The sequence below is a fragment of the Paenibacillus sedimenti genome (assembly GCF_014534655.1).
Classification (GTDB): Bacteria; Bacillota; Bacilli; order Paenibacillales; family NBRC-103111; genus Paenibacillus_E; species Paenibacillus_E sedimenti.
Genome location: NZ_JACVVD010000005.1, coordinates 114,627 through 172,297, shown reverse-complemented (window position 1 = coordinate 172,297; position 57,671 = coordinate 114,627). Strand labels below are relative to the sequence as shown.

Sequence of the window (57,671 nt, the reverse complement as noted above, 5' to 3'; positions counted from 1 at the left end):
GGAAATCCTCATAAGGATCGCGGCCATCCGTAGCGGCCATGTCCACTACATGCACGATCACCCGCGTCCGCTCCACGTGACGCAGAAACTCATGACCTAGCCCTACGCCTTCATGGGCACCTTCGATCAAACCCGGAAGGTCCGCCATCACGAAGCTGCGGCCCTCGCCTACATCCACGACCCCGAGGTTCGGGGTTAGGGTCGTAAAGTGATACGCCGCGATTTTCGGCTTCGCGGCGGAAACCACGGATAGCAGCGTGGATTTCCCCACGCTGGGGAAGCCCACCAGGCCGACGTCGGCCATCACCTTCATCTCCAGCGTCACCCAACGCTCCTGGCCCTCTTCGCCGTTCTCGGCGATCTCAGGCGCGGTATTCTGGGTGGTCGCGAATCGAATGTTGCCTCTGCCTCCCCGGCCGCCTTTAGCGACAACCACTTCCTGCCCGTGGCGCGTCAAGTCGGCGATGATCTCTTCCGTATCATCGTCGACGACCGTCGTCCCGGGCGGAACGCGCACGATCATGTCATCGGCATTCGCGCCATGCTGGGCTTTATTCCGGCCCTTCTCGCCCCGGTCCGCTTTGAAATGCTTCTGATAACGGAAATCCATCAGCGTCCGCAAACCCTCGTCGACACGGAAAATGACGTCGCCGCCATTACCCCCGTCACCGCCGGCAGGTCCGCCCTCCGGTACATACTTCTCGCGTCGGAACGCGACCAAACCGTCGCCTCCGTCGCCGCCTTTTACAAATATCTTCGCTTTATCTACAAACATGCTTACACCTCATTATTTCGAAACGGCAATCGTAAAGCGAGAACCACTTCTTCGTCTTGCAAGTCAAATTGCTCCAAAACATGATACACCGTTTTAACCTGCAATGCATCTTGAACCGCTTGATTCAACCCATCGCGGTCATACGGACCTTGATATACAAAGTCAAGCAGCAAACCATCTTCCTGTGCATCAAATGCCAAACTAAGCATACCGCAATCATCGCCGCCAGCAGCAGCATGCTGTTTGAACAATTCCACAGTTTTACGCACTAAGGTTTCGATCAACCCTTGCCGTAATGGGAGTTGTCCAAGGTTAACTTCTTGATCCAGCTCAATTTCAAGCTGTAACGATTTCGTTTGAACACGAAACAGAAGTAAAAAAGCGATCAGCGATGGGATACCCAGCTTGGAGAGATTGCTTTCCTGCTGCATATTCATTTTTATTTTTTCCATATACGGCTGTAAATTATCAAATTTCTTCAGTTGTATATAACCGAACAAAATTTGCATATCGTTCATCCAATCATGACGCAGCCGATTCACGATCTGAAGCACGTTCGAATCATGCTGTTGGTCTTGCTGCTTTAGCTCGCGGCTCCATTTTTCGTGCATTCTGCTAGCTTCTAATTTAAAAGCCGTATACCCGCAAAGTACTGTAATCAGTAATAAAGCCGCCCTGATCACCCAAGGTTCCAGAAACATCAATCCGGTTAATCCAATCAGCACGATGGCTATCAGATAAACTTGTGCACTGCCCGCTTGCTTCATTGCCGCTTCGCTCCGTTCTCGCTTGCTATGTAACCGTTTCTCCAGTATAGCATGCCATATGGAAAAGTTCACCATCCTTGTTACTGCTGTAAAAAGGATGTATAAACAAAGAAAAACCCCAGCGAACATATCGCTCGCCGGGGATTGATCTTACACTTCTACAGTAGCAGCTACAGGAGCTACATCAGCTGGGTATACGCTCACTTTTTTGCGATCGCGACCCCAACGTTCGAACTTCACTACGCCTTCTACCAAAGCGAACAATGTATCGTCCGAACCGATGCCGACATTGTTACCTGGGTGAATTTTCGTTCCGCGTTGACGAACGAGAATGCTGCCGGCAGTAACTGTTTGACCGTCAGCACGCTTAACGCCAAGGCGTTTTGCGATACTGTCACGACCGTTCTTTGTAGAACCTACTCCCTTTTTGGAAGCGAAAAACTGAAGATTCAATTGCAACATGGTGTCATCCTCCTTCTCGAAAGGTTGTTTCAATCGTTATATAGTCACCGTAGTTTCGTTCAATCGTTTGTAGCATGACGATCATGGACTCTAGAATCAATTGAACTTGAGCATTCTTCGCATGATCTGCTTCCGTCAGCTCCGGAATGGTTACATCCAGAAGCCCCGGTTCCATCTCATGGAGCGGAATGATTCCCGTTAATGATTCTATCGCATTATAAGTACCGAACGTTACCGCCGATACTGCCGCGCAGACCAGGTCTTTACCAGGCACGTCATATTCAGCATGGCCTTCCACCACAAAAGATGAGATCTGAGGGGAATCCTGCGAAAGCCGCTCTATGGTCACATAGATCATAAGGCTGCCTCTTACGCTTGGATTTTCTCAACGACCACTTTCGTGTACGGTTGACGATGACCTTGCTTTTTGTGATAGTTCTTTTTAGGTTTGTATTTGTATACAATAACCTTCGCGCCTTTGCCGTGTTTCTCCACTTTCGCGGAAACTGCAGCACCGGATACCAATGGAGCACCTACAACCAGACCGCTCTCTTTGGAAACCGCAAGCACACGATCAAAAGAAACAACTTCACCTTCAGCTGCGTTCAATTTCTCGATGTACAGAACATCGCCCTCTTGAACTTTGTACTGTTTACCGCCTGTTTCAATAATTGCGTACATTCTCATTACCTCCTCATGTCTCAGACTCGCCTTGTCCAGGTGACGGCCGGAATAAATCCATCGCCGTACTTCGACCCGATTCGTGCGGTTACAGCATGCCTAAACAACACACTTCGAGTATTATAGCACAGAAACATTTTGCTATGCAATGCCTTATTTGCGCTTGCGTGTCATTTCCAGAAGCCCCAGCTTCGTCCACCCAACGATAACGGTTTTGGAGCGATCCTTACGAACGGCTTGCGAGATATGTTCCATCACAGCCAACCGATTCAAATCTGAATTCATATCGATAAAATCAACAATGATAATGCCGCGAGTATTGCGCAGACGCAGCAACCTTGGAATCTCCGTCGCCGCTTCCCGATTAATGTCAAAAACCGTCTGCTCCAGGTCGATCGAACCGGTATATCTTCCCGTATTCACATCGATAACGGTCAGCGCTTCCGTCTGATCAATGACGAGATAGCCGCCGCTGGGCAGCCAGATCTTACGCCTGAAGCTGCGGTTTAGTTCCTCGGTGACGCCGAATTGATCAAACAAAGGCACCTTACGATCATAATAGGCGACTCGGCCACGCCAACCCGGATTCTGCTTACGTAGCAGCAGCTTCATTTCCTCGTATACTTTGGAGTCATTCATCCATACTTCTTTAACGTCATCCGTAATGACATCTCGTGCCAGTCTGGGAAGCAAATCAAGATCTTGATAAAGCTGGGCGGGAGCATGCGCTTCATCCATTTTGGAACAGATTGAGCTCCACAGATCCCGCAAATTTTGCAAATCATCACGGATAGCTTCCTCGCTCTGTCCCACTGCTCCTGTACGGACAATGACACCTTCACCGGGAAGCAGGATGCCTTCGGCTATCTGTTTTAATCGCAGTCTTTCGGCTTCGAGATCAATTTTACGTGAAATGGCAATGTAATCAGCGTCCGGCATGTATACGATCCAGCGCCCTGGAATGGAAACGTGGGTCGTAACCCTTGCGCCTTTGGTACCTTGCGGATCTTTGGTGACTTGCACCATGAGGGTTTGCCCGACCACGACGAGTTCCGTAATGGAGGGTTTTATTTTGGGTTGTTTGTCCAAATGGACGGGGAGCAGATCATCTATATATAGAAAGGCATTTTTAACTAGTCCGATATCGACGAATGCCGCCTGCATACCGGGAAGTACATTGACGATGCGGCCCAAATAGATGCTGCCTGCTCTCTGGGAATCAAGCGGATACTGCGTATCATACTCGGCAAGACGGCCGTCTTCCAACAATGCCGCTTGCGTCAGTTCAGGCGCGCAGTGGATTATGAGCTGCTTCATGCTTTCACCTCAACAGTTATTTTACATGAAAAGATCGGAAACTGCACTCCCCGGTTTTTTTCCATTTAAATAACCGCTGACCAATTGCTGCTCAGGCAATACGGCTTGTATGCGCCCATTTTCATTTATGACATAGATCAAATGATATTTTTCTCTCATAAAAAGCTTAACGGTCTCGGCCATCGTCCGATGCTTGGTGATGACAATAGGCTGCGCCAATGTTCCGCGGCTAAGCAGCCTGCTTACACGCTGGCCTCGCGCCATCAGAAATCGAAAAAAATGATACGGCAGCTGCCGATAAGCATACCAATTAGATACGAGCAGGAAGATGCCGATCACAAGCAAATTCAACGGCAGTTGACCGCTAACCAATTGGATGGCAGCCATGCAAATCACCCCTGCGCTCAATGCCATGCCGATCCACGTCGTATATAAAATGGTGTTATGATACGACAAGATATACCCTAACAAGCACTGCATGACTTTGCCCCCATCAAGCGGCATCACCGGCAAAAGATTGAACAACCCGATCATCACATTCGCTTCTATGAAATAGGTCCACCATTCGTGCGTACCGACGCCAAGCCACTGCATGAGAAAAGCTACCACAATCATCCAAACATGCTGCAGAGGACCAGCCAAGGCTACAATTAATTCTTCCCAAGCAGGAACCGATCCCAACTCATCGACAACCACAACGCCCCCAAAGGGCAGAAGCTGTACCTCCCGCACTCTCCACCCGAAACCGTTTGCCGCGGCCAAATGTCCGAGTTCATGAACAAGAACGATACCAAAAAGCGTTGCGGCCTCGAGAAAATAACCGGTAAGCGCCGAACCGATTAATATAAGTGTAAGCAAAGGATGAATGCGATACGTAGTTCCGGCCCGCCTAATCAAAAGAAATCACATCCGTCGGATTCATGGGATGCCCGTCCTTCGTAACCGCAAAATAAAAAGTTCCCTTGCCAGGCTCCCCCTTGGAAGCTTTGCCTACGGCTTCCCCACGGTTGATCCAATCATTGACTTCTACGTTGGATTCACTCATTGACCCGTAAACGGATTGAAGACCGTTGGCATGGCGAATGATGATAGTTAAACCCGATTCCGCTGTCGTCCCGGCAAAAATAACTTGTCCTGTATCGAGCGCATAAACGGGTGCATTCGCGGTTGTATTCAGCATAACGCCCAGATGAGATGCACCGTCATACGAGGTTACGATACTTCCTTTAGCAGGCGAAAAAAGTGTGCGTTTGGACGCACTTACCTTAACCGCTTCATCTCCTTCCCGGTTAAAGCTGGGAATAAACGATGGCGAGCCGCCAAAGCGCTCTGTATACCAAGCTGAAAGCGAACTGAAATCATAAGATTGCGTCAGGGAAGCTGTAATAAACTGTTTCCCCTTGTTTGCCCAGGGTTGATTTATATGGAACATTCCATACACTGCAGCAAAAACCATAGAACTTATAATTAGCTTCGTGATTATCGAGCGTCGAGAAGGCGGAGAAAACAGGCTTTTCTCCTCATTGTCCAAGTAGTCCCGTCCATTCAAGGACGGGTCCATACGCAGCTTATATCGCCATGCAATCTCGGGATCTTCCATTCGCCGATTCCATTGCGCATCCGCATATAGCGGCAAGTCCAATTCCGGGCGTATGGGTAATGAACCGTCATCGCTGCTTCGGTAAGATTTGCTCGCACTCCCGCCTCTATAGCCGGCATCCTGGCCTTCGCGCAGATTGCGCAGCCGTTCCATGCGGCGCTGTTTAACTTTATCTTTGACTTCCATAGAAGTCCCCTCCTAAGAGCTTTCCTTTAGGAAAGCTTTCTTCGTAAGCATAAGCTGGGTTTTGCTTTAGCAAAGCTGACTTCGTATGCATCTACTATACTAGGCGTGCCATAGTACAGCCTATGAATGGAGGGACAAGATTATGTTGACCGACGGCAAAAGAAAAAGCCCCGATGAAGGGGCTTTGCTTTTTTCGCTAAAATAATTCCGGTTCCCGCTCCTGGTGCAGCTTGACGCTCATCACTAGGCCTAGAGACAGCATATTGATGAGCAATGATGTGCCTCCATAGCTGATAAATGGAAGCGTAATCCCGGTTAACGGCATAATGCCGATCATCATGCCGACATTTTCGAAAATTTGGAAAACAAACATTGAAACAACGCCCACAACGATATAGGCGCCGCTGAGTTGCGTGCTTTGGATCGAAATAAGAATCATCCGGTAGATCAGCATAAAGTAGATGAATAGCAGAATAGCCGAGCCTCGGAAACCAAACTCCTCGCCGACAACGACAAAGATGGAGTCCGAATAAGCGAAAGGAATAAAGTTGCTATGAACGGATGTGCCGTTCAGATAGCCTTCTCCTTCCAGCCCGCCTGATCCAATAGCTCGAATAGCATTGCGAACCTGGTAACTATCGTCGTCTGACACATCCTGCGGGTAGAGGTATGTGTCGATTCGATCCATCCAATGGCTGAACCCGTATTGTTTCAGCACATCGAACAAGGATTGGTGGAAATGCTTGTACAGCGTCAGAAATAAGAAACCCACTCCAGCTAGTACAACTATGCTTAAAAGTACATGTGTGTATTTGACATTTCCGATCCACAGCATGCCGATCAAAATAATGATAAAGATAATGGCATTCCCAAGATCAGGCTGGATGAGCACGAGAATAAATGGCAATAAAACAGCCAAGCCTACGGGTATAACATCTTTTTTAAACTGTAATAGGTCGCCTCCGCGTCTTGCAAGTAAGGCAGTGACGCATATGATAAGAATCAGTTTCACAAGCTCGGCCGGCTGAAAATTCAAGCCGCCAGGCAACTCAAACCAGCCGCGCGCTCCGTGAATTTCCTCACCGAAAAAGTAAACCGCAATTAAAGAAATAATCCCGATACCGTACAGGTAAGGCGCTATTTTCACGAGGACACGATAATCGAATAAACTGCAACCGACAAAGGCGATTAGTCCAACGGCGTATAGGATTAGTATTTTGGTAACGCTGATCGATATGGTTGGATGATCTACAGATGCACTATAGACCATCATGGTGCTAATAACCATAAAGGCAAACAAGATGACAACGATAGGAATATCAATGTTTTTCAGTTTGGCAAGCAAGTACGATCATCCTATCCCGATAAACTTTTTCATACGTTTTACCCAACCGGTTTTATCTTCAAGCGGCATGAGCGGCACGGTGTCTCCCAGAATACGCCTAGCAATATTTCGATAAGCTATCGCAGCACGCGATGACGGATTCATCACCGTAGGTTCGCCTGAATTGGCGGCCTTAATGACATATTCGTCGTCCGGCACGATGCCGAGAAGATCAATGGCAAGCACCGAGCAAATTTCATCGATATCCAGCATTTCGCCTTTTTTAACCATATTCGCACGAATTCGATTAATGACCAGCTTCGGCGAAGAGATCTTCTCATTTTCCAGAAGTCCAATAATCCGGTCTGCATCACGTACAGCTGCATGCTCAGGAGTCGTCACAACGACCGCCTTGTCTGCGCCTGCAACGGCATTCTTAAACCCTTGTTCAATACCCGCAGGGCAGTCAATAATAACGAAATCGAAATCTTTTTTGAGATCCAGTACAATATTTCTGACGTCTTCCGGCGAAACGGCATGCTTGTCTTTCGTTTGTGCAGCCGGCAGCAGGTACAACTCATCAAAACGCTTATCTTTGATCAATGCCTGCGGCAATCGGCATCGCCCTTCCACGACATCGACAAGATCATAAATAATTCGGTTTTCAAGCCCCATCACTACGTCCAGGTTTCGCAATCCGATGTCAGTGTCTACCATGCAAACTTTTTTGCCAAGCAAAGCCAAGGCTGTCCCCAGATTAGCTGAAGTCGTCGTTTTCCCGACGCCGCCTTTACCCGAAGTGACTACAATCGCGTCTCCCATATTTTCTCACTCCCACACTCTATTTTTCCGTATATAAGTCTCAACCCATCATAGATTCCGGAACAATGCGATGGAGCTGGTGAAGCTTGTCGATTTCCATTTTGCCTTCCTTAATGTAGGCGAATTCCATAAACGCCTCTTCAATTCCCCATTCGTCCGGAGGACGGCTGATGATACCGGCGATACGGAGCTGCGTCGGGCGCATATGCGAAGCAGCGATTATGGCGTTCTCATCCCCATCTATGCCTGCATGCGCCATTCCGCGCAATGAACCCATGACATAAATATTACCCGTGCAAGTAATAGTTCCACCGGGATTTACATCGCCCAGATAAAGCAAATCACCCTCGTGATGGAGGGTTTGTCCTGAACGAATCATACCTTTGAGCGTCGTGATCGAAGGGGCTGGTTCGCCAGCTTCCTGCTGAGAACGCAGATCGCTTTCAATCGATTGTATAAGCAGATTTCCTTTTTGCCGGATAATCGCGCGAATTTCTTCTTTTTGTTCCTCGGTCACTTCCCGATTGCCTAGCTTGACATGCACATGAATAATTGGACCCGTCAAAATTTGCTGATGCGTCTTCTCCAGCTTATGCTGAAGCTCCTGCAGCAAAATCTCCCATTCACATGTGTCGTTCAGTAAAAAAACAAGGCCGTCTTTGACTCCTTTTATCATCACCTGATGCTTTGAAACGGACATAATTGCGTGCCGACCTCCCAACCTATACATTTCGGTTCATGTCCTGCGTTTTCCTGCTTTAAGCCTGGAATTTGTTCCGGTCCTTCTTTAATCTTCCGTTCCAGACGATCCGCTCAGCTTCCCTTCGAGGAGCTTGCGTATAGGCACGTAGCAAAGCAAGGCAAAAAGCAGATTAAACAGAACACTTGGAAGCATATAGTGGGTGAGCGCAAATTCTAAATCGATATCGATCAACTTGAACAACCGGTTGATACCGTAATTAATCAATTCAAACAACAACAACCCAATACCAGTAATTAGCAGATTATAAAAGATGAGATTGGGCTGTCTTCGCTGGGTAAGTCCGGCCAGGTAACCGGTGAGTCCCATACCGAATGAATAAATGCCCAGGATCGAGCTGTAATAATTAAAATCTTGCAAAAGCCCGAATATCAGCCCGTAGATGAGTGCAGTATGACGATGATGAAAAAGTCCGATAAACAGAATAAACACAAGGGTAAAATGCGGCGCCACATAAACTTGACCCTGCCATGATGACGGTATTAGCCAATGCGCGATCGTACCTTGCAGAACAAATAACCCTAATAAAATGAGCCAGAGCAGATGCCGCGTCACGTTATGCCCCACCTCATTTCACTTCCGGAACTTCGACCACAAACACTTCACGAATATGGTTGAACGAAGCTTTGGGCTTCACCATAACCTTGTATGTGATACCGAATTCCCCGGGACCGATGGACGAAATCGTGCCTACCTCAATGCCTTTAGGGAATACTTGTCCCATTCCTGAAGTAATAACCGTGTCACCGACTTTCATTGTATCCGCTTGTTCGACTTTGTTCATGACGAGTTCCCCTGTGTTTGAATCATAAGACTCAATCATACCGAAAGGCTCACTTTCATTACCCTTTACAGTTACAGCGATCGCCTTGGAGTTGTTGTCGGTATCCGTAATCGCTTTGAGAAGCTGGACATTAGAGTGAAAGCCGAACACTTGGCTTACCCTGCCTACCAGACCGTCGACCGTCATTACGGCCATATTTTCTTTTATGCCGTCTTTATCCCCCAAATTGATCGTAACCGTATTATTGTAAGGATCCGGATCAATCGTCACTACCTCTGCGATGCGATAGGTATATACATTCGCTTGGCGCTGACGCTCCGTAAACCCAAGAGCTTCCATTAAACGCTTGTTTTGCGCTTCAAGCTCGTTCAATCGTTGCGTATCTCGCGCATATTGCGTAAGCGTCAGCTTCAGTGTCTTGTTCTCCTCATAGATGACCCTCAACTGGCGAATATCTTGAAAGAAACCCGCTATTGAAGCAGCGGGCTTATAGAAGAGTCCTTGCGTCCATGAAACCGAGTCTTTAATAAATTTTTCCGGCCACGTCATCGGCGCCCGATTGCCCAGTGTCAGACCCATTAATATAAAAAAACTGATTAGGCCGACCATCAAAAAGATCAGCCTCTTGTTCCCCATGAATTTAAACAAAATGAACAACACCTTCTAACGAATGTTTAACGCTTGTATCTTGAAGTTGGTCCCGACCTCGTTTTGAACAAATGAATATTTTCCAGCGCCCTGCCGGTACCGATCGCTACACAATCCAGCGGATTCTCAGCGACTAGAACAGGCATCCCTGTTTCTCTCGCCAGTAAGCGATCCAGATTCCGCAGCAAGCCGCCACCGCCTGTCAATACGATACCGCGATCCATAATATCCGCGGACAGCTCGGGCGGACATTTTTCCAGCGTGACCTTCACTGCGTCAACAATCGCATTAACGGTATCTGTCAGAGCTTCAGTAATTTCATGCGAAGTTACGCTTAACGTCTTCGGCAAGCCGGATACAAGATCCCGCCCGCGAATTTCCAGCGGTTCAGGCAGCTCCGTCGGAAGAGCAGAACCGATCTCCATTTTCAACGTTTCTGCTGTGCGTTCACCAATCATCAAATTGTAGGTACGTTTAATGTATTGAATGATGGCATCGTCCATTTCATCGCCGGCAATACGAATCGACCGGCTTGTAACAATCCCTCCGAGCGAGATGACCGCTACCTCTGTCGTACCTCCACCGATATCGACAACCATACTGCCTGTCGGTTCCCATACGGGAAGATCGGCACCGATTGCTGCCGCGAACGGTTCTTCGATCGTATAAGCATCGCGCGCGCCAGCTTGCTTCGTGGCATCTTCTACAGCTCGTTTCTCAACGGCTGTAATGCCGGAAGGCACGCATACCATCACATTCGGGTGCCGCTGGAACAGCCAGCGCTGCTTCTGGGCTTGTCTCAAAAAGTAGCGGATCATCGTCGACGTCGTCTCGAAATCGGCGATAACGCCATCCTTCATCGGGCGGATCGCCCTAATATTGCCGGGTGTACGACCGATCATTTTTTTTGCGGCGTCTCCGACTGCCTCAATCGTTTTTGTATCAGTACGCAGGGCAACCACCGAAGGCTCCCTCACGATAATCCCTCTGCCTTTCACATAAACAAGCGTATTCGCCGTACCTAAGTCAATTCCTAAATCTCTCGTAAAACCACCGAACATGGCAGTTGCTCCTTTCCTTGTTGCATCTAGTCTGTGTCTGATCCTCCGAGCATAACTCTTATTATATTACATATAACCTTCTTCCTTCAAACTTATGAATCTTTGATCCCCAATTATGACATGATCAAGCACATCGATGCCAATAATAGCACCCGCTTCGATCAGCCGCTGGGTCAGTTGAATGTCTTCCGGACTAGGCGTCGGATCCCCGCTCGGATGATTGTGAACGCAAACGATGGAAGCGCTGCTTCGTTTGATCGCTGCGCGAAACACTTCGCGTGGATGCACGATGGACGCATTGAGGCTGCCCATAGATAACGTTTCTTGAGCAAGCACATGATTCTTCGTGTTCAAAAATAAACAAACAAAATGTTCTTTCTGCAAATAACGAAGATCCTCACTTAATAGATCAGATACGTCTTTGGGCGAACGAATGGTTACTCGTTCCGTCAAAGATGTCTTCGCCAGCCTGCGCCCCAGCTCAATGCCTGCTTGGATTTGCAGCGCCTTCGCATCCCCGATTCCTCTGATCTGGGTGAGCTGATCCTTACTCATGTCAACCAGACTGCGCAATCCGCCGCACTCACTCAGAATCCGGCCTGCAAGACGAATTGCAGATTCCGAGACTGTTCCAGTCCGAAGTAAAATTGCTAATAACTCCGCATTACTCAATGCTCCCGCGCCGAACTGAAGCATACGCTCTCTTGGTCTCTCCTCTTGCGGTACCTCTTTAATCATTAAGCTTGTCGCTTCCATGAATTCCCCTCTTTCATTCGTATGTAGGTTGTGTTACTTAACGGCATCCCATTCATTGCCTGAAAGCCCGAATAAACGAAACAAATCCCCGAAATACAACAAATAAAGCCCCCGGTTTAAAAGATCCGAGGGCTTCTAGGACGAATGCTCATTATTCAATTGTGGACATTCGATAGCGATAAGTTGTCTGAGCATGCTGCCAATCGTATGCTGATCAAAGTACATTTCCATCTGCTTCTCCGCATTTGAAAACATAACGCCCATAAGTCTATCCATCTTGGATGATATCATACAGGACTTGTTCTCATCGCCGGTACACCAACTGGGCTTCAAAGATCCATGACACGTTAATCGATAAATTTCACCAAGAGTTACTTGATCCGGGTTACAGCTTAAAATAAAGCCGCCGCCTATGCCTTCCTTAGTTGATACATATCCTGCTTTACGAAGGAACCCCATGACCTTGCGAATCCGGGCAGAGTGAGTGGATACATTCGTTGCAATTTCTTCGCTGGTTGCCATATGATCAGGCAAATGTGCCAGAAAGACGAGACTATGGACGGCTATCGTGAACTCGCTGTTCATGGTAGAGATGACCTCCCGGAAGAATGCGAAGTCTTGTCGCTTACTGTCATTGTACTCGTTACAGATTGCACAGTCAATGTATAACTATCTTGCCGCAGCGCAGCGCAGCTTTCTCGACCTCCGACAGAAATCATCAATGTGATTCCAAGCTGACGCCAAGGCAGTTTATCCAAGATGCCTTCTCTCGTAAACCATTCATCGTCGACCAGCAGCAAGTTCACGCATTCCCCCCCTTTATGATATCCACAATAATGGTTGCGCTTTCAAATTTCTATATAATACCATAATACGATTATGGCATCATCATTAATTCATTTTTATATTAAACCTTAAACATCGATTTTTAATTATGAAATGGACTAATGCCAAATCTTAATAACATTTGATAAAGGAGGTTCATGGGCAGACCCATCACACTATAGAAATCCCCCTCAATCTTTTCGATGAACAGTGATCCTAGCCCCTGCACACCATATGCGCCTGCCTTATCTTTGGGCTCTCCAGTTGTAATATACCCCCAGATCTCTTCATCACTCATCGGTCTAAATGTCACCTTGCTAACAGAGTGACCTACAATAACTCCTGGTTTATCGCTTGCCGACTCAGATAAGATACGATACTGACAAGCATCTCCAAGGTACATTGTGTTGTCATTGTCCCCCTTATGAGAAACGATAGACCTGCCTGTATCCGTATTCACACATGCTACTCCGCTGTAGACCTCATGCGTATTCCCTTGCAACGCTTTTAACATCCGGAAGGAATCCTCTTCGTCAATCGGCTTGCCGAGCACTTCACCTTGATACACCACGACAGTATCGGATCCGATTATGATGCCTTGCTTCTCCGATTCCGGAAGCATCTCACGTACGGTTGTCGCTTTGCGTAAAGACAGAAGCTCTACCAACTCTGCAGGCGTGATTTTCTCTTCGACGGTCTCATCTGCGTCACTGACCCGAATGATATAGGGAAGCCCAAGCGTCTGGATCAGCTCCTGCCTCCGCGGCGAAGACGAAGCAAGAATAAGTGTTTGATGACTTGTATGGCTCAATTCTGACAGCTCCTTACAATATATAGTCTGAATGGACAGGCTCTCGATTCCGATTACAGCTTACGGTACAGAAGGTATGCGCCCACTAAACCGAGAATACTGCACAAGTTTAGCTTCACCTGAAGATGGATTTCATATTTCAAAACTTGTAAATCAGCCTTTGGATCCCAGCTGATCGATGCAGACTTGGTTAAAAAAGCGAGAGCAGGAACTGGGGCCAGCAGCTGGCCAACGATGACTCCGGTTATGAGCCCGACGATTAAAAATATGACTAATGTGACGGTGCCTTTTTTCATTGCTGCCATCCTCCCTATTATGTACAAGCCTATTATACTTGCATCTGCTTATATTTACCATGACAAACATAATAGAATGGCGTATCTTACCTGCTTACACAGAGAGCTGATCCTAGTAAGATAGTAACTGGAGGTACTGCCGCACATGAATTTACTTAAGAAACTCCTTATTCTGTCATTTTTACTTACATTCGCATTTCCTTATCAAGCATTTGCTTACAAAGTTGTTGTCGATGCCGGTCACGGCGGAAGCGATCCGGGCGCCATTAGCAAAAACGGATTGAAAGAAAAAGATGTCAATCTGGACATCGCTAAAAAGCTGAGTGACGAGCTTGCAAGGAGAGGCTATGAAGTCTACATGACGAGATCGGATGACCGCTATTTGTCTCTGCAACAGCGAGTCGAGCTCACGAATAGCCAAAATGCCGACATATTCGTGTCCATCCATGCCAATTCACACACAAGTTCAAAAGTAAACGGCTCCATGGTGCTCTATTACGATGACGCTCACCCTCAAGAAGATTATCCGGCGAGCGATACGATGAAACTGCTGACGCCCTACAGCAAAGATTTGGCCCAGCATGTGCAAAGTGCGCTGGCGGCTGCGGCTGGCACCGCTGACCTTGGTCTCGTGCCAAGCGCCGTCTATGTCGCTAGAATGGGTACAATTCCGAGTATTCTGGTCGAAACGGCTTTCCTGAGCAACTCTGGAGATGCCGCTTTGCTGGCAAATGATTCCGTTCGCACGAAGATGGCTGTCGGTATTGAAAGAGGAATTGAGGCCTTCGTCCCTCCCGTGTTTACGGATACGATCGGACATTGGGCGCGGGATGCGGTACTTCGTATGAAAAACAAAGGGTTAATCGAAGGTAACGGCAACCGCTATGAACCCCAGCGTGCATTAACAAGGGCTGAGTTCCTGACATTAATGGATCGCACATTTACATTCAGTAAGCTAAAGGCGCAATGCAAGGCTGGTAAAACGGGTTCCGTAACAGATGCAGTTTACGGTTGCAGCAGTAATTCAACTACATCCTCAGCAAGCAAAACATACAAAGATTTGCCTGCCGATCATTGGGCAAGCGATGTTTTTACCACAGCGAAAGCGTTAAACCTGTTACAAGGCTACCAGGACGGGACAATCCGACCGGACCGGCCGATTACCAGAGGCGAGGTTGCGGTTCTATTCAATCGTTTGCTTCAAATGAAACAGCCTGCTGTCAGCCAAAAGCCTGTTCCTGCCAACCCTGCTTTTAACGATGTGCCGCTGGCGTTATGGAGCGCTAAGGCGATATATGCCTTGAAAAATCAAGCCATTATTAATGGCATTACGGATACGGAGTTTAGGCCAGATCAATCCATTACCCGAGCTGAAATCGCTGCCATGATGGATCGATACCTATCCAAATAAAGCCCTCGTTATCCACAAAATAGCAAGCCCGTCATCAGCTGTAAAAAGCGGAGACGGGCTTGCTTTTTTTTGGGTTACTTTAAGAGACGCTTATTTTCTTGAGCAGCTCCTTCTGGGCGATGATGTACTGCATCATCGAAGTTTGTGCCTGCCAAAGCATAGCGGTGGACGGGGATTTCTTATATTCCTCCATCGATTGCACCGCACTGTTCAGAGCAGTTGTCATCTTCTGCACTAGCGGCTTGACGTCCTCGCCGATACCCTCATTGACGGATGCGGACAATGTTGTCAGCGATTGATGGGAGGTCCGGATCGCTTGCAGGGATGAATCCGCCAGAGCTATCGGCTTCGTCTCCGCCAGATGCACAACGGTTAAGCCGCTGATCGTCTTAACCAGCTTATCGCCTTCCACGACAAAAGAGCCTACAGCTTCCGGCTTCGTGCCGTTCCAACGTATATTTGCGGCCGCCGGAATATCCACATTTTTGACATAAACCTCCAAAGCTTTGTCCTGAACCTGCAGCTGCTGACTTAATGCGAGCGCATCATCTCTTGTTGATGCGAAGCCGACAAATACGGTAGGCTTTTCACTTCCGTCCAAAGCGGAGGCTAAACCTTTCTTTTTCAAACTATCTTGCGCTGCTTGAGCGCTCTGCAGTGAACTAAATACGCCGTTTTGCAGGAACGCATACGTTTTTGCAGGGATTTGAATTTGTGTGACGCCAGCAGCGGATGATGGGATCGCTGAAGCCGGATCTGCAGCTTTGGACGGATCTTGTATGACTGCTCCTGCGTTAGCCGGCACCGACTTATCAGGAGCCGAAGACTGAACGTTCGGTGAAGGAACTGACACTGTAGTTTTACCGGCTGTCTCCCCAGGTTCATGCTCCGTAGAAAACATCGATAATACAAAAAAACCAAAGGCGATACCGGTAATCACAGCGCCGGCAACCGAAGTGGCAATGCGTATCCACGGTGCACCGGACGATTTGGCATATCTGGCTCCTGTACCTGGCTCTACCCAAGGTCTTTTGTTGTTGGTCCAAGTTGTCCAATCATCCCTGTACTCATCCGCATGCGGCGGATTCATTCTATTCGAGGCCTTTTCTTTGTCTATTGGGTTCTCTACAGCCGATTGCGACTCTCGAATAATGCGCTCCACACGCTCACCTTCCGTTTCAATCTGACTATTCCAGTTACCGAAATCCGTCGTGAACGTATTAAGCGCATGCGGCTCAAACAAACTTTCCGCTTGCTGTCTCTCCGCTCTCTCCATTGACGTAACCGTATCTGAGCCATTATCGCCGGTTGACGTCTCTATGACTTCAAATTCTTCTTGATAGAGTGGAATCACCTTATCCTCATTGACCTGAGGCGAGCTGCCCTTGCGGCTTTGGTTTTGCTGCTCTTTCTGATCGAAACGATATGTAATTCTTGCTTTATTGTTCATATGGTTATCTCCTTGTCCTAATCTGGTATTACTAGATTATGATTGAGAGAATCGAAATATGTTCCTTTCAGCAAAAAAAGACCGCCAAGCCAATTCAGCTTGAAAACGGTCTTTTACATTCATACGCTTGTTCCATATTGAGCGCGAAGCGCTTTGGCTAAGCCATCCGCGGCTTTCCAGATGTCGCCCGCTCCCATTGTCAACACTAAATCCCCTTGTCTCACATGCTGAGTTAAATATTCGAGCACTTCATCCCTCGTCGGAATATGCTGAACATTCGGGTTGCTGTTGCTCCGAATGAGCTCCACCAGCTTAGCGGAATCTACACCTTCAATTCGTTTCTCGCCAGCCGGAGAGTAGATATCGGTAATAATGACCTCATCCGCTTCTTCAAATGAGCGGCTGAACTGCTCGAATAAATAATAGGTCCGTGTATACCGCTGGGGCTGGAAAACAGCTACGATACGTTTGCCGGTTGCTTTAGCAGCAGAGATCGTTGCCTGAATTTCAGTCGGGTGATGGGCATAATCATCAATAACCAATATATTTTCGACTTCACCCAACACTTGAAATCTCCGCTTTGCCCCACGAAATTCCTGAATGGCCTCGGCAATCTGTTCGAAGGAGAGTCCCGCTTCCAGACAAGTAATAAGGGTAGCAAGTGCATTATAAACATTATGCTTTCCGGGAACGGAGAGACTGATCTGACCCAGCGTTGTCCCTTTGTGGTGTACCGTAAATGTCACTTTGCGGTCGCCCAAAGTAATGTCGCTAGCCATATAATCCGCATCGTGATGAATGCCATACGTAATGACTTCACTTTGAATCTGTGGAATCATTTCATTCAGGAAGGCGTCGTCCCGGCAAACAACAGCTTTCCCTCCGGGTCTTACCTGACTGAGAAATTGCGCATACGCTTTTTTTAAATTCTCAAAGTCACCGTTATAATTTTCCAAGTGATCCGCTTCAATATTATTAACCAGCGCAAGTGTAGGGTGATACTGGAGAAACGTACCGTCGCTCTCGTCCGCTTCCGCTACGACGAACTCACCTTTACCCGCTTTGGCATTGCTGCCGACGTTCATAATTTCTCCGCCGATAATATAAGTCGGATCGAGACCGCAATTCTCCATAACGAGTGCGATCATCGATGATGTCGTTGTTTTGCCATGCGCACCCGCTACCGCGATTCCTTTGCGCTCATTCATGAGCCGCGCCAGCATTTGGGAACGATGGATAATCGGGATTTTCAAATCCTCCGCCGCTTGTATCTCCACGTTGTCTTTGGCTAAAGCCGTTGAGTAGACAACCAGATCCGCACCTGACACATTCTGTGCTTCATGTCCTATAAAAACTTGTGCTCCCTTGGCTTTCAACTTCTCCGTAAGCTCCTGTTGAGCCAGATCGGAACCGGATATGCGGTATCCCATTTCAAGCATGACTTTGGCAATGGCACTCATTCCGTATCCGCCGATACCGATAAAATGTACGTGTTCTGCTTGACTCACGCCGTTCTCACCATCCTTTTTCAGAATCGGTTTGATAGGTAATCCAAGAACGAACATCGGAGATTAAATACAGCGTGCCGGATACGACCGCCAGATCATCCTGCTCAGTTCTGCTTGTTAGGGTTTCCAAAGCCCGCTTCCAATCGCGTTCCACAATGATCTCGACCTTGCGGTCCATATCGTGGAGCAGCTCCTGAGCAAGTTCGGCGAGCCGGGAGGCGTCCCCTTTTTTATGAAAGTCTGGTTCGGTAAGGATGAGAGTATCCACCAATGGTAGTATATGCTTGAGATAGCCTGTATGATTCTTGGTCGAGAGCATTCCTGCCATAAAATGAAGCTTACGGTAGCTGTACACGCTTTGCAGCGCTGCAGCTAACGTCTCTGCTCCTTCCGGGTTGTGCGCGCCGTCCAGTAAAATGCGAGGATGCTTAGAGACCATCTCCAGTCTTCCAGGCCAGCGGGTTTCTTCGAGACCTTTGTAGAGATCCTCGTCTTCTACGATACACGCGTAATACTGGCGAAGCACTTCAAGCGTCATGACTGCAACGGCTGCATTCTTTATCTGATGATGTCCATTAAGTGAGATCGGTACTTCTTTCAAATGACGAAATGGACCAGCAAAATCAAAAATTTGACGATCCATTTCGCTTGTTACCGTCGTGTAATTGAATTGTTTGCCTAAAGAGTACAAGGTCGCTTTCTTGTCCTTAGCCGCTTGTTCGATAACGCTCCATACGTTGTGCGGTTCAACTGCCGTAATGACAGGCACACCTGCCTTGATAATACCGGCTTTTTCAGCAGCAACCTGCTCTAAAGTGTCACCCAGGATCTCCATATGGTCGTGACCTACGTTGGTAATAATGGTAACTACCGGATTCACGATGTTCGTGCTATCCAGCCTTCCCCCTAAGCCTGTTTCCCATACCACATAGTCAGGATAAGCGACGGTTGCGAAATAGAGAATGGCGAGTGCCGTCGAGATTTCAAACATCGACGGAGGACCCACCTCCGTAGCCGCGATCTCATCCACGATAGGCTTCATCTCGTTGACGAGACGAAGCAGTACATCGTCTTCAATATCTGCGCCATTGACTTGAATCCGGTTCGTATATTTCTCCAAATAAGGAGAAGTAAACGTGCCTACATCGTATCCGCATGTCCTTAGTACTGAGGTTAAGTATGCGCAGGTAGAGCCTTTACCGTTCGTTCCGGCCACATGAATGAATTTGAGCTTCCGCTCTGGATGACCTAGCTTTTCCATAAGCATGTTCATTCGCTGAAGCCCTGGTTTCATACCGAGCTTTTCCATCCGGCCTACGATCCAGCCGATGGCTTCTTTCGCCGTCTGAAAAGACGCCGGATTGGAATCTTGTATCCCATTCATAGATTTCATCCTCATTTACTATATGAATCGCCTTATTTAAGTAACTAGGCGATCGATTTATTTTTCATGTTTACCCTTTTAATTCCGCTAAACGAGCAATCACTTTGTCCCTTTTATCCGCATAATCAGCAAGCTTGGCTTTTTCTTCTTCAATGACCTTCGCAGGCGCCTTGGCAACGAAGCCCTCATTCGCAAGCTTCTTCTCAATACGTTCGACTTCACCATAAAGGGTTTGAAGCTCTTTATCCAAGCGAGCCAACTCTTGCGCGATATCGATCAGTCCTGCCAGCGGCAGGTACAATTCGGCGCCGGTGATTACCGCGGTCATCGCTTTCTCAGGGGCTGCCATCTCCGCATCAATTTGAAGCAGGGAAGTATTGCAGAAGCGGCGCAAGTATTCTTCGTTGCTGCGAAGAATCAATTGCGTTTCGGTTGTCGCCGGTTTCACCAGCAGCTCCACCTTTTTGCTCATCGGCACATTCACTTCGGCGCGAATGTTACGAACGGAGCGAATCGCATCCATCAGAAGCTCCATTTCTCTAACAGCATCCGGAGATTCAAACGCAGCGTTCTCTTTCGGCCAAGCCGCCAAAGTGATCGTCTCGCCCTCATGCGGCAGGTGCTGCCAAATTTCTTCGGATATGAAAGGCATGAACGGATGGATCAAGCGCTGTGTTTGATCGAGCACATAGGCGAGAACCGATTGCGTCGTCTTCTTAGCAGCTGCATCCGTGCCATACAGGCTCAGCTTGCTGAACTCAATGTACCAGTCGCAAAGATCGTCCCAAATGAAATTGTAAAGCAGACGGCCTGTTTCCCCGAACTCATAGCTGTCGATCAAACGTGTAACATCACGAACGGTTTCGTTCAAGCGGTGCAGAATCCAACGATCGGCTGTACCGAGTGGTCCGGACAGATCAATATCTGCTGAAGTCACACCCTCCAAATTCATGAGAGCAAAGCGGGAAGCGTTCCAAATTTTATTGGCAAAATTACGCGCCTGCTCAACACGCTCCCAACGGAAACGGAGATCTTGGCCCGGCGTACTGCTGGTGGATATCATATAACGCATCGCATCGGCGCCATATTTCTCAATAACCTCAAGCGGATCGACACCGTTGCCAAGTGATTTGGACATTTTACGCCCCTCGGAGTCGCGAACAAGTCCATGGATCAACACGTCTTTGAACGGAATTTGGTCCGTAAATTCGAGAGCGGTGAAGATCATGCGGGCTACCCAGAAATAAATAATATCGTACCCTGTTACGAGTACGTCCGTCGGATAGAATCTCTTCATATCCTCGGTATCTCCAGGCCAGCCAAGCGTCGAAAACGGCCATAGCGCCGAGCTAAACCAGGTATCAAGCACATCGTTATCTTGACTGATGTTACTGCTTTGGCAATGGGAGCAGACCTTCGCATCCTGACGTTCAACCGTCACACCGCCGCAATCCGCGCAATGCCACGCCGGAATGCGGTGTCCCCACCAAAGCTGACGGGAAATGCACCAGTCGCGCACATTCTCGATCCAGTGCAAATAAATTTTTTCAAAACGGTCCGGTACGAAATTAACGCCTTTGCCGGATTTTTGCGCTTCAATTGCTTGTTCGGCGAGCGGTTGCATTTTAACGAACCATTGCGTGGACAAATATGGCTCAATGACTGCGCCGCTGCGCTCGCTGTGGCCCACTTGATGCACGTGCTCTTCAATTTTGAGCAATACGCCTTGTTCTTTGAGGTCTGCAACGATTTGTTTGCGGCATTCGAAACGGTCTTTACCTTGATAAGGACCCGCGTTCGCGTTCATCGTGCCGGACTCATCCATGACGAGAATTTGCGGCAGGTCGTGACGTTTGCCGACTTCGAAGTCATTCGGATCGTGTGCAGGCGTAATTTTGACGGCCCCGCTGCCGAATTCTTTTTCAACGTACTCATCTGCTATGACCGGAATCTCACGGTTTACGATCGGGAGAAGCAGCTTTTTGCCGATCAAATGCTGATAGCGCTCATCCTTCGGATGAACGGCAACGGCCGAATCGCCAAGCATCGTTTCCGGACGGGTTGTTGCCACAACAATGGAGCCCGTACCGTCCGTCGTTTTGTATTCGAGATGATAGAGCGCGCCTTGAACTTCTTTATACTCAACTTCAATGTCTGACAACGCGGTGCGTGCTGCCGGATCCCAGTTAATAATATAGTTGCCGCGGTAAATGAGACCTTTTTCATGGAGGCTCACGAATACTTCACGAACCGCTTGAGAGAGGCCTTCATCCAGTGTGAAACGCTCACGGGAATAATCGAGAGAGAAGCCCATCTTCGCCCATTGCTCGCGAATCGTTTTCGCGTACTGCTCTTTCCATTCCCATACTTTCTCGAGAAATTTCTCGCGCCCCAAATCGTAACGGCTTTGGCCTTGTTCACGCAGCTTCTGCTCCACCTTCGTTTGCGTGGCGATACCCGCATGGTCGGAACCCGGGAGCCACAGGGTGTCGTAGCCCTGCATCCGTTTCGTGCGGCTCAAAATATCCTGCAGCGTGAAATCGAGAGCATGCCCGATGTGCAGCATTCCCGTGACGTTCGGAGGCGGGATTACTATGGTGTACGTCTCGGCATCGGGACGGTTACCGGCTTTGAAAAATTCATTCTTGATCCAATAGTCATACCACTTGCGTTCAGCTTCCTTCGGATCATACGTAGTTGGCATTTGCAGTTGTTCTTTAGTTTCATTGGCTTCGGTCATATGATTACCTCCATCGCTATTATCACTAATACAGGCTTATGAAGCCTGTGAATCATCAAGTTCGGCCCGTTTCAGTAAGTAGGAAACGGGCGTTTTCGCTCTTGGGGGCCTTGTTTCCGCCAGGAAACGGGCGATCATGGCTTCGTTCTCTGCGGGAACGGGCGATCCGGTCGTTTTCCGTAGGAAAACATCCATTTCCGCCCTGCGCCAACGTGCAAGCGTGTCCGTGGCCGAGCCGTCAGCTCGGACAAGGACGAAAGCGCTCCCCGCATCAGCCCCCGCTAAACACTAGAAAGCCCCGCTCCCTCTCCACCCGCTCGTGGTCCAGGGGGCGAAACCCCTGGGGCCCTCCTTTTAGGAGGGTTTGGGAGGTAAACAAAACAAAAAAGCCTTCGCCGCAAAGGACGAAAGGCTTGCTTCCGTGGTACCACCTTCATTCCACACAGTTCGATATTCGAATCGCGTGGCTCTCAAACAGATAACGGCTGTGGCCGGCAAACGCTGTAGAATACATGAAAGGCTTCACATCATTCTATCACGTTCACAACTCCGGGGCGACTTCGTTCGGCTGCTTCCTATGGAACCTTTCAGCGCTGCAGTTCCACTCTCTGAAGGGCATACCGACTACTACTCCCTTTCAACGTCTCCAATATTTCAAACTTCCATTATTGCTCAAAATGGTTTACATCATATGATATCGAACATTTGAAACAGAGTCAATATATCATTCCATTATTACCGATTATGAGTAAATTATGCTTCATTCGAAAAGATGCTACGGAATTACATCATATTTGTGTTCTACATACATAAAAGCCCCCGGCCGCATTACGCGCAGCCGGAGGCTCTTGCCTATGTACAGGTTTAAGGAAGGTAAATCACTTGCCCTGCAGTAACTTCTTGATCGCTGAGCCGATTTAGCAGCTGAATCTCGCGTGGATTTATTTGATACCGCTTGGCGATGGAATCCAGCGTTTCTTCCTTTTGTACGATGCACATTTTCAATTTACGGAATTCCTGGGAATTCGAACTGCTGTGCAGGAATAGACGCTTCCATTCAACAGCATCTATTTTCGTTTCTTCCGCGAGTTGAGCTTGTGCTTCCGCTTCCTCCCGCTTCTTGTCGTGAAGAAGCGAACTCGCTTTGGACAAAAGCGATTTGATGCCGTAAGGGTTGATCTCGACCGCTTCATTCGCCTTTTTCCCGAAAGCGACTTTAAGCTCTTTCTTGTCCTCCGTAACAACCGTGCTGTCCGGATGGGGTGTCACCTTTAATTCGGTTTGTTCCACTTCTGCGGTGAATGTATCCACATCCGCGGCAGGTTGTTCTTGCACCGGTGTCATAGGTTGTACGCTAGGTTCAGGCACAGGTATGGGTGCAGGTACAACAACAGGAGCAGGAGCAGGAGCAGCAGGCGCGCTATACACAGGCATCTGCGGTATCTGCGGCATCTGATGAATCTGCTCCTCAAATGTGGAGACTGCCGGTTCATGCGCGCCATGATCCACCGGGGGCGCCGATTCTTCTTTCGGGAATTCAGCTTCGTGCAAGAACGTGATCTCCTCTTCCCCACGCCAGCTCTCCAGAGGCGCTGAAACCATTTCAACACCTTGTAACGATAAAACGCCTGTAACATTCAAGCTTCTTGCAGACAGCAGGTCGATGTCAAAGTTCTCAATCTCAACCGAAATGTCCTCAACCCGGTGTATCCGGTTTAGAGGCAGGGTGATTTCGACCGGGATCAAATGCTCCAGCGAGCGGGGCTCCTCCCCTTCATCGCTGGAATAGTTGCCAGTCAATAGCAAATTTCCTTTCAGAATAGCCTGGTCATCAAGAGTGATTACCTGAATGTGCGGTAACAGCTCGACGTCATTTAACTCTTGTATCCCTGCTAACCCTTCCTGCAAATGGACGCGTTCATAAATGTCAAATCTTAACCCTGGTTGCTGTTCAGCCACTGTCCAAATCCTCCCTTCCTTCAATTCAGGACGTTTGCTAACACCTGAATTGTTAAGCCCAATGCCTTGTTTGTCTCTAAAAGTATATGGGTGAGGAGGGCGAGGCATGACTACATTTTATAAAGACTGCAGCCTATCCAGTAATACAAGCATATCCTGGGGCCATGAGGCTTGCACGGATAGCGGTTCCCGGGTAACGGGATGATCGAATTCCAGTCGTTCTCCATGAAGCGCTTGCCTCTTAAACAAGGCCGTGGAACCGCCATATAGCGAATCCCCGATCAAGGGATGACCTATGTGGCTGAGATGAACGCGTATTTGATGCGTACGCCCCGTTTCAAGCTCCAGCTCGACCTGAGCAGCTCGCTTCATTTGTTTCAGTACTCTATAATGCGTTACTGCAGCATCGCCTCCTGGCGTTACCCGGCGTTTGCCGGAATGATGGCGGTCGCGGCCGATCGGCGCATCGATCGTCCCTCTCTTAGCCCTGAAGATGCCTTCCACGAAAGCTGCATAACGGCGGTCGATTCGTTTCTCCCGCATTGCTTCATCCAACAGCACGTGCGCCCATTCATTTTTGGCGTAAAGCACCGCTCCCGTCGTATCTTGATCTAATCGATGAATATGTCTAATCGCACAAGCTTGGCCTGTTGATGCATAGTAAAATGCGACGGCTGATGCCAAAGTTCCCTTTTGTCCGGCCTCAGCAGGATGAATCGACATGCCGGCCGGTTTGCCCACTACCAAACAGAAATCATCTTCATAGCAAATTTCCAGATCTTGATACTCCGGTACAAAAGAAGCCTTTTCCTCTGGGAAAAGGTGCATCAGGAGCTTGTTGCCCTGCACGCGGACGCCTCCTTGCGAGGCAAGCCGCAAAAATAGTTTGCGCGGAACAGGCAATAAAGCCGATAGTTCTTCTACTGCCCGAGGGTGCAGCGGCTTCCATACCGGATGCGGCAGCGAAAGCTCCAGCCATTCCCCTTTGCGTTTCCACTCCATCATGATTGTGATCCTTTGCGAAAAGATATTACGATCGTGATTAAAACGACAAGAAAGCCAAATACAATTAGCCACAAATCTATCGGAAAATCAAAAAAATAGTATCGCTTCATTAATAAAAACTCCTTAAGTAAAAGGGATATCGTACACTTTATTTTAACAATTACCATTACCAGTTGCCTATCAAAATATGATATTATTAATCTATTATTGTTTTTTTCGACATGGATAAAGAAAGTAGAAAAAGAGAGCAGGAGAGGAACAACCTTGGGTACTGCAATAATGGATCATTTTCGTAGTTATAGCTGGCTGAAGCGCATGCTGTTTGTCATTGCTGCGCTTACGTTTATTTCTTCAAGCTTTTTATTCTTAACCCCGCCTGGGGAAAATATCCGCATATTTTTGGCCAAAACGGTCATCACTACGCAGCATCGCGATTGGGCCTGGATCTTTGTAGGAGCTGAACGCCGGGATCAGTTAGTTCTGGAAGTGCAAAATCTGACAGAGATTAACTCTATGGAAAAGCAAAATTTGCAAGCAGTTAAATATAATAAAGACCGTTCGATGGAAAGTCTCGTTAAAGTCGAAGATATCTCCGGGCAATTCTGGAAAGGCAAAAAAATGTATGTATACGATCCTAGAACGATACGAGTCATGGTTCCCGCCAAGCAAGGCGAAGGCGAACGTATTACATCGATGGTAGAGCGCACAGGAGCCGTTGCAGGCGTAAATGGCGGAGGATTTAACGATCCGGACGGGCTTGGAAACGGATTTGCGCCAATTGGAGCTATTATGTCCGGCGGCGAGATCCTTTATACCGACCAAGAAGGCAGCATACCGCAGCACATCGTCGGTTTTACCAAAGAAGGAACACTCATTATCGGTAAGTATTCGATTAATGAATTGCTTAAGCTTAATGTAACGGACGCCGTATCCTTCTATCCCCGTGTGATTGCCAACGGCAAACCGCTTATTACTAGCGGTGACGGTGGTTGGGGACGCGCGCCTCGAACCGCAGTCGGCCAAAAAGCCGACGGAACCGTCATTTTTATCGTGATCGACGGGCGTCAGACGCATAGCGTTGGTGCGACACTGAAAGAAGTGCAAGATCTATTCCTCGCTGAAGGCGTCATCAATGCAGGTTTCTTGGACGGCGGAGCATCTTCCGAGATGGTATATAACAATGAGCTCATTACGAAACCATCCAGTCGTTACGGCGAGCGAAGATTACCTTCAGCATTCCTCGTTTTCGACCATCCTGAGGAAGTAAAAGTCGAGAACGTATGGAAAGGTCTCACCACAATTGACCCGGGCGGCGCGTATGACCATCCTGAGTTCTTGAAGGAACAGGCTGAGAAAAAAGCAAAAGCTCCAAAAACAACACCTACGCCTAAACCAACAGCAACAGCAACACCTACGCCTTCAGTAAAACCTGAATCAAGCAGCGATACGACAGGTAAAAATGGAGCCTCCAATCCTCCATCGGGAGCAAATGGCGGAACAGCAAAGCCCAGCCCTTCCGTGAAGCCGGAAACATCACCTTCGGCCTCACCGAATGCAGGCAACCAACAAGGCAATGGTAGCACAAATACCGGAGCAGGAGCCGGTTCTGCCACAGGAGGTACCTCATCAGGTGCCTCAGCAGAACCTAAGCCAAGCACGGCACCTGCGAATACCACAGTTCCCGCAGGACAGCAGCAAGGGCAATCCGGTACAGGAAATGCGCCTAGCGGGGCACCATCACCCACGCCTAAAGCCAATTAGTTCGTATACATAAAGAAAGCTGACCCTGACGGGTCAGCTTCTTTGATTTGGCCTATAGTCTTTTTAAAGCTTCACGGTGCGCTTCGATCGTTGCAGCAACGTCTTCGTCAGAATGAGACGTAGACATGAACATGCCTTCAAATTGTGAAGGCGCAACTGAGATGCCCAAATCCAGCAAATGGCCAAAGTACGCATTAAATTTGCCTAGATCCGATGTTTTGGCTATTTCATAATTGGAAACATTCTGCTCCGTAAAGAACGGACAAATCATCGAGCCGACGCGATTAATCGTGCTCGATATCCCAACTTCAGCTGCATTCTTCGCGAATCCCTCTTCCAGCAAGGCGGATTTGCGCTCCAGTTCTTCATATACGCCAGGTTCGCCAAGCAAAGTCAGCGTTGCAATTCCGGCTGCCATTGCGAGCGGATTACCCGAGAGAGTGCCGGCTTGATAGATCGGTCCCGCCGGAGCAATTTGCTCCATAATGTCGAGCCTGCCGCCATAAGCACCTACAGGCAGCCCGCCACCGATTACTTTCCCCAGACAGGTCAAGTCCGGTGTGATGCCGTATAGCCCCTGCGCACAATGCTTGTGCACACGGAAACCGGTCATAACCTCATCAAAGATAAGCAGGCTTCCATATTGTTTCGTAACATCGCGCAGCCCTTGCAGGAACCCTTCGCCTGGCGGAACTACGCCCATGTTGCCTGCAATTGGCTCCACGATCAACGCGGCAATATCTTCGCCGAACTTCTCGAATACGAGTCGAACCGATTCCAGATCATTGTATGGCACCGTAATCGTATTTACCGCTACGCTTTCCGGTACGCCAGGGCTATCCGGCAAGCCTAATGTAGCAACACCGGAGCCAGCTTTGATGAGCAGCGCATCCGCATGTCCATGGTAGCTCCCCTCGAACTTGACGATTTTGTTCCGCTTCGTAAAGCCGCGTGCCAGACGCAGTGCACTCATCGTCGCCTCTGTTCCAGAATTAACCATACGAACCATCTCGATCGACGGTACGCGTTCAATGACCAGCTTGGCCATCTCGGTTTCCAGCAGTGTCGGCGCGCCGAAGCTGGTCCCTTTTTCTGCAGTGGATTTAATGGCTTCCAGCACGACCGGATGCGCGTGTCCGACAATTAACGGCCCCCAGGAACCTACATAATCGATATAGCTGTTGCCATCGATATCTGTAACACGGGAACCGGCGCCTTTTTCCATGAACATTGGCGTAAGACCTACTGATTTGAAGGCGCGCACAGGGCTGTTCACTCCGCCTGGGATCACCTTCTTGGAATCACTGAACGCAGCTGAAGAACGCGTGTCGATTCTGGTCGATTTATTCATATTCTCATACTCCCACCCAGCAAGTTATGGTAAAATAAGTTGACATTACTTTAGAGGTTTAAACTCGCAATATAACAAAAAGGCGGTACCAACGATCATGATTGAACTCGTCAAAAAAGTACCTTTGTTCTCTCAATTGAATGAAGCGCAATTAAACGCTGTTGCAGAAATATGTACCAGTCGTTCTTATAATGGAAGCACCGTTCTGTTTTCCGAAAAAGAAATAGGCTCTATTTTCTATATTGTATACAGTGGCTCCGTCAAAATCTATACAACGAGCAGTACAGGCGAAGAGAAAATACTTTCGATTTGCTCATCCGGCGAAAGTTTTGGCGAGCTCTCTCTAATCGATGGGAAGCCTCGCTCGGCCTCAGCACAAACGTTGGTAGAGAGCGTACTCATTACGCTCACGGCACAAAACTTTCTAGATTTGCTCCGCAATCACTTTGACATCACCCTCGGTATCATGAAGGAACTTGGCAGCCGACTGCGCGATACGAACCAACACGTGTATGACTTAACTTTTCTAGATGCCAGAACCCGTGTTATCAAAAGTTTAATCACCTTGGCAAACAAGCATGGCATGCGCCATGGAAATATCATCACCATCAAACTCGTGCTCAATTTCGACGAGATTTCACAGCTTGCCGGCGTCCAGAAGATGACCCTCATGCAGGTCATCCGCGATCTCGAAGAGATACGTATTTTAACCATTACGCCTACCGATTTCAAGCTCGATTTGGCCAAGCTTCGCTAGCTTATCTCATAGGTACTGAAGCGCCCGGTCTATTCGATAAAACATCATTGGCAAGCTGGAAAGCAGCCTCCTGCCCTTGCCGAATACAATCAGGGATACCGACCCCGTGGAAACCTGCTCCGGTTACCCATACGCCCGGCATCTGCTTAGCAAGATTCTCCCGGAAGCGTGCAACCTGCTCCAAATGACCGACCGGATATTGCGGCATCGACTTCGGTAAGCGGGTTACCTCGGTGAACAGCGGTACGGCATGAAGGCCTAGCAGTTCGGCAAGATCTTGCCGGGCTTTGTCTACGAGCTGCTCGTCGTTCCATTGCAGCCATTCCTGCTGACCGGCACGGCCGATGTAACAACGAAGCAGCGCTTTTCCGTCCGGAGCCGTGTGCAGCCACTTGGCCGACGTCCATGTACATGCCGTAATCGTTCTTCCTTCGTTCCGAGGAACGAGAAAACCGGAAGCATCCAGCTCAAAGGGGATGTCTTTGCGATCAAACGCCATAATTACATTCGCAACAGAAATATACTCGATCTGTTTCAAATCAGCGGCAGCCGGCACGTGCGAAAGTACTTGTGCGGCCTGAAAAGTCTGCGTCGTGATAATGACACCGTCAACAATTTCAGTATGCCCGTCTTCGAACATAACCTCAGTCTGTTCTCCGGCAGCTTCGCGAATCGCCGTCACGCCCACGCCTGAACGCAAGTCCACACCATCCAAAGCTCCCAGAAGACCGTTTACGAGTGTTTGCAGCCCCTTTTTGAACGTGACAAAAGCAGAACCCCGAATTTCGGCCGGTACATGGGCGTTCTCTTCCGTGCTGTTCTTCCGACTCGCCATCATCCCGAGGATCAGGCTGCGATGCTTCTGCTCCATCGATTGAAACTGCGGGAAGGTTGCCTTCAAGCTCAGCTTAAACGTGTCACCCGCATAAATGCCTGCAAGCAGCGGCTCAACGATGCGCTCCAGCACTTCTTTGCCGAGGCGGCGTTCAAGAAAGCGCCCGAGCGATTCGTCTGTCGTTAGTTCCCGTTTGGGTTTCAAGAGATCAAGTGCTGCACGGGCTTTACCAAGCGGCGAAATCAGCCCTGTTTTCATAAAAGGCGTCATTTGCGTCGGGATGCCGAGCACAAGACCGGGAGGCATTCTATGCATCTTTCCTTGGCGCACGATGTACGTTTTCTTTGCTTTGGGATTCGTTCCCGTAAGCTCACCAAGCAGCCCTAATTCACGAGCCAGATCAATCGTCGGGCGTTTACGGGCAAGTACAGAATCCGGACCTTTCTCGATGACGAAACCGTCTCTTTCGAGCGTATGAATCTTGCCGCCAAAAGTCGTTGATTTCTCCACGATAGTTATCCGAGCGTCTACGCCATCTGATTCCAAACGCTTCTTCAAGTAGAAAGCGGCGCTGAGACCTGTGATTCCACCGCCTACAATCATGAGATGCGGTCTAGTCGCACTCATGACAACTTCGCCGCTCCCTTCAACTTTTCAAAAACGACATCGCTCAAGGTTTCCATATAAAGCGGGTCCGTATTTAGCGACTCCGTACGCTCCAAATGAATGCCGAGCTCCTTGGCCAATGCCTGTGCTTCGATATCGATATCGTATAGAACTTCCAGATGATCCGATACGAATCCGATCGGACAGAGAAGCACATTTTTCACATTTTCTTCTTTGCGAATAGTATCGAGAACTTCCAAAATATCGGGCCCAAGCCACGGTGCAGCGGTTTGTCCGGCACTTTGCCAACCGAACTGCCAGTTCGTAATCCCTACGCGATCTGCGATAGCATTGGACGTTGCCAGCAGTTGATCCGGATACGGATCTTTCATTTCTAATATTTTCTCAGGCAGGCTATGAGCAGTGAAAATAACGCGAACTTCGTCGCGCGATACATCCGTAAACTTGCCCAAAGCCCGCTCTACCCGATTGCTTAGCGCCTCTAACAGCTTCGGGTGCAAATGATAGCTAAGGACAAAATCGATCTTTAAACCAAGCTCCGCAGCTCTGTCTTTAGCCCGTTTCACATAGCCTCCAACGCTCATCGTGGAGTAATGCGGAGCTAATACCACCCCAATTGCCTCTGTAATACCGTCCTTCACCATCAGCTCGACGCCGTCCTCAATATAGGGCTGAGCATGTTTCAATCCTTGATAGCAAACAAACTCCAGTTCAGGATGTTCTCGGCCCAGCGTCTCTTCCAATCCCTTAACCTGCTTGTTCGTATTTTCTCGTAAAGGGAAAAAACCGCCGACGATGGCCTCATATCGCGATGTCAATTCATGCAGCTGCTCTGCCGTAGGCGGATGACCGCGTCTAATGTGCGTGTAGTAGGCTTCAACTTGATCCAAACTTTCCGGGGTTCCATAGGACATTATCAATACACCGATTCGCCCGTTTGCCATGTTTAAACACCACTCTTTTCTGCTTGCTGAGATAATGCGGAATGTGAGTACGTATGGATAAATGTAGTTAGTTCCTTCAATTTCTCCAGGGATGCTTCAGGGAATAGTCCATGACCCAAGTTGAAAATGTAACCTGGGCGTTCAATACCTTCATCTATAATGGCTTTGGCTTGTCGCTCAATAACGCTCATCGGAGCCGTCAGTACATATGGATCAAGATTGCCTTGAACCGCAAATCGTTCACCGATTCTCCGGCGCCCTTCGTTAATCGGAATGCGCCAGTCCAGACCGATCACATCCGCCTCTAAATGAGTTAGATACGGCAGCAATTCGCCCGAACTTACGCCAGGGAAATAAATTTTCGGTTCTTTCAGATCGGATAACTCTTTAAAGATCCGGGTCATCGTTGGCAATACATACAATTGAAAATCGGCAGGAGAAAGAGCCCCTACCCAGCTGTCGAACACTTGGACCGCTTTTGCCCCAGCCGCAATGTGAGATCTCAAATAAGTAATCACCATGTCGCCCAGCTTATCCATCAAGGCATACCAGACTTTAGGCTCAGCGTACATCATCTGCTTGGTGCGGATATAGCTTTTGGATGGTTTCCCTTCAATAAGGTAGCTAGCGATCGTAAAAGGAGCGCCTGCAAAAGAAATCAAAGGAACCTCAAGTTCTTTATCTAAAATCCGAATGGTTTGGATAATGTGTGATAAATCTTTCTCTACATCTATGGGACGTAGACGCTCCACATCTTGAGCCGTACGAATCGGCGTATGAATGACGGGACCAATATTGGGGGCGATATCAAAGTCAACACCAAGCGAGGCAACCGGATTCATAATATCCGAATACAAAATGGCCGCATCGACACCGAGCTTTTTGATCGGCATCATGGTGACTTCAGCCGCCAGCTCCGGCTGCCGGCAAATTTCCAGCAATGAATATTTTTCTTTAATTTTGCGATAGTCCGGATCGTAACGGCCTGCTTGGCGCATATACCAAACGGGCAGCGTATCTACCTTTTCCTTCCGGCAAGCTTTAATAAAATTGTCGTTATAACTCATGAGGCACCTTCCTCTTTTTTAGAGCCGTAAAATTTCCTGCTATTCTCATCCATTATGCCCTAATTATACGCCTGTCACAACCGATGGAAGCTTTGGGATTGCGACAAAAGTATGACAAAAGAACCACCCGCGCCTAGCTGCTCTAGGATGAATGGTTCTCATGAAAGAAAAATTAGCGGTTTTGCAAATAACGGGCGATGTCTTTGGCAAAGTAAGTTAAAATAATATCTGCGCCTGCACGCTTGAAGCTCGTCATCGTTTCCATGACGATCGCCTCTTCATTGATCCAGCCCTGTGCGGCGGCAGCCTTAATCATCGAGTACTCGGCGCTGACATTATAAGCAACAACCGGAAGGTCGAAATTATCCTTTAGCATGCGAATGATGTCCATGTATGCGAGCGCAGGCTTAACCATGAGGAAGTCGGCGCCTTCGATCACGTCGCTTTCCGCTTCACGCAAAGCTTCACGGCTGTTGGCCGGATCCATTTGGTATGTTTTGCGATCGCCGAATTGTGGAGTCGAATGTGCCGCATCACGAAAAGGACCGTAATACGCCGACGCGTATTTAACCGAGTACGCCATGATTGGCACGTTGTCGAAGCCTGCCTCATCAAGGCCGGCACGTATCGCTTGCACATATCCATCCATCATGTTGGATGGCGCAATAATGTCAGCTCCGGCTTTCGCTTGCGACACTGCCGTACGGACCAGCAGCTCCAAAGAAAGATCGTTATGAACGTCTGCCTGGCCTGTAATCGGATGGTGATGAATGACACCGCAATGACCTGTGTCGGTAAACTGGCATAAGCACGTATCCGCGATAATCAAAAGAGAAGGGTTCAGCTCCTTGATGCGGTGTGTCGCCCGCTGAACGATACCTTTGTCATCATAGGCAGAAGTCCCAATAGCATCCTTATGCTCAGGTACACCGAACAATAGAATCGCTTGAATTCCTAATGCAGTAATTTCACTTATTTCTTCTTCCAATCGATCTAAAGAGAAGTGGTAAACGCCAGGCATGGAAGGAATTTCATCCTTAATGCCCTCGCCATGGGTAACAAAAATAGGCTGGACTACGTCATTAACGGTTACTTGATTTTCACGAACTAAGCTGCGAAGCGCGGAAGAGCTGCGCAAACGGCGATTACGAATAACAGGAAAACTCATGGTGTTTCTGCCTCCTTCATCAAGTTATTTTCGATGCAGCGATAAGCTTTCAGCAAGCGAAGCAACTGTCGCTTCTTCAGCCATGTACGTAATCGGCAGGCCGAACTGACGAACAGTTTCCGCTGTTTTCGGCCCAATACAAGCGATTTCTACACCTTGCAGCAAGGCCAGCGGATCTTCTACGCCCAGCTGACGCAATGCTTCGAATAAATTCGTAACCGTTGATGAGCTAGTAAAAGTAATGATATGAATACCTTGATTCTGTAAAAGAGAAACGACTTCTTCCCCCTCCTCTAAAGCTAACACATTCTCATAGACGTCCACTTCCGTCACTTGAAGGCCAAGCTCCTTAAGCTTGGATGGCAAGTACTCGCGTGCAAGGTCAGCTGTCGGAAGCAGTACCTTTTGATCCGGCTTCAACTCGGTTTGAATCGCTTCAAGTATGCCTTCACCCTGATATCTGGCAGGCAATACATCCGCTAGAATACCGCGCTCTGCCAGCGCTTCTGCAGTTTTCGGTCCAACGGCTGCAATTCGCGCATTTCCCATACGTCGCACATCGATGCGCTTCTCTAGAAGTCTGCTGAAGAAGAATTCAACGCCATTCACGCTTGTCAGCAAAATCCAGTCGAATGTCTGAAGCTTGTCGAGCGCTTCGTCGAGTGCCAACTGAGCCTCCGGACGGCTTGGCGGCTGAAGACGAATGACAGGGAACTCGACCGCTTCTCCGCCCAACTCATCGATCAGATCAACTAGCTCGCTAGCTTGGCTTCTAGCACGTGTCACGAGCACTCTGCGGCCAAACAGCGGCTTTTTCTCGATCCAGGCCAGCTTCTCACGGAGCTTGACGACTTCGCCTACAATAATGACCGCAGGCGATTGGAAATTAGCCTGTTTGACCTTCTCGGCGATATCTTCCAGCGTGCCGGTAATCGTTGCCTGCTCCGTCCAAGTGCCCCAGCGCACTAGCGCTACCGGCATTTGAGGCGGCTTGCCGCAGCGAATCAGTTCGCGGCTGATCTGCTCCAGATTGGCAACACCCATGAGGAAAACCATCGTGCCAATCGCCTTAGCCAGATGTTCCCAATCAAGGCTTGAGTACGTTTTGTTCGGGTATTCATGGCCGGTCACGATCGCAACGGATGAAGTGAAATCCCGATGCGTAACAGGAATACCGGCATAGGCCGGAACTGCGATTGAGGAAGTAATGCCTGGAATAATCTCGTAGGTGACCTCATTGTCAGCCAGAAGCTCCGCTTCCTCGCCAACGCGGCCGAACACACTCGGATCGCCGCCTTTCAGACGGGTAACCACTTTTCCTTGAAAGGCCAAATCAACCAGCAGTTGGTTGATTTCTTCCTGTTTTAACATATGTTTATCCGGCAGCTTGCCAACAAAGATCAGCTCTGCTTCCGGTTTACGATGCTTCAGTAACCTAGGGCTGGCCAGTCGGTCATATACGATGACATCCGCTTTCTGGATCGCTTCCAAGCCTCGAACCGTGATGAGTTTTGGATCTCCCGGACCAGCGCCAACGAGATATACTTTGCCTTTCGTCACTTCGCTCACTCCCTCACCTCAGCTAAAATGCGGTCAGCCCCTTGCGCGATCAGCTTATCCGCGACAAGCAAACCAAGCGCTTCCGGATCGCTGCCGGAAACGGATTCCTTGAGCATGGTCGTGCCGTCAGGCGTGCCGACCATGCCCGTCAGCGTCAGCAGCGGCTCTGCGCCGCCGCTGCTGCTTTCGCTTACGCTCGCGTAAGCGCCGAGCGGGACCTGGCAGCCTCCATTGAGCCTGCCGAGGAAGGCCCGCTCCGCGCGCACCGCGAGCGCTGTCGGTTCATGCTGGAACTTGCCGAGCAGGTCCAGCATGAAGGCGTCGCCGCCCCGGCACTCGATGCATAGCGCTCCCTGCCCTACGGCAGGGAGGCAGACCTCGGGCGGCAAGTACGCGCTGATGCGATCCTGCCAGCCGATCCGGTGCAAACCGGCCGCGGCAAGCAGAATCGCATCGAAATTGTCCTCTTCGAGCTTGCGCAGCCTCGAATCGATGTTCCCCCGGACCGACTCGATCTTGAGGTCCGGGCGGGCGTGCTGCAGCTGGCTGGCGCGCCGCAGCGAGCTGGTGCCGACGAGCGCGCCCTGCGGCAGCTCGTCCAGGGAGCGGTGCCCACGCGTGATCAGCGCATCGCGCGCGTCCTCGCGCTGGGGTACCGCTCCCACTACAAGCCCTTCGGGCAGCTCGAAGGGCATATCTTTCATGCTGTGGACGGCCATGTCGATCTCCCCGTCCAGTAAAGCCTGTTCGATTTCCTTAACGAACAGTCCCTTACCTCCTACTTTGGACAGAGTAACGTCCAAAATGCGGTCACCCTTGGTGACAATTTTCTTTATTTCAAATTGACACTCGATCCCATGTGCAGCGGCTATTTGCTTCAATTGCTCCACCGCTTGCCCGGTCTGTGTCAACGCCAATGCGCTTTGCCTTGTACCTACAATAATGGTTCTCATCTTTATCGCTCCCGTCTCTCTATAATCGCTGCCCGAATGCCCGAATCGTTGCCATCACCGGCTCTTTTTCGAAAGCCTCGAACATCTCTTGCTTCCAGCTTTCAAACGATCCGGCCCGAATCCGGGATAACACATCCCATTCCAGCATTTCTTTGAACAGTTGCTGCCGGGCCTCTTTATCCGGGACGGCGGCCTGAACATTCAAACGTACTTCGCTTAGAAAATCCAGATAAAGCTCGTACTCATCCCCATACGTTTGTTCAAGCTCTCGAGCTATTTTCCGAGCTGCTGCCGGACTCGCACCGCCTGTAGAAACAGCTATCACCAATTTTCCTCTGCGTACAACGGACGGAACGATGAAAGTGCTTAACTCGGGCTGATCGACTACATTAACTAGCAAGCTATGTTGAGCAGCCGCTTCAAAAATCTTTTTATTCACATCAGCTGCATCGGTAGCCGCAATCACAAGCTTATAGGGAGTTGTTCCTTCGGCAACTTCTGTGCTTATCGTCAGAGAACTGAACGTCTGCCTGTATAGTACCACTTCTCCGTTTCGCTCCATATCAATAAGCCCAGCCGTAAAATCCGGACTGACTACAGTGACATGAGCACCTGCTTGCACGAGCGAACGAGCCTTACGTTCAGCGATACTTCCGCCTCCCACAATCAGACAGCAGGCGCCATTTACATCTAGCATTATGGGGTACTGATGTTTCATTATTCATTCAGCTCCATATCCAGTCATGAAAGCCCGATACGTTATTAGATACGACAAAATTGATGACGACAATGAGAAAAGCCGCGAGATTCCATGCCGCAAGCCTTTTCCCCGATATCCGCATGGAGAAATGCTGAAATAAATAAAACGCATATGCGACCAAAACAAAGAAAGAATTCACAACCTTAGGATCATATAAGAGGTTTCTATCCCCCTCCAGAACGACCCATACAATGCCAAGACTCAAAGCCAGCAAAAGTAAAGGGGCGCCGATAATGACGGCCAGATACGTGTACTTCTCAATCTTCTCCAGGGAAGGCAGCCTCATCACCGTTTGCGAGAACTTTTTCTCCTTGAGCATTCTGTGCAGGAACAGATACATGCCGGAAAATATCGCCGCTATGGAAAAAGCAGCATAACTGCCGATAGCCAATGTAATATGTATGAATAATAGCTCATCATTGATATCCCAACCTGCTTTTATCGGCGTTACGTGCGGATTTCCGAATACATTTAATGCAAGGATTGCAAACCCTAATACATTCACAAAGAAGACGAACAATTCAATTCGGAAAAAGCGGTTCACAATCAGCGATATGGTGACAATCAACCACGAGAACATAAAAAGCACATCCGAACGGGCAAACGCCCATTCCGTCAAATGGCCATACAGGTTAAGCCCCAAGTAAGCGGTTTGGAGAACCCATACAAACAAAAGCAGCCCCGTCCCCATCCGTTTTGCGTTCCGATTCGCATTTGCGAAGTCGGAAAAGTAAAACAGCAGGCTCAGGGCATACATATAAATCATCGCATCAAACAACCAGCTCTTTGTGACCATGGCACCTCTCCTCGGCGATTACAGCGCCGTTCTTTCAAGATTGCGCTAGAGCGTCTGCGGCTTGTAATCCAAGCACGGTCACTTTCTCATCCTGAACGCGCTTTGATTCTGCCTCTACCGCTTTCCGTTCTGCTTCTTGTGCCAACTGATCCGCTTGCTCCTGCCGCTCCAGCGTCTCTTCCAGAGCGAACAGCTTGGTGAACATCTCCAGCGCTTCATCGCCATGACGTTCCCCGGCCATTTCCTTGATGCGCAGGATCGGATCTCGAAGCACCTGATTCACGATACTTTTGGTTAATTTGCGAATAACTTTGACTTCCCGCTCACCCAGATCAGGAAGCTTTTTTAACATACTGTCCATGGTCTCTTCGTGAATCTGATTCGCTTTCGTTTGAAGAGCATGGATAACCGGACTTACGCCAAGCGTCTTCGTCCATTGATCGAAAACCGCCATTTCGGATTCGATCATCATTTCGATCTTAGCCGCTTCCTTTTTGCGTTCCTGCAAATGCTTGTCTACGATATTTTCCAAATCGTCAATATCATACAAGAATACATTCGCAAGTTCGCTAATTTGCGGATCCAAATCCCGTGGCACCGCGATATCCATCATGAATAGCGGACGCGATTTTCTCTTTTGCAAATAGGGTTGAATATCGGATTTGGTCAGAACGTATCCCGGCGCTCCCGTCGAGCTGATAATAATATCAACTTCCGGCAAACGCGCAAGCATCTGATCCATCGTACAAGGAATGCCGCTAAACTTCTCAGCCAATTCCACTGCACGATCAAAGGTACGATTCACGACGATCACCTTATTGGCGCCATTCGCGTAAAGATGCTTCACCGTTAGCTCGCTCATTTTGCCCGCACCGATAATCATCACGGTCTTGTTCATATAAGATCCGAAAATACGTTTTCCCAACTCTACCGCGGCGTAACTGACGGAAACCGGATTATCGCTAATTCCCGTTTCCGAGTGCGCTTTTTTGGCAAGAGTAACCGACTGTTTAAACAACGTATTGAAAAAAGCGCCAGTCGCTTTCAAATTTTGCGATAGTAAAAAAGCATCCCGCACTTGTCCCAGTATTTGCGTTTCTCCGATAACCATAGAGTCGAGACCGCTCGTTACCCGGAACAAGTGTTCAATCGCCTTCTCGCTTTCATACATATATAAATGCTTTTGGAATTGCTCTTTGGCAACGCCAAACCAACGCTCGATAAAATGTGTAATGTAATGACTGCACAAGTGAGGCCGATCCACAACCGCATAAATTTCCGTTCGGTTGCAGGTGGCGACAATCACACACTCAAGTATGCTTTTAGTATCTTTCAATTCTGCCAGAGCTTTCGGTAAATCATTATCGGAAAATGCGAACTTTTCCCGGATTTCAACCGGAGCCGTACGATAATTTAAGCCTACTGCGATAATATGCAAGGGTACCACCTGCCTTTCCGTTCATTACTATGAACCATTATAGCACAGCAAAACAAGCATTCCGACAATTTTTTTGAATAATTTATGAATGCATAAGCTCTGCTCGTTAGTTTTAACAGCAAACTGCTTGTATATACCATACCTGGTACAAAACAGGGTTATTGCAGCAGCTTTTTGCGAATTAACGTTGCCAGCGCGTTATCCAGCTCGGCAAGCTTCGCATTTTGCGATGATACGACATTGCCGTCTGAAGCCATCAATTTCTCATAAATCCCATACATTGCCCTGTATTGATTCGCCGCTTCCTGAAGTGTTTGGGTTTCTTCCGACTTTAACGGACGCTCGCCGCCAATTTGCAATCTTTGTATGTACTGCATAAGCTGTGTAAGGCTATTTAGGGAGGTTAGATATTCGTTACCGCCTGCCGCTAATACCAAGCGCTCGTGGGTGTATCCTGTCGAATAGAGAGCTTGTTTGGCAGCATCCAGCTCAGCCGTATCTTTGATCTTCCCGGCTTCCCCTAAGTAACTGTTCAGAAGTTCCATCTGGAATAGGGATACCTGATATAGCAAATGCTTCGCATCATGCTCTTCATGCCCCCCGCCTAGCATGCTAACCATTTGATAAATCGGCCAAATGACAAGGAACAGTACAATGCAATAAACCACTGCTTTTCTGGCTAATTTATTTTTCATTCTCTCCATCCCCCCGCTAAACATGTACAGTAGTAACATTGTATGGGGGCTGGGACAAACAAATAACCACGGATTTCTCCGTGGTTTTCGTTATCGCTATGAGCAGACTCTTATTTTACGAGCTCCGCTTGCTTGATTTCTGGAGTTTCAACTTGCAATTCACCGATTCCGCGAACGAGTTTCTTTGCATAAACCGTCTCTGGTTTCAATACGGATACCATGAAGTCAATCGCTAGTTGAGGGTCAACTGTCTCACCGCAAGTATAGCAATCTAGCGCGGCAAAACCTCTCTCAGGATAAGTATGAATGGAGAGATGACTCTCGGACAACATGACAAGCACTGTTGCTCCTTGTGGTTCAAATTGCTTGGATTGTACAGATAGTACGGTTGCTCCGCATACCTCGGCAGCTTCTACCATCTGAGCCTGCAGCCATTCTGCATTGTTCAGAAGTTCGAAATCTACCCCCCAAGTATCTACAGCAACGTGCCTTCCGAAAGTTGAGTATTCCATTTCCATCTTTCGGTTCCCCCTTCCTAGGAATAAAATGTTTGAAAAAAATTTCATCCGCTAGGACCTACGTCATTCACTTCCCGAGGGAATAATCTCTCGCAACATTCAATGTCCTGAGTGAATCCTGGTTCCTATATTGTTGTCAACGAAAATAAAAATAACATCTATCGTCCAGAAATGCAATAGTTTTTTTTTCCAACTGCTATCATGCTTTTGGACTCAATACCTACCATATGTGATCAAAGATCGGCCTGTGCATGAAAAGAAAAAAGACCCTATCGAAGGGTCTTACTGCAGTAAATGAATGTATGTGCGAGTTAAGCCTCTAAAGTAAACAAACGGTGCGTCAGTTCACGAAGGCGAGTGTCAATCTGCTGGTGCATATCCTGCTCTTGCATAGCGTTGCGCAAGTCAAGGAGTTGGTTAATCTGACCGTAGATCGCATCGATTTCCCGCTCCACTTCTTTCTTCTGGAACATCTGCTCCAGTTGACCAATTGTGTCTTTATACTCATAGATGATCGTCAACAGTTGTCCCTTAACTTCTTCGATCTTTACAACAGTGCCGAGTTCATAATAATAGACCATCGTATAACCCGGATAAATCCGATTTACAATTGCGCTGCCTTTAAATTCAGACACCGCTTTGCGCATCAAATTAGCCAGCAAGGTATTGCTTAATCGACAGGATCCCGTACATTCATATAGGCCCGATTTCTGCTCAAATGACAGGACGATCTCTTGACCTGCGCCGTCTTGAAAAACAACCTCTTGGTTGCCATTCTCTAAAACCTTGACTTGCAGTGTCACTTGATGCTCCACAAACATTTGAAAAAACTTGAACATCTCGGCTTCTGTTAACTGGAGGCAGGTTTTGACATATTCAGTCGCTAACCTTTGTGCCATAAAAATCCCTCGATTCTTTGTTTTCAAGCCATAAGTTGTTACCTTGCTTATTATTATACTACATGATCGCTTAATATTCCTGCGCGGCATCCCGTAAATTTCAGGAGAAATCGAGCAAAATCCGCAATCCGTCATCAAGATGTATGAATTTTATGATAATACCTCTGTTTCCCGCTGTTTCATCCTTACTTCCCTCTCTATTTGAAGAACAAAATTCAATCCGCATAAGCCTTGCGAGATTTATTTCTCCTTACCGTCTCCGAGTTTATTGAATACCAGGTAGGAATAAATAGTCGGTACCACTACCGAAATGCCAATAATGCTCAGAAGCACGTAGTGAAGTGGATAGTCGCCGAAAAAGCTGCAAACGAGCATCACAAACCCGCAAATCACCCATAAAGGACCTGTCAGACGATGCGTTTTTTTCCATACTTCTTCGTTCGCTAACGTCCATGGCGTACGAACACCCAATGTATAATTGCGGCGAATGCGGCCCATATAATTGCCTAAAATGATCCATAAAACGCCCATGAACAGGAACAACACAGTGTTCATCGAAATGTCATAGCCGCGATTATAGAACAAAACCATCACAAAAATGCCAGTTAAAAAAGTAACGATCACAAATCGGAACAATTCATAAACATCCATAAACTTTGCATAATTCCCCTGTTTCGGATCCAATCTTGGAACTACTTTTAAGCAGATAAACAATATGAAATTGATCAGTGACATAGAAATGATGAATACTGACTTGCTCATAAAACCATTGGTATTACCTTTCAAATCGAAGTGAGAAGCCAATTGGTCAGGTAGATCCTCGTACATGACCGCTCCCATTATGACAGGCACCAGTACGATTAACAGCAGCATGGCGTCTTTCCAGCCCCACAATATTTTTGTATTTTTATTCATGTTTCGTCCTCTCCTTTTTTAATGATATCCATGAACCATCCCATGACTTCTTGGACAACTGTCGTATTGAGCGAATACATAATATTTTGTCCTTGACGTTCATCTAAGATCAGCTTTGCCGCCTTTAGAGCGTTTAAATGGTGTGAGATGCTTGGCTTGGTCATTTGAAAATGCTCGGCTATTTCGCCGGCCGTTCGGTCCTTATCGCGAAGCAGTTTGATAATCGCTCTTCGCGTCGGATCGGATAACGCTTTGAACGATTCATTCATGGTATTTTCACCTCTTCGTTAGATATTTAGATAATTATCTAAATGTTTAAAAGTAGTATAAACAATATTCCGATTTTTGTCAAAAATAAAAAACAACACCTCTCTGCTTGCGGGCAGATAAGTATGTTGTTTTTTTCATTCATTCGGATCTTGAGATCCTTGTAGTTTTTGCAGTACTTAAAGTTCTTGCTGATCTTGCTGATCTTGCTCTTCCTTCGGTTCTTTCAGTTCTTCTTGCCCATAGCCAATTTGCTTTTCAATCAATTCCCAGAGTTCGTCCTTACCTAGTCCGAGTTCTGAGGAGAACAAAAGCGGATGAAATCCCTGATCCATTCCCAGCGTCTCACGAACGACTTTAGCGTGTTTTTGCCATCTGCTCTTCGGAATCTTATCCGCTTTAGTCGCTACGACAAGAACCGGAACGTCATGATGTCTTAGCCATTGGTACATGGCTTGGTCGTCTTTGGTCGGAGGATGGCGCAAGTCGATCAGCTGCATGACAAGCTTCAACGGCTCGCGGTTCAATAAATAGTTCTCAATAAATTTACCCCACTGCTCGCGCTGTGTTTTGGATACTTTAGCATAGCCGTATCCGGGAAGATCGACGAAATATAAGTCCTCATTAATTTTGTAATAATTCAGCGTTTGGGTTTTGCCGGGCTGCGAACTGGTTCTAGCCAAATTTTTACGGTTAATCATGCGGTTAATGAGCGATGATTTCCCGACATTAGAACGCCCTGCCAGAGCAATCTCCGGCAAGGCATCTTCTGGATATTGGCTAGGTCCGACAGCGCTGATAATGAATTCAGCTTGATTGACCTTCATGGTTGTTCACTACTTTCTTTCGTTATCCGACGTGGGCGGGCGGCTTATTTTTAACTAGTGCATGTTCCAGCACCTGATCCATGTGACTTACCGGGATAAACGTCAATTCATTACGGACGCTTTCCGGAATTTCGATGATATCTTTCTCGTTATCCTGCGGCAAAAGGATTTTTCGGATGCCGGCGCGGTGCGCGGCGAGCGCCTTTTCCTTCAAGCCTCCGATAGGAAGCACGCGGCCGCGGAGCGTAATCTCGCCGGTCATCGCGACCTGGCGGGATACCGGGATGTTCGTCAGCGCTGAGATCAGCGCCGTCCCCATCGTGATGCCTGCGGATGGACCATCCTTCGGAATTGCTCCCTCCGGGATGTGGATGTGAATATCATTTTTCTCATGGAAATCGGTAGGAATCCCTAATTCGACGGCACGCGAGCGTGTAAAGCTGAATGCGGCTTGCGCCGACTCCTTAATCACGTCACCGAGTTTACCTGTCAAAGTGAGCTTGCCTGTTCCAGGCATCACCGTCACTTCAATGACCAAGGTGTCGCCTCCGACTTCCGTCCAAGCGAGTCCGGTTACGGCGCCAATCTGATCTTTCTCTTCAGCCACATTGTAACGGAATTTGGCCGGTCCGAGATAATCTTGCAGATTGCCTGCAATCACTTGTACAGGAGCCGATGGATCCGCTACAATCTGCTTGGCTGCTTTACGGCACATACCCGCTACTTGCTGCTCCAGATTGCGTACACCGGCTTCGCGAGTATATTCCCTTACAATCTTCATCAACGCAGCTTCTTCAACAAGCAGCTGCTCTTCCTGAAGACCGTGGTCGCGCTTCTGTTTCGGCAGTAAATACCGCTTCGCAATTTGAAGCTTCTCGATTTCCGTGTAACCCGGGATATAGAGAACCTCCATCCGGTCCAGCAGCGGGCGCGGAATATTGTGGACGGCATTGGCCGTCGTTATGAACATAACGTTAGACAAGTCAAACGGAGCTTCAATGAAATGATCGCTAAAAGTGCTGTTCTGCTCAGGATCAAGAACCTCCAGAAGCGCTGAAGCCGGATCGCCGCGGAAATCCATGGCCATTTTGTCGATTTCATCTAAGAGGAATACAGGATTGTTCGCGCCTGCATTTTTCATGCCTTGAATGATGCGTCCAGGCATTGCTCCCACATAAGTGCGCCGATGACCGCGAATCTCCGCCTCATCCCGTACACCGCCCAAAGAAATGCGGATGAATTGTCTCCCCATCGATCTGGCGATGGAACGCGCGATCGAGGTTTTCCCTACGCCCGGTGGTCCTACAAGACAAAGGATCGGTCCTTTTAGCTTTTGAACAAGCTTCTGAACAGCCAAATATTCAAGCACGCGTTCCTTTGGCTTTTCCAATCCAAAATGATCTTCGTTCAGAATCTCCTCCGCCTTGGCTAGATCAAGATCATCTTCCGTCCGCTTCGACCAAGGCAATCCCAGCAGCCAATCGATATAATTCCGAATTACGCCACCCTCTGCAGAGGTTGCGGGCATTTTCTCCAGACGATCGATTTCTTTCTCGACCTTCTCGCGTACTTTATCAGGAAGTTCAGCCTCGTTCAGCTGATTGCGCAATTCATCCACTTCGCCGGCACGGCCTTCCTTATCGCCAAGCTCTTTCTGAATGGCCTTCATCTGCTCGCGAAGGTAGTACTCCTTCTGCGTCTTTTCCATTTGTTTTTTCACGCGTTGGCTAATTTTGCGTTCCAACTCCAGCACTTCGCGCTCATTATTCAAGATGTTCAGCATTTTCTCCAGACGTTCGCGAACATCTACCGTTTCGAGAATTTCCTGTTTATCTTTGATTTTAAGCGATAAGTGGCTGCATATCACATCCGCTAAACGGCCAGGTTCATCGATATCGGAAACAGCCGCAAGCGTTTCGGGCGTTACCTTTTTGGATAGGTTGATATAATGTTCGAACTGGTTCAGAACCGTCCTCATTAGCGCGTCTATTTCGGGATCGGTGATTTCCTGCTCCGGCAATTCTTTGGCTGTTACCTCATAATACTCCTCATTGACGAGATATTCAGTGATTTCAGCGCGCAGAACGCCTTCTACAAGAACACGTATCGTTCCATTCGGCAGTTTAAGCATTTGCCGCACTTTCGCAATGGTGCCGATACGGTAAATATCCTCTTTGGAAGGTTCTTCTATATTGATCTCAGATTGAGAGCAGAGGAGAATCATGCTGTCATCTACCATCGCCCGCTCGAGCGCTTTTACCGACTTTTCCCGTCCCACATCCAGATGTAGAACCATACTCGGATAGACTAACAGTCCCCTTAAAGGTAAAAGCGGCAATCTGCGCACCTTGATTTTACCAGGTCCCATCCTCTGCACCTCCTAAATTTACCCCACAAAATGAAGTATTTTCGTAACCATGGTTGCTTTTACATTTTATCAAAACTGTAAACAAAACACCAATTGGCGCTCTGGCGCGGTTTGCGGGGCTTTTCGTCGCTTATGATTAAGATTCGATCGTGCCCGGCGATTTGGCATGCAAGATCGGCAATGTTGTTGGAGAAACAGTACGCTCAGCAGTAATCGGCATAGGAATAACATTATCCTGCAGCTCGATACCAAGCGCAACTTGCAGCACTTCCTCAATGGATTCAGCGGCCTTCACTTCAACACCAGGCAATTCGGCAAACATTTCCTGCCAGTTTTCTTTTGGAATAATGACTTTAGTAGCTCCAGCTTGGAAAGCCGCTTCTACTTTAGCTACAACTCCGCCTACCGGCTTCACTTTGCCGTGAATGCTCATCTCACCGGTCATGGCCAGCTTGTTATCGACAGGAATTTTATGTATCGCTGACGCAATAGCCGTAGCCATTGAAATCCCGGCAGATGGTCCATCAATCGGAACACCGCCTGGAAAGTTAATATGCAGGTCATAATCCGAGGTATTAAAGCCAAGCTTGCGCAGAACGGTTAATACGTTTTCCACAGAGCCGCGTGCCATGCTTTTTCTGCGTATCGTACGGGAGCCTCCCCCCATCTCTTCCTCGTCCACGACGCCTGTAATGTTGAATTTACCTGTACCCGGTTCGGCAACAGGAATCGCAATGACTTCAATTTCAAGCAGAGTCCCCAAATTTGGCCCATATACCGCTAATCCATTCACAAAGCCGACTTGCGGCTGCGTAGGCACTTTACGTTCAGGTCTTGGCGGAATTTGGGAGGAGTTAACAACCCATTCGATATCTGCCGCTGTAATTTCATCCCGCTTGTCTGTTAACGCTATGCCTGCAGCGAGCTGAATGACGTTGACCGCTTCCCTGCCATTGGTTGCATATTTAGTAACGACATTAACAGCGGAAGGACTGTCTTGGAAGCCGATTTTCTTGAGCGCTTTCTGTGCGATTTCACCGATTTCCTCAGGGAGCAGAGGCCGGAAAAATATCTCCAAGCACCGTGAACGGATCGCAGGCGGAATTTCGCTCGGCGTCCGTGTTGTTGCCCCTACCAAACGGAAATCAGCCGGCAAGCCATTTTGGAAAATATCATGGATGTAGTTTGGAATGTTCGTATCTTCGGAGCTGTAGTAAGCACTCTCCAAATATACTTTACGATCCTCCAGAACCTTTAATAATTTGTTCATTTGGGTCGGGTGTAATTCTCCGATTTCATCAATAAACAAAATACCCCCGTGCGCCTTCGTCACAGCCCCGGGTTTAGGTTGCGGAATGCCCGCTACACCCATTGCCCCCGCTCCTTGATAGATCGGATCATGAACTGAACCAATAAGCGGATCGGCGATCCCCCGCTCGTCAAAACGAGCCGTTGTCGCATCGATTTCAGTAAATTTGGAATCAGGACGGAATGGCGATTCTTGATTTTTTTTTGCTTCTTCTAAAACAACACGGGCAGCAGCTGTCTTTCCTACGCCGGGAGGACCATAGATGAGCACATGCTGCGGATTCGGTCCGCATAGCGCCGCTTTCAGCGCTTTAAGACCTTCCTTTTGACCTACGATATCCTGCATGGATGACGGTCTAGTCTTCTCAGATAAGGGTTTGGTCAGCGAGATGGATCGCAGTTTGCGCAGCTTTTCCAGCTCTTTTCTGGACTCTCTATCTACAGCAGACCGATTCGTCTGTTGATTGCGCAGCAAATTCCAAAAATACAATCCAATCACAACAGCGAAAAATACTTGAATTACCATGAGAATAATACTTAAGCTCATCTTTCATTCCTCCTTAAAGTTTTGCTTTAGCAAAACTGACTTCGTAAGCGTTGCAGGGCTTTCCGCAAGAAAGCTTTCATCATAAGCAATTACGTCATACCCTCCATTATTCCCGTGTAAAAGAAGGTTAATCCAATCTATGCAAACTTTTGCAGGATGCATGAGAAGCCCCCCTCGGAAGAAGGATAAGAGCAAAAAGGACGTGGCATCGTGAAGCAAAGACTGGCTATCATTCTACTTTCCATATGTCTTTGTATAACGAGTACAGAGACCTACGCATATACAAGCAATCCCTTGCTCCCGGAAGCCGATGTGCTGATCGATGTAGGGCATGGCGGTATCGATAGCGGAGCGATATTCGGCAAATATGAAGAGAAAGATATGAATCTAGCCATCTCCAAGAAGACTTACAAGTTGCTCAAAAAGAAAGGCTACCGTGTCGCCGTCAATCGCAATAAAGATTATGCCTTAAGTGATGATAACCGTTGGTCTTCTGGAGGGAGACATCGTAAGGATCTCGCCCAAAGGGCCGGGATTGCCAACACAATCAAACCCAAGATTATGCTAAGCCTGCATATCAACTTTTCCAATAAGATAGATCGCCGCGGTCCGCTTGTTATTTACCAGAACAAATCCGATAGTATTTTGTTAGCTAACTTATTACAGCAATCCTTGAATCGTGTATATGGAATAGAAGAAATGCCGGTGCTTGGAAAAAAATATTATGTGCTTAAACATAGCAAATGCCCTGCAGTCATCGTAGAATTAGGATTTATCTCAAACAAAATAGACCGCAAAATGCTGAACGACTCCCACCACCAATCTAGGCTGGCGGAAGCGATCGCTACTTCCGTGGAGCAATATTTTGCAATGATTCACCCATCTTAACAGTAGGTATTTTCATTGTTTTGGAAATCGATACAAATGTAGCTTCTTTCTGAATAGAAGGGATCGCTTCTTTAATCACTTGCGCCGTTTTTTTGCCTGGAGGGCCTACATGCCCGATCGCGATGCTAGTTTCTTTGTCATGTATGAGTTTCTTAAATTTCACCATTTGTTTACTGATGTGATTATAAGTATAGAGATCGTCAAAAAAGAGCAGATTTTCCGTGTACGGAACTTCCATTTGCTCAGCCAGCTTTCCAATCAGGCTCTTGTGGGATGTTCTGCTGTCCAAAATCATCAAGCCTTTATCTTTGCATACTTCAACAATAATTTTCATTACTCTTTCGTCTGCAGTCGCTTTCGATCCCATATGATTGTTGATGCCTATCGCATACGGAACGTCTGCAATGGCTGCAAGCACCCTTTTGCGAATTTCATCATTCGAGAGGTCGGTTGTGATCGCTCCCGGACCTAACCAGCTTTTCTTGCCGCGTTGCGGCTCCATCGGCAGGTGTAAAAGAACTTCATAGCCTTTTTCATGGGCCAGTTGGGCATCCTTCTTGGTCGACGGCAGGAACGGCATGACGGCGACGGTAAGCGGGATGGGTAAACTGAGCATCTCCGCGGTCCCATCCATATTGTTGCCGAAGTCATCGATAACGATGGCAACTTGTTTGGATCGCTCAACCGTCTCCTCTGACGCCGGTACAGGCTCACTCAAAGCTCCTGCCTGATAGGGAATCACGAGCAGCAATGCACCACATAGAATGAGCGACAGGGTAAACTTACGTAATGGGTTCATTTTTTTCCTGTGCATAGTTATGCTCCTTCGAGTTTTTCGCAGAAAACTTGCTTCTTAAACATAAGCTTTCCAGATTTATTCATTATGCTTCTCTTGGCCACGGAATATACGTGCCAACGAAAGAAGCCCCTGAAGATCACGTTCGATCTTCAGGGGCTTCTTTTTATTAATGCTTACGTCCCGGGATAACTCCCGTTTTCTCGTAAGCTTCTACAATCGTGTCAATTTCCTTTTTGAGTTCTGATAGTAAATCGGCTTCAGGAACTTTGCGGATCATCTCGCCGTAACGGAACAACATGCCTTCACCACGAGCGCCTGCGATGCCGATATCGGCTTCACGTGCTTCGCCTGGACCGTTTACCGCACAGCCGAGTACAGATACCTTAATCGGTACTTTAATCCTGGCAATGTACTCTTCCACCTCATTGGCAATTGAGAACAAATCGATGTCCAGTCGGCCGCAGGTTGGACAGGATACGAGCGTTGCCGCATTCGTGATAAGCCCAAATGTTTTGAGCAGTTCACGAGCGACCTTAATTTCTTCAACCGGATCAGCGCTAAGCGATATCCGCAGCGTATTGCCGATGCCCATGTTGAGCAGGGCGCCGATACCTGCGGCACTTTTCACGGAGCCTGTGAATAAGGTACCAGCCTCTGTGATGCCAAGATGCAGCGGGTAGTTGAAGGCTTGGGCCGCTTTCGAGTATGCGGCGATTGCCATCGGTACATCCGATGCCTTGAGCGAAACAATAATATCATGGAAATCAAGCTCTTCCAGTATGTTGATATGGAATAACGCGCTTTCTACCATCGCTTCAGGTGTAGGGTACCCATACTTCTCAAGCAAATGATTCTCCAGCGAACCTGCGTTTACGCCGATCCGAATCGGAATACCGCGTTCCTTACAAGCTTTCACTACGGCTTCGACTTTCTCACGGCGACCGATATTTCCCGGATTGATGCGTACTTTATCGATTCCATTCTCGATGGCGGCAAGCGCCAAGCGATGATCAAAATGAATATCCGCAACGAGAGGGATATGAATCTGCTTTTTAATTTCTTTGATAGCTTCTGCCGCTTCTTTGTTATTCACCGTTACACGGACAATTTGGCAGCCCGCTTCTTCGAGACGAAGAATCTCGGCAACAGTCGCTTTTACATCAGCCGTTTTCGTCGTACACATGCTTTGCATAATGACTTCGTTGCTGCCGCCGATCGTTAAATCCCCAACGCGAACAGGCCGCGTATCTTTTCTATGGAACATAATGGTTTCTCTCCCCATGACACCAAACATCCTCCGCTCCAATTTCCTGTAACGGAAACCGGATTGGAGGCTGTGTGTGGAATTATGAAATTATGGGTTACGCGCTTTCTTCCTTCTTCTTGCCAGCCGTCTGACCGCCGTCTTTCGTTGTCAAAACAGGCAGAAGCTTGTTTTGCACCGTTTCTTTGGTCACTTTGCAAGTAGATACGTCTGTTCTCGAAGGGACCTCGAACATCACGTCCAGCATGATGCTTTCGATAATCGCTCTAAGACCGCGTGCCCCTGTATTCCGTTTGATCGCTTCCTTCGCGATGGCTTCGAGCGCTTCAGCGTCGAATTCAAGCGACACATTGTCCATGTCAAGAAGCTTCTGGTATTGCTTAACCAGAGCGTTCTTCGGCTCGGATAGAATACGAACAAGGGCTGCTTCATCCAGCGGCTCTAACGTGGAGATCACCGGCAAACGACCTACGAACTCTGGGATTAATCCGAATTTCAGCAAATCTTCCGGAAGCACCATGGACAGGTACTCGCCTGGTTTCAGATCTACTTTGCTGCCGTCTGTGCTGAAACCGATGACTTTTTTACCGATTCTGCGTTTGATAATTTGCTCCAGGCCATCGAAAGCACCTCCGCAAATGAACAGAATGTTCGTTGTATCGATTTGGATGAATTCCTGATGCGGGTGCTTGCGGCCGCCTTGCGGTGGAACGGAAGCTACCGTGCCCTCAAGAATTTTGAGTAATGCTTGTTGAACGCCTTCCCCAGAAACGTCGCGTGTAATCGACGGGTTCTCGGATTTGCGGGCAACTTTATCGATTTCGTCAATGTAGATAATGCCGCGTTCAGCTTTCTCTACATCGTAATCAGCAGCTTGAATCAGCTTGAGCAGAATGTTCTCTACGTCTTCGCCTACATAACCGGCTTCTGTTAAAGAAGTCGCATCAGCAATCGCGAATGGAACGTTAAGAATTTTGGCAAGCGTTTGTGCAAGCAACGTTTTACCGCTACCTGTAGGTCCAAGAAGAACGATGTTACTCTTTTGAAGCTCCACATCTTCAAGCTTGTTTTGCGAGTTAATACGTTTGTAGTGGTTATAAACCGCTACAGCGAGCGATTTCTTCGCTTGGTCCTGTCCAATAACATACTGATCCAAAATGTTGCGAATTTCTTGCGGTTTCGGAACATCTTTCAGATCCAGCTCTTCTTCATGGCCCAGTTCTTCTTCTACAATCTCTGTACAAAGCTCTATACATTCATCACAAATGTAAACTCCCGGACCGGCAACAAGCTTGCGCACTTGGTCTTGGGATTTCCCGCAAAAGGAACATTTGAGTTGGCCTTTTTCATCGTTAAATTTAAACATGGGATCACTCCTTTATTTCAAGTCGTTTCGAGTGATAACCTCGTCGATTAAACCGTATGCCTTCGCTTCTTCAGCGCTCATAAAGTTATCGCGATCGGTGTCTCTTTCGATCTTTTCAAGCGGCTGTCCCGTACGGTCCACATAAATCTGGTTGAGCTTTTGCTTCGTTTTGATAATCCAATCCGCGTGGATTTTGATATCGGTCGCCTGACCTCTAACACCACCGAGTGGCTGGTGAATCATCACTTCTGCATTAGGCAGCGCAAATCGCTTGCCTTTGGCACCGGCTGTTAACAGCAAGGAGCCCATACTTGCAGCCATACCTACACAAATCGTAGATACATCCGGCTTAATGAACTGCATGGTATCAAAGATCCCCATTCCTGCCGTTACAGACCCGCCAGGGGAATTGATATATAAGTGGATATCCTTCTCAGGATCCTGAGCGGATAAAAAGAGCAGCTGGGCAATGACCAAATTAGCCACATCGTCATCGATCGCGCTCCCGATGAAGATAATGCGGTCCTTGAGCAGGCGCGAGTAGATATCGTAAGAACGTTCCCCGCGAGCCTCTTGTTCAACAACCATAGGAATAAGACTCATTGTACCAACTCCTTTAACGGCAATTCGCCATGTTCACCCCATATGGGTTCTTTAATGATACGGGAATCTTAGGCAAGTTCCCGTTACCATCTTAAGTACAGTTTAACACGTTTGAGCAGCAAAGTCATTTTTTCAGGGCGAGGCTATGTAAGCGTTTTTTTCTTATGTGTTTGGGGCAGTCAGGGACAAATTAGGGTAAAAGAAAGGCACGCCAGCGTTACGAACGTGCCCTTACTTACCTTATTTACACTGCTGCGGAAACATTCTTGCTATTTTCGAGCAGGAAGTCTACGGTTTTTCTTACAACCAGGTCGTTAGTCAAACCTTCCAGACTGCCGTTGGAAGCAAACAGCTCACGAAGTTCTGCTGCGGATTTCTGGAATGATTGCGAGTATTTCTCAAGCTCAGCATCCACTTCTTCGTCGGAAACAGTGATCTTCTCTGCTGCTGCGATTGCTTCAAGAACAAGGTTGTTGCGAACACGCTTCTCGGCGTCTTCTCTCATTTGGTCTTTCAACACGCTTTCGTTTTGGCCGGAGAATTGGAAGTAAATCTCAAGCGTCATACCTTGGGAACGAAGACGTCTTTCGAATTCTTTCACCATGACGTCAAGCTCAGCTTCTACCATTGCAGCCGGGATTTCAACGTCTGCGTTTGTTGCAGCTTTTTCAACAACTGCTGTTTCTCTAGCCGCTTCCCCGTCTTTCTCTTTACGCTCTTGCAGACGCTTTTTCATGTCGTCTTTGTACTCTTCAAGCGTATCGAACTCGCTGACGTCTTTAGCAAACTCATCATCCAGCTCAGGCAGGTTTTTGCGTTTGATGTCATGAATTTTCACTTTAAACACAGCCGCTTTACCTTTGAGGTCTTCGGAGTGATAGTTTTCCGGGAATGTCACTTCAACGTCTTTCTCTTCGCCTTTCGCAAGACCGACGAGTTGCTCTTCGAATCCTGGAATGAAGCTGTTGGAACCAAGCTCAAGGGAGTACTTCTCCGCTTTACCGCCTTGGAACGCCTCACCGTCTACGAAGCCTTCGAAATCAAGAACGACTACGTCGCCGTTAGCCGCTTGTCCTTCTTCAAGAACAACAAGCTCAGCATGGCGCTGTTGCAGACGTTTCAATTCTTCGTTCACTTCTTCTTCCGTTACATTAGCGTCTACAGCTTCAACTTCGATGCCTTTGTAGTCGCCAAGCGTTACTTCAGGTTTAACCGTTACTTTGGCTTTGAATTTCAGAACTTGTCCTTTGCCGAATTGTTCAACGTCTACTTCCGGGCGATCAACAGGCTCGATTTTAACCTCTTCAATCGCTTGAACGTAAACTTCCGGCAAAATGATATCCAAAGCATCTTGATACAAGCTTTCTACACCAAATTTAGCTTCAAAGATCGAACGAGGCACTTTACCTTTACGGAAACCAGGTACGTTCACTTTCGCGGATACTTTTTTGAATGCTTTATCGAGTGCATCTGCGACGCGCTCCGCGCCAACTTCCACTTCAAGAACGCCTACGTTCTTCTCTATTTTTTCCCAACTTGCTTTCATTTTATGCCTTCCCCTCCAAAAATGTACCATGACATATTTTCACGTTCTGGCAAGTGGAGTGCTAATGCTAATCCCCCTACCTACCATTATAACCATTCTATTATAACATATAACATTTTCATTTCAAGGCAGACGATTCGTTCGTTTACCACATTTGGAAAGTTTAACTTCGTTAAAGCACTAAAATTGCTTAATAAACTTTCCTATTGGTGATAAAAACTTCCGCTTAACGCGGTCGCTCATCTTCGAACGTACATCGATATAAGCTTTTCTCACAAAGGATCAGGATGATATTGATTGATGAACGTTTGCAGCGTCAGATGAGCCCGTTTCCACTGGAGTTTCATCGAATCGACAATCCCATAATTTTCAAATAGTTCTTCGCGACTTATCGTCCCGAACAATCTTTCCTGAAGTGCCGCATGCAAAGCGGAGGCCCACACATCGACAGCCCCTTCTTCCGGTTTCAACAAATCGGTATAGACAGAGGTGCCGTAAGCGTAAGCAAGAAACTCCTGCCACGATTGATTGGCGAAAAAGACAAAATTCGGCTGGTTCATTTCACTAATTTCCCCGACTCTGCGGATCATATCACGGATTTGAGCTGGAAAATCCTCCGGACAAAGCGGCGTCTCTTCGATCTCTACTATGACTTTGCTCCCGTTCTTAGGCAATTCCAAGATGCCGCGCTCTCCCATCTGTCTAAGCGCCTGCAGCGCCTTAAACTGAATGTGCGGATGCCGCGCCTTTTCGGAAACCCATTGCTTCACTGCCCGACTTGCTTCCGGAAGTTCAACATAAGCCAATTGTTCAAGCGCAGTGATCTGCTTTTCCAAACTGCCGTCACGGAGCATGCCGAGGAGCTTATCAATATAAGCCGCATCCTCCGTCGATTTCTCCTGTATGTACTGCCGCAGCAAATCCTCTTCTTCTTCCTCCTGTTCCTCCTCCGTTACCGGAATGGAAGGAAATACGGTTTCCGGATGCATTGTCTGAAGCCAGTTATACAACGCTTTCCATTGGTCCGATTTATGTTGACCGACATTCGGAAATTGCAATAGAAAGGTCAGCAGCTGCAAAGCGTCGCTGTACTGCTCTCGCTGTAGAAAGCGGGTTAGTTCCTCTTCGTAAAATTGCTCCGTCTTCGGGAAAAGGATTAAATTGTTGATGTATGGTTCTGTAATGGGGATCACCTCAAAAAACTTCGTCTCGCTGGAGACAGTTTACTTGATTGTCCTATCGATTGCAAAAGAAAATAAAAATGGGGTTGACTTCATCGAAATCGATGTGTTAATATAACTCTTGCTTCGCTAAAAACGAACTCGATTCGAAAGCGAAAAGCTTTAAGTCCCAGTAGCTCAGCAGGATAGAGCATACGCCTTCTAAGCGTACGGTCGGGGGTTCGAATCCCTCCTGGGACGTTATTACAAAGAAGAGGCCGCGATAGCTCGCGGTCTCTTTTTTTCTCAACATCTGATACCATTCTTATGATATAATCATGTTCAATTACATATTTTCGAATAAATGAGGTGCCCTTGTAAGCAGCAAGGGGTAACAGGGAATCGGGTGCAAATCCCGAGCGGTCCCGCCACTGTATTCGGGGAGATTCTTTCATTAATGTCACTTGATGTAGACCCATCAGGGAAGGCGAAAGAACACGACGATCCGAGAGCCAGGAGACCTACCTCCATTTATGCACCCACAAGCCTTCGCGGAAAGGAGCGGTGTACGTCAAGAGATTCGATAAATTTTTTTTATCGTCTATTCGCACGTACCCACGACCCTCCATCAGGATGGGTCTTATTTGTTTTTAACATCATTTTAGGAGGTAAAGGAACAATGAAACAACGAAAGACTAAGTTGACTAGTCTTATGCTTCTCGTATTAGGATTCACGTTGTATCTATTTATCAATGAACCGCAGTCCGCTTACGCCATGCACATTATGGAGGGCTTTCTTCCCATTGGTTGGGCTGTATTCTGGTGGATTGTTTTCCTGCCTTTCTTCCTTCTAGGCCTTCGATCACTCATCAAAATAACGAAAGAAACGCCTGAACTTAAAATTATGCTCGGCCTCGCCGGAGCCTTCACCTTCGTCCTGTCGGCGCTGAAAATTCCATCCGTAACCGGAAGCAGTTCGCATCCGACTGGGACAGGCTTAGGTGCAGTCATGTTCGGTCCGCTCCCTATGAGCGTATTAGGATCGATTGTCTTGCTGTTTCAAGCTATTCTGCTTGCGCACGGCGGATTGACGACACTGGGTGCCAATGCTTTCTCCATGGCGGTTTCAGGTCCTATAGTCGGTTACTTCATCTATAAATCTATGATGAAAACGACCGGTAAACAGAAGTGGTCGATCTTTACAGCTGCCGCCATCGCCGATCTGTCCACCTATGTGGTAACTTCCGTGCAACTATCTCTCGCCTTCCCGGCTGGGTATGGCGGTATTGCCGCGTCTTTCCTGAAGTTTGGCAGTATTTTTGCCATGACTCAAATCCCGCTCGCGATTAGCGAAGGCATTCTTACCGTATTGATTTGGAACTGGATTGGGGCTTACAGCCCAAAAGAACTTTCTATCCTTCAGCGTAAAATGAAAGGAGCTCAAGAATAATGAGGAGTCGTACGCTAAATATTTTCTTGTTCATTATAGTTGTTTTATTGGCTGTGCTGCCTTTGGCATTTGTTAATGGAGAATTCGGTGGTGCCGACAATGCTGCCGAACAGTTGATTCAAACGCTTCACCCTAGTTACGAGCCTTGGTTTTCTTCGTTGTTTGAGCTGCCTGCGGAAACGGAAAGTATGTTGTTTGCCCTGCAAGCGGCGATCGGAGCCGGGTTCATCGGTTTTGCCATCGGGTATTTCAAAGGAAAAGCATCGAGATCCAAATCCGAATGATAAAACTCGTCGATTCTCTTTCTTATAGTAATTCATTACGCGCTTACTCCCCGATGTGGAAAAGCGGATTTGCCGCCGCATTACTACTATTGTCCTATCTTGCCCATCCTGTCGTACAGTTGATTCTGACGGCGTGGATGATCGTATGGACCATCGGTTACGCCCGTATTCCTTTCAAGTACTATTTCCTAGTTACCGGGACAGCATGCCTATTTTTTGCAGCCAGCGTTCCTGCTATTGTTATAGAAATTCGACCTTTGCATGAAACTGTCGGGTCTGCTTCTGAGCTGGTTTCCTTTTCATTTTTGAAATGGACTGCATTCATTACGATGCCGGGCCTTATGCTCGCCGCTAAATTGTTCATCCGCATACTGGCAAGTCTCTCATGCATGACTTTTCTTATGTTTAGCACGTCATTTTCAGAATTGTTGCAAGTGATGAGAAAACTTCGAGTCCCTGCCCTGGTGCCCGAAATCATGCTGATTATGTATCGGTTTTTGTTTATCCTTTTTGAAATTGTTCATGACATGTTCGTTGCGCAGCAGGCTAGAGGCGGACAACGCGGAATGAAGAACAGACTGAAGGATACGGCACTTCTTATTGTCAGAATGTTTATCA

General features: G+C 47.9%; 57 protein-coding genes, 1 tRNA gene, 1 riboswitch and 2 other annotated features (2 of these 61 cut by a window edge). Of the genes, 8 read left to right on the top strand and 50 right to left on the bottom strand.

Going from position 1 to position 57,671, the window contains the following annotated elements; genetic code table 11:
• The 19 genes from obgE to ICC18_RS16205 form a co-directional block, all read right to left on the bottom strand.
• Positions 1-775: the 5' portion of a GTPase ObgE gene (gene obgE, locus ICC18_RS16295; protein WP_188175505.1), read on the bottom strand. Its footprint begins 527 nt before the window's first position; only the first 775 of its 1,302 coding nucleotides appear in the window; it begins with the start codon at positions 773-775; its stop codon lies off the left edge, out of view.
• 2 nt (positions 776-777) lie between these two features.
• A complete protein-coding gene (locus ICC18_RS16290; protein WP_188175504.1) occupies positions 778-1,617 on the bottom strand; it encodes a Spo0B domain-containing protein in 840 nt (279 codons plus the stop codon).
• Positions 1,618-1,692: 75 nt separating this feature from the next.
• Entirely contained in the window at positions 1,693-2,004 is a 312-nt protein-coding gene (gene rpmA / locus ICC18_RS16285) for a 50S ribosomal protein L27 (protein WP_188175503.1), read from the bottom strand.
• Positions 2,005-2,008: 4 nt separating this feature from the next.
• Positions 2,009-2,362 carry a ribosomal-processing cysteine protease Prp gene (locus tag ICC18_RS16280; protein WP_188175502.1) on the bottom strand — a complete coding sequence of 118 codons (354 nt, stop codon included), beginning with the start codon at positions 2,360-2,362 and terminating at the stop codon, positions 2,009-2,011.
• Between the two features lie 11 nt (positions 2,363-2,373).
• Positions 2,374-2,685: a 50S ribosomal protein L21 gene (gene rplU / locus ICC18_RS16275; RefSeq protein ID WP_188175501.1), complete on the bottom strand. Its 312-nt coding sequence runs from the start codon at positions 2,683-2,685 to the stop codon at positions 2,374-2,376.
• A 12-nt stretch (positions 2,686-2,697) separates the two neighbouring features.
• Positions 2,698-2,785: a sequence feature (ribosomal protein L21 leader region), on the bottom strand.
• A 53-nt stretch (positions 2,786-2,838) separates the two neighbouring features.
• The gene (locus tag ICC18_RS16270) at positions 2,839-4,002 is read right to left on the bottom strand and encodes an Rne/Rng family ribonuclease (RefSeq protein WP_188175500.1); all 1,164 of its coding nucleotides are present in this window, start codon (positions 4,000-4,002) and stop codon (positions 2,839-2,841) included.
• Between the two features lie 21 nt (positions 4,003-4,023).
• On the bottom strand, positions 4,024-4,899 hold the full coding sequence (locus ICC18_RS16265; RefSeq protein WP_188175499.1) for a M50 family metallopeptidase: 876 nt from the start codon (positions 4,897-4,899) through the stop codon (positions 4,024-4,026).
• Positions 4,892-5,788, bottom strand: a complete 897-nt coding sequence (locus ICC18_RS16260) for a M23 family metallopeptidase (RefSeq protein ID WP_188175498.1) — start codon at positions 5,786-5,788, stop codon at positions 4,892-4,894. Before ICC18_RS16260 ends, ICC18_RS16265 begins: the two co-directional genes overlap by 8 nt.
• A gap of 196 nt (positions 5,789-5,984) precedes the next feature.
• Complete coding sequence (locus ICC18_RS16255; protein WP_188175497.1) at positions 5,985-7,133, bottom strand: FtsW/RodA/SpoVE family cell cycle protein; 1,149 nt, start codon at positions 7,131-7,133, stop codon at positions 5,985-5,987.
• Positions 7,134-7,139: 6 nt separating this feature from the next.
• The gene (gene minD, locus ICC18_RS16250) at positions 7,140-7,934 is read right to left on the bottom strand and encodes a septum site-determining protein MinD (protein WP_188175496.1); all 795 of its coding nucleotides are present in this window, start codon (positions 7,932-7,934) and stop codon (positions 7,140-7,142) included.
• A 40-nt stretch (positions 7,935-7,974) separates the two neighbouring features.
• Complete coding sequence (minC, locus tag ICC18_RS16245; RefSeq protein ID WP_188175495.1) at positions 7,975-8,634, bottom strand: septum site-determining protein MinC; 660 nt, start codon at positions 8,632-8,634, stop codon at positions 7,975-7,977.
• 87 nt (positions 8,635-8,721) lie between these two features.
• Positions 8,722-9,249 (bottom strand): rod shape-determining protein MreD, encoded by a 528-nt coding sequence (gene mreD, locus ICC18_RS16240; protein WP_188175494.1) that lies wholly within the window; start codon positions 9,247-9,249, stop codon positions 8,722-8,724.
• Between the two features lie 13 nt (positions 9,250-9,262).
• A complete protein-coding gene (gene mreC / locus ICC18_RS16235; RefSeq protein WP_223192621.1) occupies positions 9,263-10,126 on the bottom strand; it encodes a rod shape-determining protein MreC in 864 nt (287 codons plus the stop codon).
• Between the two features lie 26 nt (positions 10,127-10,152).
• The gene (locus tag ICC18_RS16230) at positions 10,153-11,187 is read right to left on the bottom strand and encodes a rod shape-determining protein (protein WP_188175493.1); all 1,035 of its coding nucleotides are present in this window, start codon (positions 11,185-11,187) and stop codon (positions 10,153-10,155) included.
• 66 nt (positions 11,188-11,253) lie between these two features.
• Positions 11,254-11,943: a RadC family protein gene (gene radC, locus ICC18_RS16225; RefSeq protein ID WP_188175492.1), complete on the bottom strand. Its 690-nt coding sequence runs from the start codon at positions 11,941-11,943 to the stop codon at positions 11,254-11,256.
• A 135-nt stretch (positions 11,944-12,078) separates the two neighbouring features.
• A complete protein-coding gene (locus ICC18_RS16220) occupies positions 12,079-12,528 on the bottom strand; it encodes an RrF2 family transcriptional regulator (protein ID WP_188175491.1) in 450 nt (149 codons plus the stop codon).
• Positions 12,525-12,749, bottom strand: a complete 225-nt coding sequence (locus ICC18_RS16215) for a response regulator (protein WP_188175490.1) — start codon at positions 12,747-12,749, stop codon at positions 12,525-12,527. Before ICC18_RS16215 ends, ICC18_RS16220 begins: the two co-directional genes overlap by 4 nt.
• A 122-nt stretch (positions 12,750-12,871) precedes the next feature.
• A complete protein-coding gene (locus ICC18_RS16210; RefSeq protein WP_188175489.1) occupies positions 12,872-13,579 on the bottom strand; it encodes a Maf family protein in 708 nt (235 codons plus the stop codon).
• 53 nt (positions 13,580-13,632) lie between these two features.
• The gene (locus ICC18_RS16205; RefSeq protein WP_188175488.1) at positions 13,633-13,875 is read right to left on the bottom strand and encodes a DUF4321 domain-containing protein; all 243 of its coding nucleotides are present in this window, start codon (positions 13,873-13,875) and stop codon (positions 13,633-13,635) included.
• Between the two features lie 145 nt (positions 13,876-14,020).
• On the opposite strand from ICC18_RS16205, the gene ICC18_RS16200 reads away from it, so the two are divergent.
• Positions 14,021-15,286 (top strand): N-acetylmuramoyl-L-alanine amidase, encoded by a 1,266-nt coding sequence (locus tag ICC18_RS16200; RefSeq protein WP_188175487.1) that lies wholly within the window; start codon positions 14,021-14,023, stop codon positions 15,284-15,286.
• Positions 15,287-15,365: 79 nt separating this feature from the next.
• Here the strand turns inward: ICC18_RS16200 and ICC18_RS16195 are convergent, their stop codons facing one another.
• From ICC18_RS16195 to ICC18_RS16170, 6 genes are all read right to left on the bottom strand, one after another.
• On the bottom strand, positions 15,366-16,736 hold the full coding sequence (locus tag ICC18_RS16195) for an SPOR domain-containing protein (protein WP_188175486.1): 1,371 nt from the start codon (positions 16,734-16,736) through the stop codon (positions 15,366-15,368).
• A gap of 119 nt (positions 16,737-16,855) precedes the next feature.
• The gene (murC, locus tag ICC18_RS16190; RefSeq protein ID WP_188175485.1) at positions 16,856-18,244 is read right to left on the bottom strand and encodes a UDP-N-acetylmuramate--L-alanine ligase; all 1,389 of its coding nucleotides are present in this window, start codon (positions 18,242-18,244) and stop codon (positions 16,856-16,858) included.
• 7 nt (positions 18,245-18,251) lie between these two features.
• A complete protein-coding gene (locus tag ICC18_RS16185) occupies positions 18,252-19,628 on the bottom strand; it encodes a bifunctional folylpolyglutamate synthase/dihydrofolate synthase (RefSeq protein WP_188175484.1) in 1,377 nt (458 codons plus the stop codon).
• Positions 19,629-19,698: 70 nt separating this feature from the next.
• Positions 19,699-22,368 (bottom strand): valine--tRNA ligase, encoded by a 2,670-nt coding sequence (locus ICC18_RS16180; RefSeq protein WP_188175483.1) that lies wholly within the window; start codon positions 22,366-22,368, stop codon positions 19,699-19,701.
• A 397-nt stretch (positions 22,369-22,765) separates the two neighbouring features.
• Positions 22,766-23,018, bottom strand: a binding site (T-box leader).
• Positions 23,019-23,232: 214 nt separating this feature from the next.
• Positions 23,233-24,327: a LysM peptidoglycan-binding domain-containing protein gene (locus ICC18_RS16175; RefSeq protein ID WP_188175482.1), complete on the bottom strand. Its 1,095-nt coding sequence runs from the start codon at positions 24,325-24,327 to the stop codon at positions 23,233-23,235.
• 117 nt (positions 24,328-24,444) lie between these two features.
• On the bottom strand, positions 24,445-25,332 hold the full coding sequence (locus tag ICC18_RS16170) for an RluA family pseudouridine synthase (RefSeq protein ID WP_188175481.1): 888 nt from the start codon (positions 25,330-25,332) through the stop codon (positions 24,445-24,447).
• A 264-nt stretch (positions 25,333-25,596) separates the two neighbouring features.
• Here ICC18_RS16170 and ICC18_RS16165 point away from each other — a divergent pair, with 264 nt between their 5' ends.
• On the top strand, positions 25,597-27,093 hold the full coding sequence (locus tag ICC18_RS16165; protein ID WP_223192619.1) for a phosphodiester glycosidase family protein: 1,497 nt from the start codon (positions 25,597-25,599) through the stop codon (positions 27,091-27,093).
• A gap of 52 nt (positions 27,094-27,145) precedes the next feature.
• Here ICC18_RS16165 and hemL read toward each other — a convergent pair whose 3' ends face one another.
• Positions 27,146-28,444 (bottom strand): glutamate-1-semialdehyde 2,1-aminomutase, encoded by a 1,299-nt coding sequence (hemL, locus tag ICC18_RS16160; RefSeq protein ID WP_188175480.1) that lies wholly within the window; start codon positions 28,442-28,444, stop codon positions 27,146-27,148.
• Between the two features lie 97 nt (positions 28,445-28,541).
• Here hemL and ICC18_RS16155 point away from each other — a divergent pair, with 97 nt between their 5' ends.
• On the top strand, positions 28,542-29,201 hold the full coding sequence (locus ICC18_RS16155; protein WP_188175479.1) for a Crp/Fnr family transcriptional regulator: 660 nt from the start codon (positions 28,542-28,544) through the stop codon (positions 29,199-29,201).
• A gap of 1 nt (position 29,202) precedes the next feature.
• Here the strand turns inward: ICC18_RS16155 and hemG are convergent, their stop codons facing one another.
• The 18 genes from hemG to ICC18_RS16065 form a co-directional block, all read right to left on the bottom strand.
• Positions 29,203-30,663: a protoporphyrinogen oxidase gene (gene hemG / locus ICC18_RS16150; RefSeq protein WP_188175478.1), complete on the bottom strand. Its 1,461-nt coding sequence runs from the start codon at positions 30,661-30,663 to the stop codon at positions 29,203-29,205.
• Positions 30,660-31,607 (bottom strand): ferrochelatase, encoded by a 948-nt coding sequence (hemH, locus tag ICC18_RS16145; protein ID WP_188175477.1) that lies wholly within the window; start codon positions 31,605-31,607, stop codon positions 30,660-30,662. Before hemH ends, hemG begins: the two co-directional genes overlap by 4 nt.
• 2 nt (positions 31,608-31,609) lie before the next feature.
• The gene (gene hemE, locus ICC18_RS16140; protein WP_188175476.1) at positions 31,610-32,674 is read right to left on the bottom strand and encodes a uroporphyrinogen decarboxylase; all 1,065 of its coding nucleotides are present in this window, start codon (positions 32,672-32,674) and stop codon (positions 31,610-31,612) included.
• A gap of 172 nt (positions 32,675-32,846) precedes the next feature.
• Positions 32,847-33,842: a porphobilinogen synthase gene (gene hemB / locus ICC18_RS16135; protein ID WP_188175475.1), complete on the bottom strand. Its 996-nt coding sequence runs from the start codon at positions 33,840-33,842 to the stop codon at positions 32,847-32,849.
• A gap of 24 nt (positions 33,843-33,866) precedes the next feature.
• Complete coding sequence (gene cobA, locus ICC18_RS16130; RefSeq protein WP_188175474.1) at positions 33,867-35,402, bottom strand: uroporphyrinogen-III C-methyltransferase; 1,536 nt, start codon at positions 35,400-35,402, stop codon at positions 33,867-33,869.
• Positions 35,403-35,407: 5 nt separating this feature from the next.
• A complete protein-coding gene (gene hemC / locus ICC18_RS16125) occupies positions 35,408-36,355 on the bottom strand; it encodes a hydroxymethylbilane synthase (RefSeq protein ID WP_188175473.1) in 948 nt (315 codons plus the stop codon).
• A gap of 19 nt (positions 36,356-36,374) precedes the next feature.
• Positions 36,375-37,073, bottom strand: coding sequence for a precorrin-2 dehydrogenase/sirohydrochlorin ferrochelatase family protein (locus ICC18_RS16120; protein WP_188175472.1), 699 nt, complete (start codon positions 37,071-37,073; stop codon positions 36,375-36,377).
• A gap of 7 nt (positions 37,074-37,080) precedes the next feature.
• Positions 37,081-37,911, bottom strand: coding sequence for a cytochrome C assembly family protein (locus ICC18_RS16115; RefSeq protein WP_188175471.1), 831 nt, complete (start codon positions 37,909-37,911; stop codon positions 37,081-37,083).
• A gap of 34 nt (positions 37,912-37,945) precedes the next feature.
• The gene (gene hemA, locus ICC18_RS16110; RefSeq protein WP_188175470.1) at positions 37,946-39,349 is read right to left on the bottom strand and encodes a glutamyl-tRNA reductase; all 1,404 of its coding nucleotides are present in this window, start codon (positions 39,347-39,349) and stop codon (positions 37,946-37,948) included.
• A 158-nt stretch (positions 39,350-39,507) separates the two neighbouring features.
• Positions 39,508-40,044, bottom strand: coding sequence for an S-adenosylmethionine decarboxylase (locus ICC18_RS16105; protein WP_188175469.1), 537 nt, complete (start codon positions 40,042-40,044; stop codon positions 39,508-39,510).
• Between the two features lie 110 nt (positions 40,045-40,154).
• The gene (gene speD, locus ICC18_RS16100) at positions 40,155-40,556 is read right to left on the bottom strand and encodes an adenosylmethionine decarboxylase (RefSeq protein WP_188175707.1); all 402 of its coding nucleotides are present in this window, start codon (positions 40,554-40,556) and stop codon (positions 40,155-40,157) included.
• 317 nt (positions 40,557-40,873) lie between these two features.
• On the bottom strand, positions 40,874-41,461 hold the full coding sequence (locus tag ICC18_RS16095; RefSeq protein ID WP_188175468.1) for a non-ribosomal peptide synthetase module: 588 nt from the start codon (positions 41,459-41,461) through the stop codon (positions 40,874-40,876).
• Between the two features lie 240 nt (positions 41,462-41,701).
• Positions 41,702-42,376 carry an SdpI family protein gene (locus ICC18_RS16090; protein ID WP_188175467.1) on the bottom strand — a complete coding sequence of 225 codons (675 nt, stop codon included), beginning with the start codon at positions 42,374-42,376 and terminating at the stop codon, positions 41,702-41,704.
• A complete protein-coding gene (locus tag ICC18_RS16085; protein ID WP_188175466.1) occupies positions 42,373-42,645 on the bottom strand; it encodes an autorepressor SdpR family transcription factor in 273 nt (90 codons plus the stop codon). The genes ICC18_RS16090 and ICC18_RS16085 overlap by 4 nt, the downstream gene beginning before the upstream one ends.
• A 177-nt stretch (positions 42,646-42,822) precedes the next feature.
• Positions 42,823-43,470, bottom strand: coding sequence for a ribosome biogenesis GTP-binding protein YihA/YsxC (yihA, locus tag ICC18_RS16080; RefSeq protein WP_188175465.1), 648 nt, complete (start codon positions 43,468-43,470; stop codon positions 42,823-42,825).
• 22 nt (positions 43,471-43,492) lie between these two features.
• Positions 43,493-45,838, bottom strand: coding sequence for an endopeptidase La (gene lon / locus ICC18_RS16075; protein ID WP_188175464.1), 2,346 nt, complete (start codon positions 45,836-45,838; stop codon positions 43,493-43,495).
• Between the two features lie 136 nt (positions 45,839-45,974).
• Positions 45,975-47,693, bottom strand: coding sequence for an ATP-dependent protease LonB (lonB, locus tag ICC18_RS16070; protein ID WP_188175463.1), 1,719 nt, complete (start codon positions 47,691-47,693; stop codon positions 45,975-45,977).
• A 3-nt stretch (positions 47,694-47,696) separates the two neighbouring features.
• Entirely contained in the window at positions 47,697-47,855 is a 159-nt protein-coding gene (locus ICC18_RS16065; RefSeq protein ID WP_188175462.1) for a hypothetical protein, read from the bottom strand.
• Between the two features lie 48 nt (positions 47,856-47,903).
• Here ICC18_RS16065 and ICC18_RS16060 point away from each other — a divergent pair, with 48 nt between their 5' ends.
• The gene (locus ICC18_RS16060; protein ID WP_188175461.1) at positions 47,904-48,581 is read left to right on the top strand and encodes an N-acetylmuramoyl-L-alanine amidase family protein; all 678 of its coding nucleotides are present in this window, start codon (positions 47,904-47,906) and stop codon (positions 48,579-48,581) included.
• Here the strand turns inward: ICC18_RS16060 and ICC18_RS16055 are convergent.
• The 6 genes from ICC18_RS16055 to ICC18_RS16030 all read right to left on the bottom strand — a co-directional run bounded on the left by ICC18_RS16055 (position 48,538) and on the right by ICC18_RS16030 (position 55,352).
• Positions 48,538-49,395: a divergent polysaccharide deacetylase family protein gene (locus ICC18_RS16055; protein WP_188175460.1), complete on the bottom strand. Its 858-nt coding sequence runs from the start codon at positions 49,393-49,395 to the stop codon at positions 48,538-48,540. The two genes, ICC18_RS16060 and ICC18_RS16055, sit on opposite strands and share 44 nt — an antisense overlap.
• Positions 49,396-49,546: 151 nt before the next feature.
• The gene (gene ispG, locus ICC18_RS16050) at positions 49,547-50,644 is read right to left on the bottom strand and encodes a flavodoxin-dependent (E)-4-hydroxy-3-methylbut-2-enyl-diphosphate synthase (protein ID WP_188175459.1); all 1,098 of its coding nucleotides are present in this window, start codon (positions 50,642-50,644) and stop codon (positions 49,547-49,549) included.
• Positions 50,645-50,741: 97 nt separating this feature from the next.
• Complete coding sequence (clpX, locus tag ICC18_RS16045; RefSeq protein ID WP_188175458.1) at positions 50,742-52,010, bottom strand: ATP-dependent protease ATP-binding subunit ClpX; 1,269 nt, start codon at positions 52,008-52,010, stop codon at positions 50,742-50,744.
• Between the two features lie 12 nt (positions 52,011-52,022).
• On the bottom strand, positions 52,023-52,613 hold the full coding sequence (gene clpP, locus ICC18_RS16040) for an ATP-dependent Clp endopeptidase proteolytic subunit ClpP (RefSeq protein WP_188175457.1): 591 nt from the start codon (positions 52,611-52,613) through the stop codon (positions 52,023-52,025).
• A 244-nt stretch (positions 52,614-52,857) separates the two neighbouring features.
• Complete coding sequence (gene tig / locus ICC18_RS16035; protein ID WP_188175456.1) at positions 52,858-54,159, bottom strand: trigger factor; 1,302 nt, start codon at positions 54,157-54,159, stop codon at positions 52,858-52,860.
• A gap of 272 nt (positions 54,160-54,431) precedes the next feature.
• Positions 54,432-55,352 (bottom strand): HEAT repeat domain-containing protein, encoded by a 921-nt coding sequence (locus tag ICC18_RS16030; RefSeq protein WP_188175455.1) that lies wholly within the window; start codon positions 55,350-55,352, stop codon positions 54,432-54,434.
• A gap of 154 nt (positions 55,353-55,506) precedes the next feature.
• Here ICC18_RS16030 and ICC18_RS16025 point away from each other — a divergent pair.
• The 4 genes from ICC18_RS16025 to cbiQ form a co-directional block, all read left to right on the top strand.
• Positions 55,507-55,580, top strand: a tRNA-Arg gene (locus tag ICC18_RS16025).
• A gap of 89 nt (positions 55,581-55,669) precedes the next feature.
• Positions 55,670-55,863: riboswitch (cobalamin riboswitch) on the top strand.
• 135 nt (positions 55,864-55,998) lie between these two features.
• Complete coding sequence (locus tag ICC18_RS16020; protein WP_188175454.1) at positions 55,999-56,769, top strand: energy-coupling factor ABC transporter permease; 771 nt, start codon at positions 55,999-56,001, stop codon at positions 56,767-56,769.
• Entirely contained in the window at positions 56,769-57,053 is a 285-nt protein-coding gene (locus ICC18_RS16015; RefSeq protein WP_188175453.1) for a cobalt ECF transporter S component CbiN, read from the top strand. Before ICC18_RS16020 ends, ICC18_RS16015 begins: the two co-directional genes overlap by 1 nt.
• A protein-coding gene (gene cbiQ / locus ICC18_RS16010) for a cobalt ECF transporter T component CbiQ (RefSeq protein ID WP_188175452.1) crosses the window boundary here: on the top strand, positions 57,050-57,671 show its 5' portion. The gene runs 182 nt beyond the window's last position; 622 of the gene's 804 nt are visible here — the first part of the coding sequence; its start codon is at positions 57,050-57,052; its stop codon lies beyond the right edge, outside the window. Before ICC18_RS16015 ends, cbiQ begins: the two co-directional genes overlap by 4 nt.

What these genes read in the sequence shown, in the direction of transcription:
- ICC18_RS16290 (WP_188175504.1), bottom strand. Translation starts at nt 1,617, where the DNA reads ATGGTGAACTTTTCCATATGGCATGCTATACTGGAGAAACGGTTACAT.
- rpmA (WP_188175503.1), bottom strand. Translation starts at nt 2,004, where the DNA reads ATGTTGCAATTGAATCTTCAGTTTTTCGCTTCCAAAAAGGGAGTAGGT.
- ICC18_RS16280 (WP_188175502.1), bottom strand. Translation starts at nt 2,362, where the DNA reads ATGATCTATGTGACCATAGAGCGGCTTTCGCAGGATTCCCCTCAGATC.
- rplU (WP_188175501.1), bottom strand. Translation starts at nt 2,685, where the DNA reads ATGTACGCAATTATTGAAACAGGCGGTAAACAGTACAAAGTTCAAGAG.
- ICC18_RS16270 (WP_188175500.1), bottom strand. Translation starts at nt 4,002, where the DNA reads ATGAAGCAGCTCATAATCCACTGCGCGCCTGAACTGACGCAAGCGGCA.
- ICC18_RS16260 (WP_188175498.1), bottom strand. Translation starts at nt 5,788, where the DNA reads ATGGAAGTCAAAGATAAAGTTAAACAGCGCCGCATGGAACGGCTGCGC.
- minD (WP_188175496.1), bottom strand. Translation starts at nt 7,934, where the DNA reads ATGGGAGACGCGATTGTAGTCACTTCGGGTAAAGGCGGCGTCGGGAAA.
- minC (WP_188175495.1), bottom strand. Translation starts at nt 8,634, where the DNA reads ATGTCCGTTTCAAAGCATCAGGTGATGATAAAAGGAGTCAAAGACGGC.
- ICC18_RS16230 (WP_188175493.1), bottom strand. Translation starts at nt 11,187, where the DNA reads ATGTTCGGTGGTTTTACGAGAGATTTAGGAATTGACTTAGGTACGGCG.
- radC (WP_188175492.1), bottom strand. Translation starts at nt 11,943, where the DNA reads ATGGAAGCGACAAGCTTAATGATTAAAGAGGTACCGCAAGAGGAGAGA.
- ICC18_RS16220 (WP_188175491.1), bottom strand. Translation starts at nt 12,528, where the DNA reads ATGAACAGCGAGTTCACGATAGCCGTCCATAGTCTCGTCTTTCTGGCA.
- ICC18_RS16205 (WP_188175488.1), bottom strand. Translation starts at nt 13,875, where the DNA reads ATGAAAAAAGGCACCGTCACATTAGTCATATTTTTAATCGTCGGGCTC.
- ICC18_RS16200 (WP_188175487.1), top strand. Translation starts at nt 14,021, where the DNA reads ATGAATTTACTTAAGAAACTCCTTATTCTGTCATTTTTACTTACATTC.
- ICC18_RS16195 (WP_188175486.1), bottom strand. Translation starts at nt 16,736, where the DNA reads ATGAACAATAAAGCAAGAATTACATATCGTTTCGATCAGAAAGAGCAG.
- ICC18_RS16185 (WP_188175484.1), bottom strand. Translation starts at nt 19,628, where the DNA reads ATGAATGGGATACAAGATTCCAATCCGGCGTCTTTTCAGACGGCGAAA.
- ICC18_RS16180 (WP_188175483.1), bottom strand. Translation starts at nt 22,368, where the DNA reads ATGACCGAAGCCAATGAAACTAAAGAACAACTGCAAATGCCAACTACG.
- ICC18_RS16170 (WP_188175481.1), bottom strand. Translation starts at nt 25,332, where the DNA reads ATGATGGAGTGGAAACGCAAAGGGGAATGGCTGGAGCTTTCGCTGCCG.
- hemL (WP_188175480.1), bottom strand. Translation starts at nt 28,444, where the DNA reads ATGAATAAATCGACCAGAATCGACACGCGTTCTTCAGCTGCGTTCAGT.
- ICC18_RS16155 (WP_188175479.1), top strand. Translation starts at nt 28,542, where the DNA reads ATGATTGAACTCGTCAAAAAAGTACCTTTGTTCTCTCAATTGAATGAA.
- hemG (WP_188175478.1), bottom strand. Translation starts at nt 30,663, where the DNA reads ATGAGTGCGACTAGACCGCATCTCATGATTGTAGGCGGTGGAATCACA.
- hemH (WP_188175477.1), bottom strand. Translation starts at nt 31,607, where the DNA reads ATGGCAAACGGGCGAATCGGTGTATTGATAATGTCCTATGGAACCCCG.
- hemE (WP_188175476.1), bottom strand. Translation starts at nt 32,674, where the DNA reads ATGAGTTATAACGACAATTTTATTAAAGCTTGCCGGAAGGAAAAGGTA.
- hemB (WP_188175475.1), bottom strand. Translation starts at nt 33,842, where the DNA reads ATGAGTTTTCCTGTTATTCGTAATCGCCGTTTGCGCAGCTCTTCCGCG.
- hemC (WP_188175473.1), bottom strand. Translation starts at nt 36,355, where the DNA reads ATGAGAACCATTATTGTAGGTACAAGGCAAAGCGCATTGGCGTTGACA.
- ICC18_RS16120 (WP_188175472.1), bottom strand. Translation starts at nt 37,073, where the DNA reads ATGAAACATCAGTACCCCATAATGCTAGATGTAAATGGCGCCTGCTGT.
- ICC18_RS16115 (WP_188175471.1), bottom strand. Translation starts at nt 37,911, where the DNA reads ATGGTCACAAAGAGCTGGTTGTTTGATGCGATGATTTATATGTATGCC.
- ICC18_RS16105 (WP_188175469.1), bottom strand. Translation starts at nt 40,044, where the DNA reads ATGAAAAATAAATTAGCCAGAAAAGCAGTGGTTTATTGCATTGTACTG.
- speD (WP_188175707.1), bottom strand. Translation starts at nt 40,556, where the DNA reads ATGGAATACTCAACTTTCGGAAGGCACGTTGCTGTAGATACTTGGGGG.
- ICC18_RS16095 (WP_188175468.1), bottom strand. Translation starts at nt 41,461, where the DNA reads ATGGCACAAAGGTTAGCGACTGAATATGTCAAAACCTGCCTCCAGTTA.
- ICC18_RS16090 (WP_188175467.1), bottom strand. Translation starts at nt 42,376, where the DNA reads ATGAATAAAAATACAAAAATATTGTGGGGCTGGAAAGACGCCATGCTG.
- ICC18_RS16085 (WP_188175466.1), bottom strand. Translation starts at nt 42,645, where the DNA reads ATGAATGAATCGTTCAAAGCGTTATCCGATCCGACGCGAAGAGCGATT.
- yihA (WP_188175465.1), bottom strand. Translation starts at nt 43,470, where the DNA reads ATGAAGGTCAATCAAGCTGAATTCATTATCAGCGCTGTCGGACCTAGC.
- lon (WP_188175464.1), bottom strand. Translation starts at nt 45,838, where the DNA reads ATGGGACCTGGTAAAATCAAGGTGCGCAGATTGCCGCTTTTACCTTTA.
- lonB (WP_188175463.1), bottom strand. Translation starts at nt 47,693, where the DNA reads ATGAGCTTAAGTATTATTCTCATGGTAATTCAAGTATTTTTCGCTGTT.
- ICC18_RS16065 (WP_188175462.1), bottom strand. Translation starts at nt 47,855, where the DNA reads ATGCATCCTGCAAAAGTTTGCATAGATTGGATTAACCTTCTTTTACAC.
- ICC18_RS16055 (WP_188175460.1), bottom strand. Translation starts at nt 49,395, where the DNA reads ATGCACAGGAAAAAAATGAACCCATTACGTAAGTTTACCCTGTCGCTC.
- ispG (WP_188175459.1), bottom strand. Translation starts at nt 50,644, where the DNA reads ATGTTCCATAGAAAAGATACGCGGCCTGTTCGCGTTGGGGATTTAACG.
- clpX (WP_188175458.1), bottom strand. Translation starts at nt 52,010, where the DNA reads ATGTTTAAATTTAACGATGAAAAAGGCCAACTCAAATGTTCCTTTTGC.
- clpP (WP_188175457.1), bottom strand. Translation starts at nt 52,613, where the DNA reads ATGAGTCTTATTCCTATGGTTGTTGAACAAGAGGCTCGCGGGGAACGT.
- tig (WP_188175456.1), bottom strand. Translation starts at nt 54,159, where the DNA reads ATGAAAGCAAGTTGGGAAAAAATAGAGAAGAACGTAGGCGTTCTTGAA.
- ICC18_RS16020 (WP_188175454.1), top strand. Translation starts at nt 55,999, where the DNA reads ATGAAACAACGAAAGACTAAGTTGACTAGTCTTATGCTTCTCGTATTA.
- ICC18_RS16015 (WP_188175453.1), top strand. Translation starts at nt 56,769, where the DNA reads ATGAGGAGTCGTACGCTAAATATTTTCTTGTTCATTATAGTTGTTTTA.